Consider the following 42,096-nt stretch of genomic DNA (forward strand, 5'->3'; position numbering starts at 1 on the left):
ACACAAGTTACGAGCGATCGCTCGTCGGTTCTGGTACACAGCACGCCTCTGTGATAATTTAAGAGAGTAATAAAGATACGTGCGCGTAGCGTGCCTTCGGCATCACCTTATCTAAAAATCATACTTTAATTCAGCAACGCCCGTTAATTATATGATACGCCCGAAGCCCTGAAGTGATTGGTTTTGCATGGATGCAGTGGACTGTGTGGCTCAGAATTGTGATTACTTTTAAGATATGATGTGTAACATAAGTGATACCCACTAATTATCAACATAAACTTATAATTTGAAACTCTAATTAAAGATTAATAGTATTTTTTATCACTTTATTTATACTTTTTATTAAGAGTTAAAATTTTAACCAATTAAAAATATTTTCGGGAGTTAAAATTAATTCGATTCCATTTAAAACAGGTAAATTAATATTTCCTTGATAAAGTTCAATTTTTTGTTCAGGAAATACTGCTAAAATGGCTTCATCATCAGGATTAATTAACCAACTTAATTCTGTGCCTTGTTGTGAACAATGCAATAATTTAGCTAATACTTGAGTAAAATTCTGTTCAGGTGATAAAATTTCTATAGCCCAATCAGGATAAGTTAAAAAACGATTAGTAATTTTACCTTTTTCATCAAGAGGTATTCTTGCCCAACGGACAACTGCTATATCAGGTACAATACTTCTATCGTTAAAAGTGCAACGCAATTCAGGGAAAGCATAAGCAGTTTTATTGGCTTCAGCAACTTTATTAATGGTTTCACAAAGTTTACCTTGTATTAAGCTATGTTGACATTGAGGCATAGGTTTTTGATAAATTTTTCCGTTAATAAATTCTGAGGCTGGTTTCGTCTCCTTCAGTGTCAAAAAATCTTCTAAGGTTGGTTGAATTTGAGATTTCGTGGCTACTATCATAAAAAACCAAGTTGCAATAAAATATTTACTAATTATAACGTGAACTTTTAAGAATCATTAGTTATAGCAAAGGAGAAAAGTTTTTTATTCCTAATTCCCCGTTTCCTTTCTAATTCCTAATTATGAAAGATGTTCGATTAAAATTTTAACCCCAATTCCTATTAAGATAATTCCGCCAATTATTTCCGCTTGTTTCTCGAAAAGATGCCCAAATTTATTGCCTATAAATACTCCGAAAAGACAGATAAAAAATGTAATAACTCCAATAATAATAGAGGCTTCTATAATAGGAGTTTTAATGACAGAAAAAGTTAAACCTACTGCTAAAGCGTCAATACTGGTGGCGATCGCCAAAGTTAATAAAACGGATAAATTACGAAAATCTGTACCTTCTTCTTCCTCATCATCTTGGAAAGATTCATAAAGCATTTTACCACCAATAAGAGATAATAAACCGAAAGCTATCCAATGATCAAAACTGAGAATAAAATCCCTAAAAAATAAACCCCCACTCCAACCTAATAAAGGCATTAAAAACTGAAATCCACCGAAAAAAGTAGCGATAATTAAGTAGTCTTTTAAAGTAACTTTTTTAATACTAATACCACCGCCAATAGACACCGCAAAAGCATCCATAGCTAAACCGATAGAAGTTAAAAATATCGTAATTAAATTCATAAAAGTAAAAACCTTTTTTCTTTAAACAAATCTTGTTAAACTAATACGAAAACGCTCTTTTTTGGTAACTTGAATCTCACCAATTTCTAATCTACCTTTACCCCGAAAAGAAACTAAATCACCATTTTTGATATTATAACTAGGTTGCGTAATGTCCTTCCAATTGATTCTTACATCACCATTACTAATGGCTTCAGCCATTTTACTGCGAGATAAACCAAAACCGAAGGAAGCCACGGCATCTAATCGTAAAGAAGCCTCTACCGTTGTCATTTCTTTTACTTTTGGAGGACGAATTTTTAAGTCTGATAACTCAATTCTTGTGGTTTTAACTGGTACAGAACGCACTTGAACTAAAGAAGTTTCAAGAAAATTAACCATTTCTTCTACCACAATAACTTGCGCCCCTCTTTCTCCTAAAACAATAATATCACCTATTTTTTCTCTAACAATGCCAGTGCCTAAAATTGAGCCTAAAAAGTCTCGATGGGTTGCAGTATCAAATAAAAAATTTCCAGCAATATCTAAAGCCGCGAGGGGAATTTGACTCTCCTCGGCAAAAACTTCTTCTCGATGGATACCGACTCGTTGTCTTTCAGCTTGAGGATAACCTCCCCAAGGAATAGTTTTCACTTGTGTTAAGGAGGAAAAAATTTGATTAATTTCCGCTAAAACAGGAGGAGAAAGAAAGTCACTAACTACTAATTCCCATGTTTTAAAGGCTTTTTCAGCTTTATCAATTATACGAGCAATTTCTTCTTTATTTTCGACTCTTTTTAATAATTCTTCTCTAGGTAACATTTTAAGTAATCAGAAATGGGCAATAGGGAATATTATAATGGTTAATCTTTTTCAATTTTTTGTTAATTTTAGCGGAGTTTTTTAGTTGAGAATTAGTAAATATAGCATAAAATGTGCTAGTTAAGCCATTATCAAAGTTCAAAAAGTAATTACAAACAATATTTATCCCTTGTCCTTTGTGAAAAATTAAGACAAAATAAAGAAAAGAACTCTTTGTCTGAGATATTTAGAATTGGTTAATTAATATAGTATAGGAAATTTAAAATCATGAAGTTAAGTGATATTACCCACCCAAATCAGTTACATGGTTTATCCCTTCGACAGTTAGAAGATATTGCTCAACAAATACGAGAAAAACACTTAGAAACTATTGCCGCTAGTGGAGGACATTTAGGACCTGGTTTAGGTGTAGTTGAATTAACTATTGGTTTATATCAAACTTTGGATTTAGATCATGATAAAGTACTCTGGGATGTAGGACATCAAGCCTATCCCCATAAATTATTAACAGGAAGATATAACAAGTTTCACACACTACGGCAGAAAAATGGCATTGCTGGTTACTTAAAACGCTCAGAGAACAAATTTGATCATTTTGGTGCAGGACACGCTTCTACAAGTATTTCTGCTGGTCTAGGCATGGCTTTAGCAAGAGATAGTAAGGGCGAAGATTTTAAAGTAGTATCCATTATTGGTGATGGGGCGCTAACCGGAGGCATGGCATTAGAAGCCATTAACCACGCAGGACATTTACCCGATACTAATTTGATGGTGGTGTTAAATGATAATGAAATGTCTATTTCTCCGAACGTAGGGGCAATTTCTCGTTATCTCAATAAGGTTCGTTTATCTGATCCTATTCAATTTATCACAGATAATTTAGAAGAACAATTCAAACATTTTCCTTTCTTTGGTGATGGTGCAAATCTTTCTCCTGAAATGAGAAACCTCAAAGAAGCAATGAAACGTCTTGCTATGCCTAAAGTTGGAGCGGTAATTGAAGAGTTAGGTTTTACTTATTTTGGCCCTATTGATGGTCATAATCTCAAAGAATTAATCGATACTTTTAATAAAGCCCATAAAATAAAAGGCCCTGTTTTAGTCCATGTTGTGACAGTAAAAGGTAAAGGTTACAGTCTCGCTGAAAAAGATCAAGTAGGTTATCATGCTCAAAGTCCATTTAATTTAGCCACTGGAAAACCTATTCCTTCTAATAAACCTAAACCCCCTAGTTATTCTAAAGTTTTCGCCCATACTCTAACTACTCTAGCCCAAAATAATCCCAAAATTATTGGTATCACTGCAGCCATGGCAACAGGTACAGGGTTAGATAAGTTGCAACAAAAATTACCAAAACAATATATTGATGTTGGTATCGCAGAACAACACGCCGTCACTTTAGCAGCCGGTTTAGCTTGTGAAGGAATGCGTCCTGTAGTTACTATATACTCAACTTTCTTACAAAGAGCCTACGATCAGATTATTCATGATGTTTGCATTCAAAAACTACCAGTGTTTTTCTGTTTAGATAGAGCGGGAATTGTCGGCGCTGATGGTCCTACTCATCAAGGAATGTATGATATTTCTTATCTGCGTTGTATTCCTAATCTTGTAATTATGGCCCCTAAAGATGAAGCGGAATTACAGCGAATGATGGTGACAGGTATTAATTATACTGATAGTGCGATCGCCATGCGTTATCCTCGTGGGAATGGTTTAGGTGTACCTTTAGCTGAGGAAGGTTGGGAAGAAATCGAAATTGGTAAAGGAGAAATTTTGCGCAACGGTGATGATATTTTATTACTAGGTTATGGCACGATGGTTAATACCGCTATGCAAACTGCGGAAATTTTAAGAGAACATGGTATTGAGGCCACTGTAATTAATGCTTGTTTTGTGAAACCCCTTGACGAAGAATTAATTTTACCCTTAGCAGAAAAAATTGGTAAAGTTGTCACCCTTGAAGAAGGATCATTAATGGGGGGTTTTGGTTCTGCTGTGGCAGAAGCTCTATTAGATAACGATATTATGGTGAAATTAAAACGTTTTGGTGTTCCTGATATTTTAGTAGATCATGCAACACCCAATGAATCGATGATCGATTTAGGCTTAACCAGTAGTCAAATTTCTCAAGAGATTTTAGCTTCTTTTTTCTCTCAAAAACCATCTGTAACTTGGAATGGGGAGTTAGGAGTTAAAAGTTAGGAATTAGGAATTAGAAATTAGGAAGTTAGGAATTAGGAATTAGGAATTAGGAATTAATTACTCCTTACTCCTTACTCCTTACTCCTTACTCCTTACTCCTTACTCCTTACTCCTTACTCATTACCCATTACTCATTACTCCTTTCTCCTTACTCCTTTCTCCTTTCTCCTTACTCCTTTCTCCTTTCTTTACTTGGATTATCCTTGAGTCATGCCCATAATTTCATAACCAGCATCGACATAAATAATTTGTCCTGTAATACCACTAGACAAATCACTACAGAGAAAAGCGGCAGCGTTACCTACTTCTGTTTGAGTGACGGTACGTTTTAAAGGTGCAACGGCTTCTACATGGTGGATCATATCTAAGATACCACCAACAGCAGAAGATGCTAAAGTGCGAATAGGACCAGCCGATATAGCATTTACTCTTACATTTTGACTACCTAATTCGGCGGCGAGGTAACGTACACTCATTTCTAAGGCAGATTTAGCAATTCCCATGACGTTATAATTAGGGATAACTTTTACTCCTCCAAGATAGGTTAATGTAACAATACTACCACCTGATCTTAAAAGAGGTTTAGCTGCTTGTACTAAACGAGTAAGGGAATAAGCACTAATATCAAGAGCGGTTTTAAAACCATCCCTAGAAGTATTACTAAAATCTCCAGTTAAATCATCTTTCCCCGCAAAGGCTAAACAGTGTATTAAAATATCAATATGATTCCATTTTTCTTTAATTTGAGCAAAGGTTTCATCTATTTGAGCATCATCTTGCACGTTACAAGGAAGAAAAAGACTAGGTTTTAAAGGTTCGACTAATTCTCCTACTTTCTTCTCAAATCGACCTTTTTCATCAGGAAGATAGGTAACTCCAATATTTGCTCCAGCTTTGTGTAGTTGTTGAGCGATACCCCAAGCAATGGATTTATTGTTAGCAATACCCGTTACAAGGGCGTTTTTGTTGGTTAAATCTAACATATTCTTGATTTTTTCTTTAATTTTCTGTAATATCTGACAATAATTCGCTAAACTAATTAAGTTATAGATAGTTATCTAGTTTACAATTACTTATTCTCTTATAGAAAGTGTCATTTATACCCTCAAACATTAAATATTATTAAGTAACTATCCCTTATGCAATCAATTTCAACTCAAGAACAACCTTTAGCATCTGTATTTCGTCAAATTGGAGCAGGAATTTATACTCCTGTGGTGGAAAGATTTGAGCGAGGTAAAACAATATTTTTCCCCGGTGATCCTGCTGAAAGGGTATATTTTTTAATTAAAGGTGCTGTAAAATTGTCACGGGTATATGAAGCTGGGGAAGAAATTACTGTTGCTTTACTACGAGAAAATAGTATTTTTGGGGTTTTATCTTTGATTACGGGACAAAAATCTGACCGTTTTTATCATGCTGTAGCTTTCACTCCTGTAGAATTATTATCCGCTCCTATTGAGCATTTTCAACGTTCTCTTAAAGATAATCCTGAGTTATCTCGCTTAATGTTACAGGGTTTATCTTCTCGCATTTTACAAACAGAATTGATGATTGAAACTTTAGCACATCGAGATATGGCTTCCCGTTTAGTTAGTTTTTTGCTTATTCTTTGTCGAGATTTTGGTGTACCTACTGCTAATGGTATTACTATTGATTTAAAACTATCCCATCAAGCCATCGCTGAGGCTATCGGTTCAACCAGAGTAACCGTAACTCGTTTGTTAGGTGAATTAAGACAAGATTGTTTGATTTCTATTACTAAGAAAAAAATTACAGTTCATAATCCTGTTGCTCTTAGTCAACAATTTGCTTAAGCTAAAGAAAGTTCTAAAGATTGATTATTTGAGGAGTAAATAACTCTATAAACTGATGACAAGTGCCTATATTTTAGTTGCCGCAATGTTAATATTGGGCGGTTTAATCGCCGCATTAGGCGATCGCATCGGGACAAAAGTAGGTAAAGCGAGATTGAGATTATTTCAATTGCGCCCGAAACAAACGGCTATTGTGATCACAATTAGTACTGGTATATTAATTTCTGCTTCTACGTTAATTATCTTATTTAGTTTTAGTGAATCTTTGCGTCAAGGGGTTTTTGAATTAGATGAAATTCTCAAAAAAAGAAGAGAAATTACGGCACAATTGGAAAAAGTTGAGAGAGAAAAAAAAAGAGTAGAACAGGAATTAAGTATAGCTCAAAATAGACAAAATCAGGAAAAAAAATTATTAAATATCACAGGAAAAGAATTAAAAACGACTCAAAACCAACTTAAAATATTATCCGCTCAAACAAATAAAATAAATGAAGAAGTAAAGAAAATTGTTACAGAAAAAACTAAGTTATTAGCAGAAAAAGAAAAACTAGAAAATCAAAGTAAAAAATTAGAAGAGTCCATTGTTCAAAGAGATAATGACTTGAATAATAAGCGAATTCAAATTCAAGAACAAGAAAATATTTTACAAAAACAAGATAGAATTTTACAAAAACAAGAGCAAAGTTTAGTAGATTTAAAAAATAAACAAAGTCAATTACAGTCTGATATTAAATCAAGAGATCAACAAATTTCTAAATTAGATCAACGTATTTCAGAAAAAGATAAAATTTTAAATACCAAAGAGCAAGAGTTATTATCTTTAGAAAAAGAATTAGGCTTTTTTCGCAAAGAAGTAGAAATCTTAGAACAATATTATCAAACTTATCAAGATTTAAGAGAACGTCCTATTGCGGTAGTTAAAGGACAAATTTTAAATTTAACCCTCGTAAAAACAGATAAAACTACTAATTTAGATGAATTAATTGATGGTATTTTAAACGAAGCTAATCGGGGTGTTATGCAAATTTTAGGCTATGGAAATAATTTCCCAGATCAAAGATTTGTACAAATAACAAAAGCACAAGTACAACAAATTAAAACAGAATTATCTGACAATGGAGAATATTTAATTAGAATTGTCTCTGCTGGTAATTATGTTCAAGGAGAAGAAAAAGTGCGTATTTTTGCTGATGTTTCTCCTAATAAAAAAGTTTATGACAAAAATGAAACTATTGCATCTATTGCCATGGATTCTAATGATTTGAATGGAAAAGAGTTACAAGAAAAGCTAGATTTTTTAATATCTGTAGCGCAATTTAGAGCAAGACAAGAAGGGCTATTAGGTCAAATTATCATCGGTGATGGTAAGATTATTTCTTTAATTAATTTTGTTCAAAATTTAAAATTAACAAATCAATCCATTGATGAAATTTTAGCAGTAGCAGGAAAAGAAACCAATGCTTCAGGGCCTTTACAAGTTAATTTAGTAGTTATTGCCGACGGAAAAGAAATTTTGAGATTATAAACTTTATCAATCACCACAAAAAAAGAGGACACTTTCACTGTTGACAGTTTGCGAAAGTTCCTCATAAAATGAACAAGAGAATCATTGATAATTTAGTTATGGACTATTTTCCCAAATTTGTCCTCAACTTTTGTAGTCTTAAAGCTGTAGAGAGGAAAGGATTAAATATATGACAGTATATTAACCCTTTTTTCTCTCATGGGTTTTTAGGCTTGGATAGAATCCAGTGCTTTTTCTACCCGACGAAAATCAAATCCCAAAGCGCGTAAAGAATGCCATAAATGTCCTTGTAAGAAAAAGAAAGCAAGGAAGAAATGAGCATTAGCTAACCAAGCACGAGATGTATGTTCTCCGTAAGGTAATTGAACGGTATCTGCAAAATAAGGGGTGATTCCCAATTTCACCTCTAAGGCAGGACCATAAAATTCTACTGGATAAGCTAAAGTATTGACAGCACAGAAATAAGCAGCGACAAATCCAGCTAAAGCAATTCCTCCTAAAGAATAAGATAAAATTGCCTCCCCAGAAAATATAAGAACTTTTCTTGCCCATTTTAAAGGTGGTACAAGAATATGCCATACTCCTCCAACTATGAGCATTATACCCACATATATATGTCCACCAACTAAATCTTCTAAGCTACTAATACTCGCAAAGTGAGTTTGATAACCGTAGATAGTGCTAAAATCAAGGGTAGGATGTTCAATGATACGCACAGATTGAGTAGTAGCATCATATAACCCTCCCCAATACATAGCTTTTCCTGCTAATAATAAAGCACCAGATCCCAAAAATAACAGATGATGACCAAGAATTAAGCCTAGTTTAGCAGGATCATCCCATGTGAAATGAAACATTTTAGCCTGTCCTTGAGCTTTACTTAAATTCTCTGGAGCTTTCAGAGTGTGGTATAAAGCACCAGCACCTAAAAAAGCCGAAGAAATTAGATGAATTGCCCCAATGACAAAATAAGGATAGGTATCAACAATTTGACCTCCATCTCCCACTCCCCAACCTAAAGTAGCTAAGTGAGGTAAAAGAATTAATCCCTGTTCTCCCATGGGTAAGGAAATGTCAAAACGGGATATTTCAAATAAGGTGAAAGCTCCAGCCCAAAAAGCAGTCAGAGCTGCTTGTCCGACATGGGCTGCGATAAATAAACCACTTTGATTAGCAAATCTGGCATTTCCTGCCCACCAATCGTATTTTACTTCCAGGTTATCGTAAGTTTGCATATTACCTTCCTTTTATTGTTCACAGCTTATTGATATTTACTATTAATAAACTTATAAATAATTTATCTTAATTGCTAGTAATTAGCAATAATTTTAAGTAAAGTTTTGTAAATAAAATGTTAACTTTATAAACCAAACTCATTTTTAATCTGTGACACCCAAGATTTAATACGACTTGAAGTTAAATCCGATTGATTATCTTCATCTATAGCTAAACCAACAAATTTTCCGTTACGCACTGCTTTTGATTCGTTAAAATCATAATCATCAGTACTCCAATAACCGATAGTTTTTCCCCCAAGAGAAGATATTTTTTCTTCTAAAATCCCCATAGCATCTTGAAAGTTATCGGGATAGCCGGTTTGATCTCCTGTTCCAAAATAAGCGATTTTTTTGCCACTAAAGTCGATTTGCTCTAAATCTTCGTATAAACCTTCCCAATCACTCTGTAGCTCTCCAATATTCCATGTAGGACAGCCAATAATCAGGAATTTATATTCTTTTAAGTCATCGACTTGTACATTTGCCACATCAAGTAAATCTACTACACTATCTCCTCCAAGAACGGCTTGAATAGCTTTAGCGATGGTTTCGGTATTACCTGTTTGAGTTCCAAAAAATAAACCAATTTTTGCCATGTTATTTTTTAATTTGATTCAGATGTTGTCTTAGAAAATTTATTGATAAATAATAGCAATAAACTTATTCCTAGATTAACCTAATTGCATATTATTAGCAATAATTTAGAAAACAATTTTTACTTTCCTTGTCTATTCCTTAACTTCCGTAAGAAATTCAGATTTTTAATAGAATAGTTTTGATTACTGATTTTGCTAAGATTGACAAAAAGTAGAAATATCAATCAACTTATCAACATTTAAAAACTCTCAAATAATGGACAATAACCGTCATTAGGTACTTTTAAAGAATTTAAAGGAGAATCATGATTCGTGCAAAGTTTATCTTGATAATAAAGACAATTACCACAAGATTCTGTATTTAGTTGACGACGTAGTAAACTATTTTGTTGTAATAATTCCCGTTGAGATAATCCTTTTAACACTAATTCTTCTCCTTGCCAACGTGCTTCTACTAAACCTGTATCAGCGAAATTTTGCCAACGAGGATCTTTGTTTAATTGTTCTGGTAAAGTAATAGTAATATAAGCTCCCGTTTCGTTTAATTCCCCTTCATAGTTATTTTGGAGAGTTACTTTTGGTTGTACAAATTGCACCCCGATAGGTAAATCAACAGTCATGCCTACGGTGGGAGAATGTAATTGATAACGATTTTGTAATTCTTCTAAACTGGTTAAATCTCCTAAATAATTAATTGAACCATGAACAAATACAATATGTTGTGGTCGTAAATTATGTATGAGCTGTGTCGTATTTCTTCCATCACTATGTTCTGCTAATAAATAATCTTCTAGGGTAATTTTATTGGAGTTGAGATTTTCTTTAAATTCCTTAAATACGGGATTATAATTGATTTTTGATTGCTCAGAGATTAAAATTAGCCATTTTTCTGGACTTTTGTCGCAATATTCTCGTAAATGGTTTAAATTATCTGTTAGAACTATGCTGGGTGTTTTGATTAACTCATGACGAGGAATTTGGTTATCAACTCTAAGCATTCGGGGTTTTATTTTATCATCCCAAAATAGCGGTTGATGTTTGGCAAAATTCTGTACATTCGCTGGAAAATATGCCATTAATTGTAAATATAAATCACAGGCTTTCGGTAAGTTTCCATCTACCCAAATATCCAGATTTTTCCCCGTAAATTGATGATGCGATCGCAAAACTTTTAATAATTCCTGCCCTAAACCAAAAGTAGGCACGGGTAAAATAACACTAACATTATCATCCAAAGCAGATTTAATTCTTCCCATCAAATGTTTTTCTTGTTGACGGCGATGAGGATGTCTCGCAGTGCCATAACTGCCTTCAATAATTAACACATCAGGATTTAAACCCCGTAAACTATCTAAAGATAATCCTTCCACTAATTGCAGGTTAGATAAACAAAAATCTCCCGTATAAAAAATTTTATAAACACGGTTATTGTAATAATATCGAAACAAAAAAGCAACCGCACCGGGTAAATGTCCTGCGCAAAACAACTCTACCGTTAAATCTGAGGCTAAATGAATAGAAGGGGTTGTATTTTTGTCAGAGGAATTATTAACAGTATTTTGGGATGATAAAGGTAAAGTTTGTATAAAAGAAAAAGAAGTGTCTTGTTTTTGGTTTAACCAATTAAGAGGAAGTAGCTTTGCCGTCACTTCACTAGCATAGATAGGTAAATCAGGGAAACGTTGATGTAGTTTCAATAAACCACGAGCATGATCTTCATGGGCATGACTACAAAAAACCCAATCTATATCGTGACACAAAGAATCAATATCAGCTAAACCACAATCAAGTAAAATGCGATATTTGCCAATATTGACTAAAATTGCTACCCCTTCAGTGAAGTTTCCGACACCGAAAGGATAACAAGAAAGAGGTATTTGCGGGGGGGAAAATATTTCTTGCCGCTTAATCATAAAACGTAAAATTTAGTGAGCCGAACCATTACCATCGTATTTATCAGAATCATAAAAACCGTTTTTAGTACCGAAAAAAAGAGCCGATACAATAAATAAACCAGTAAAGATAACTATTAACATTTTAACATCCATATTTGACGATTTCTCCTCATAATTAACTTTTTATTTGTATCTTAGAACAATATTTAAAATTAACTAAATATTTTTCATTCTAGCACTGGTACGCTTTGGTACAGGAGGAGTCTTTAAGGGTTGATTTTCCAACGGTTGATCTTGTCTTTGTTTAGCTTTAGTCGCACTACGACGCAAGGCTTGTAAACGCTCTTCGTATTTTTTCCGTTGACTACGATTAGGAGTTTGTTCGATTAATGTTTTAAAAGCACTACCTAAACTTTGATAAGCATTTTTCATGGAATAACCGAAACGAGTAGCGATTAAAATGGCTTTTTCGTCAGCTTCAATGGCTTCTTTGAGATTTTTCTCCCCATTATTTTTTTGCCATAAACGATAACCAGAAATACCACATAAACCTAAAGCCAATAATAACAGTAATCCATCTTGTACCCATAATTCTCCTACCGCACCTCCTAAACCGATGGCTAAAGCCGCCATTTCCCAACCTTCCCGAGGAATTGAATCATTTTGAATTCTAGCCACTTCATGCCAAAATATTAAATTACGTTGATCAATAGCTAAATTTTCCCACTTAACTAAGTCAACTTGAATTTCTACCTCATCTTTACCTAATTCTTCTGTGCGGATTAAAGGGGGGTTAACTTCTGTGGATGCTTCAATCATAACCCAACTTTGTAGCTCTGGAGGAAGTAAGGTTTTGAGCCTTCTCAATTCATTCATTTCTGCTCTAGCGGAGGAAGTTGTATAAGAAGTCATATAAATATTTTTAGTTAGTAGATCTCTATTTTTGATAGACTAATTCTATTCTATGGTAGTCTCATTTTATTTTAGTTGACAATTTTAACATGGAACGTGGTTTATTATGGTTACCTTTGTTAGTAGTTTTTTTCTGGTTAGTCATTAGTGGCAAAAGAGAATATCAAAAAGTAGAGGTTTATAAAGTTTGGGCTGAACAATTTGACAATGCAAAGTATGATATTTATGCAGTTTTAGGAAAAAAAGAGGATTTAATAACTTGGGGAAAACCAACTCCTAAAGGTATTATTAATGAAAATATTTTTTCTTTATCAACGGTTGAGAAAATTAATGTTACTATCAAAAATAAATTAGTAGATTATGATAATTTACCCGTGAAAGGTGATGCAAATTTACAATTTTTATGCTCTGATAATGAAATAATAAATATTCCTTTTACTGATATTAACTTAGCAATAAAATGGCTTAATTATCTTCAAAAATTTATGGAATAATTTATTTTTCTTACTTACTTACTTAGAAAATTTACTTATTAAAAATCATGATTGCTTTAACGGAAAAACCAACAAAAGATATATCTTTCGACACTGATAAAGTAGTGGACATTGAAAATTTAGATTTTTATTATAGTAATAACAACATTGAGAAACAAATTCTTTTTGATATTAATTTAGTGTTAAAAAAAGGAGAAGTTTTAATTATGAAAGGGCCTTCTGGTTCAGGAAAAACTACTTTATTAACATTAATGGGAGCGTTAAGAAGTGCAACTCATGGTAGCTTAAAAGTCTTTGGGAAAGAGTTAGTTAAAGCTGATAATAATTTATTGATTCAAACAAGAAGAAATATCGGTTATATTTTTCAAGCTCATAATTTGTTAAAATCTTTAACTGCTAGGCAAAATGTACAAATGTCGATGGAATTACACCCAGAATTTAATAGTAAAGAAGCGAAACAAAAATCTATTGAAATGTTAACAGCAGTGGGATTAAGGGATAGAATTGATTATTACCCCGATAATTTATCAGGAGGACAAAAACAACGAGTTGCCATCGCTCGTGCCTTAGTTTCCCACCCCAAGCTAGTTTTAGCCGATGAGCCTACCGCCGCATTAGACAGTAAATCAGGGCGTGATGTAGTAGAAATTATGCAAAAATTAGCAAAAGAACAAGGTTGTACTATTTTAATAGTTACCCATGATGATCGCATTTTAGATGTAGCTGAACGTATTATTGAATTAGAAGATGGGCGATTAGTGGGAAATGAAAAATGATGTTTTGGCGTAAATTTAGTCAAGATAAAATGGCGATGGTAGGGATATTTATTTTAAGCCTAATTATCGCATTGATTCTTTTTTTGCCGATAGTTTATCAAATGCCTATGGATAAAATTGATTTTACTCAAGCCACTTTATCCCCAAATTGGCAACATCCTTTTGGTACAAACGATCTAGGACAAGATCAATTAGCAAGGGTATTATTCGGCGGTAAAATTTCTTTAACCGTAGGCATTGCCGCTATGGTAGTAGCTATTTCCATCGGTACAATAATTGGGGCTATAGCTGGTTATTATGGCGGTATCATTGATAATATTTTGATGAGATTTACAGATATATTTTTATCTTTACCTCAATTACCAGTATTACTATTAGTGGTTTACTTGTTTAGAGATACTGTTAAATCCATCTTCGGAGGTGAATTAGGTATTTTCGTCTTAATTGTGTTAGTGATTGGTTTACTCAATTGGATGTCTGTAGCCAGATTAGTGAGAAGTTCATTTTTACAACTCAAAGAAAGAGAATTTGTTAGCGCAGCCATTACATTAGGGGCAAATTCAGGGCGTATTATGTTAAAACATATTTTACCTAACGTATTGGGTGTCATCATCGTAGCAGCGACATTATCGGTGGGTAACGCCATTATTGTGGAGTCAACCCTGAGTTTTTTGGGGTTAGGATTTCCGCCTGATATTCCTACATGGGGAAGGATGTTATATGATGCTCAAAATTATCTCACTGCTGCCCCTTATATGGCAATATTTCCGGGTTTAGGGATATTTTTAACAGTTTTAAGTATTAACTATATCGGTGATGGATTAAAAGACGCTTTAAATCCTAAAAAATTGTAAAAAATAGGAGATAGGAGATAGGGAATTAGAAAGGAAACGGGGAAGAATGTTGAATAGTCTATAAACTCATTATTTAAAACCTAAAACCTGCTACCTGCTACCTGAAAACTGAAAACCTGCCTAAATTACTTAAATTTAACTTTATTATTAAGCCAATTAGTTACTTTAATCGGTAGGTTTTTTTTCACCCATTGCCATGCGATAATTTTAACTAAAGGTTTAGGAGTACCTGATAAAAATTTAGCTAATTTATTCATAGAGCGATTAGGAATTTTTTTGTTAATTAGATTAATAATCCCAATATCATAAAGACATTCAATTATTAGTTTAATTGTCGCTTCTTCATTTAAGGCTAAGTTTTCTAAAAGTAAATAAACATCTCTTAATCTTTCTTCTTGAAAACGCTTTTCTTCAGAGGTTAATTCTGATAAAGCTAGGATTTTAACGGTTTCTTTTTGACGACTCAGCATCAGAATAATTAGGAATTAGGAATTAGGAGTTAGAAATTGGGAATGAGAAAGGGAGATGCGGATTTAGATTTAATCAAAAACCCTTAGTCTCCTATAGTTAAACCGAGATCTTGTATAAGAACAAAAATACTTAATAGACAAAGTTTAGAAAATGAATTTTAAGAAAGTTTAAATCAATTATTCTTACTTTTGACTTTTTCGATTTGCCCTTTCCCCAAGGGGGGATTAAGTGGGAGATTGTCATTGCCTATGGAGTGCAAGATCTGAGTTAAACTGATTGAGGTTGTGATTGTGATTGAGGTTGGAATTGAAATAGAGAATAAACCACATTGCGGCGAATGTCAATCATCATCTCTAAGAACATTTCGTAACCTTCTTGTTTATACTCGATTAAAGGATCTTTTTGTCCATAACCCCTTAAACCAACGGATTCTCGTAAGCCGTCCATTGCTTGTAAGTGTTCACGCCACAAAGTATCAATTTGTTGGAGGATAAAAAATCTTTCTGCTTGACGCATTAAACCTGCTTGTAATTGCTCAATTTGATACTCTTTTAAGTCGTATGCTTTATGTACTTCTTCTTGGAGAAAAGTTTTCATTTCCGTTACTGTCATATCTTCTAAATCAGCAACGCTAACATCTTCGAGAAGATAAATAAATTCTTTGGCTTTATTAACTAAACCTTCTAAATTCCATTCATCAGGGGGTAATTCTGGATTAACATAAGCGTCAATAATTTCATCGGTGGTTTTAGTAGCATATTGTAGTACTTGTTCTTTTAATTCTCTTCCTTCTAAAACTCGACGACGTTCAGCATATATCGCACGACGTTGGTTATTCATAACTTCGTCATACTCAAAAACGCTTTTACGAGCATCATAATAGAAGGTTTCTACTTTTTTCTGTGCCCCTTCTAAGCTACGGGTTAACATCCCAGATTCGATGGGCATATCTTCTTCTACTCGAAAAGCATTCATTAAACCAGCTACTCTATCACCGCCGAAAATACGCAATAAATTGTCTTCTAAGCTCAAAAAGAACCTTGTTGAACCGGGATCACCTTGTCGCCCTGCTCTACCTCTTAATTGATTGTCTATACGTCTTGATTCGTGTCTTTCTGTACCAATAACGTGTAAACCACCTTTTTCTACTACTAATTCATGTTCTGTATCTGTAAGAGCATCGTATTCTTGACGAATCGATCTATATACTTCTCTTAATTTCAAGATAACAGCTTCCTCCGTAGGTGCTTTTTCGGCGGCGATGGCAATTTTTTCTTCAGCGTCTAATTCGGATAAACTTTGTTGCCCATAGGTTTCAACGGCAAATTTGACGGCTTCTTTTAATTTAGTTTCCGTTTCAGGAGATAATTGACAAGGAAAAATATCAGAAGAAGGTTTCCAGTTTTTTACTTTTTTTCCATCACCGTTACCACTAAAACCCTGAGCTTTAGGGCGTTTATTCATATCAATAGCAGCAACACTAACCATAAATTGATCATCTTCAGGAGTTACAATTTGAGGCATAAGATATTCACGAATTTTCAGCCTAGCCATGTAGTCTGAATTACCACCAAGTATAATATCAGTACCCCGCCCTGCCATGTTTGTAGCGATAGTTATTGCACCTTTTCTTCCTGCTTGGGCGACAATTTCTGACTCTCTTTCAACGTTTTCTGGGCGCGCATTAAGAATCTGGTGAGGAATTTTTCTTTCAACTAATAATTTCGCTAATAATTCGGATTTTTCAACGCTAGTAGTACCAATTAATACAGGTCTTCCCGTTTCGTGCATTTCATGACATTCTTCGGCTACGGCTTTCCATTTCGCTATTTCATTTTTATAAACAACATCGGGTAAATCCGCTCTATCCGAAGGGCGATTGGTAGGAATAATGCTGACTTCTAACTTATAAACTTTCTCAAATTCTGTTTCTTCGGTTTTCGCCGTACCCGTCATGCCCGATAATTTAGGATAGAGTAAAAAGAAATTTTGATAGGTAATACTAGCTAAAGTTTGAGTTTCTTTTTGAATTTCAACATTTTCCTTTGCTTCAATGGCTTGGTGTAAACCGTCACTCCATCTTCTACCTGCTAAAACTCTTCCTGTAAATTCGTCAACGATAACCACTTCATTATTGCGGACAATATAGTTGACATCGGCGGTAAATAATTCTTTAGCTTTAATGGCGTTAAATATATAATGCGCCCAAGGGTTTTCTTGATCATATAAATCTTTCACTCCTAACAATTCTTCGGCTTTAGCAAAACCTTCATCGGTTAACAGAACACTTCTAGCTTTCTCGTCAACTTCATAGTCGCTGCCATCATCCTCTTTTAATTGTTTGGTTAATAATTGAGCAATTCTTGCCGCCTCCATATATTTTTCCATGGGGCGTTCTACTTGTCCTGATATAATTAAAGGAGTACGAGCTTCATCTACTAAAATAGAGTCAACTTCATCAATAATACAGTAATTAGGCACTCTTTGGACAACTTCAGAAATATCCGTTGCCATGTTATCTCGTAAATAGTCAAAACCTAATTCACTATTAGTAGCGTAAGTAATATCTGCATTATAATTTTTTTGTCTTTCAACAGAAGTCATACCACTTTGGATTAAACCAACACTTAAACCTAAAAAACGATGAATTTGCCCCATCCATTCCGCATCACGTCGAGCAAGATAATCGTTAACCGTTACTACATGAACACCTTTTCCCGTTAAACCGTTAAGATAGGCTGGTAGAGTTGCTACAAGGGTTTTTCCTTCCCCTGTTTTCATTTCCGCAATTTGCCCTGTATGTAAGACAATACCTCCTAACATTTGTACGTCATAATGACGCATACCTAAAACTCTAATCCCTGCTTCTCTCACTAAAGCAAAGGCTTCTACGAGAATTTCATCTAAAAGTATGTCTCTTTCTTCTCTATTTTTGGCTTTAGCTAACATCTGTTTAAAAGATGCAGTTTTTGCCCTCATTTCTTCATCACTAAGTTTTTTAAAGTCTTCTTCAAATAAATTTATTTCAGTAATTAAAGGTTGTAGTTTTTTAAGTTTACGAGCGTTAGGATCTCCGAATAGCTTTTTAAACATAGTTAATTCTTATAATTTCTTTCAATATATAAATTAACTTTCTATCATATCATCTATAGCAATTAGCAACTTAACTCATTATCTGAGGTGAATCAAGATAAAGTGTTATTAATTAATAAGAATATTTTAAAATCTTCGTTAGTCAATATTATAGTTTTTAATCTCTAAAAAATCTAAAAGTATTATCTAATCAAGATAGAAAATATTTAATAATGGATAATTAATTTTTAAAACTATTTTTAATTAATAAAAAAGTCATTATTTATGATCAATTATCCATCATCAATTATTTATTCTTTTTTAGGTGCATTGGCACGAAGAAAATCAAGAGATTCTTTAGAAGGCCATAAAATAATTTTTGACAGCATTTCATCTTCACCTTGTTTTAATGCGTCTAATACTCCTTCTAAAATGACTACTTCAATTTTAATGGAGGAAGCTAAATCAGGTTGAGCTTTTTTAAAACTATCCACTAATTGAGTTACTTGTTGCTCATCAAAAAAGAAGGGTATCACTTCTTGATCATTTTGTTTTATAGTTAAATAACCTTGATCTTTTCCCGCTCTAGCTACAAATAAAGGTACTCCTACTTTATATTCAGTATTTAGTTTTTTCGCTTGTTCCACTTGATTTCCTGACGGTACATAAGCAAAAACAATGGCATCTTTTTGTTTAGCATTTTTTTCTGATAATTCAAAAATCTCCCCCAATGATACAGGCACTACTTGAACTTGTTTCCCTAACTCAGGATTTTCTTTTTTTAATCTTTCTACAAAACTATTAGCGTCTTGTTTACTAATAAAAACTCCCGCCACTTTTCCATCTTTATCATTAGAGGCAATTAAAGGCGCACCTTGTCCGTCAGCAATGGTAAATACGGGAATAGGTTTTAGTTTTTGAACAATGGTTTCTAGGGGTAAAGCTAATAATTTCGTAGTTTGGGTTAACCAACAACTTAGTATCGTAGCACTTACTAAACTAACATTTTTGACTTTATTTAATAAGGATTTTTTTTTCAACATAACGATTTAAGGATATTAATTTTGCTAGTGATGTTTAATTAAGACGACTATTTTACTTGATGGTTTCCCTTAACAACAGATTAGATTAAGTTAATGTTTTTTGTTCTTAACTCACTATATCAAGATATTTATATTTTTGAATATATCAATATAACGGAAAATAGTTATTGATGGTGAATATATAAAGATTTTCTTTACATTATCAATATTTTCTTAATCCCAGAGTAAGCTAGTAAATAAGAGCTATTTAACTTTTTAATAAGTTTTTAATCAAAACAATGCTTTTTGATACCGCAAATTTAACTTATTGGATTTTTCTGGGTATTGGTATTTTCCTTTTTATGTTAGTTATTCTTTCAGGAGGCGGAGAAGATCAAGATTTAGATAGTGATGTCGATTTTGATGCTGATGTTGACACTGATGTTGATTTAGAAGCCAATGTAGAAAATAACATTACCTCTGATTTAGCTAATTATCATGACTCTGATCTTAATTTTTTATCTATCTTATCTTGGTTTGGTCTGGGTAAATGTCCTCTTTTAATTCTCTTAGCTATTAATTTTTCTACTTGGGGGGTTTCTGGTTGGTTTTTAAATGTTACTATCGGTGGTTTTCTTAATACTATTCCTCAAGGTTTTCTTGGGGTTGTCATTTTCTTAGCTTCTTTTATTTTTAGTGTTTTTATCGGCAAATTATTTTCTCATCCCATTGGTAAAATTTTTGCTAACTTTGGAGAAGAAACAGAAGGCGATCGCCTAATTGGCTGTAATGGTGCTGTAATTTCTAAACAAATTCCCTATTTAATCGAAGGTAGAATCGCTCAAGCGGATGTGGTTGATAGTGCTGGTAATCTAGTAACTATTGAAGTATGTTTACCTGAATGGGCAAAAGTTGTACCCCATAGGGGGCAAGAAATCTTAATTATTGATCGTCAAAAACACTGCTTTATTGCCATCGCTAAAGATACCTCAGATCAAGATAAATGGCTTAATTCCATTAGTAAAAGGTAATTAGGAATGAGGAATGAGAAATTAGAAATTTAGAAAAGAAGTCCCCAGAATTAGGGAATTAGGGGCAATCAAGATCAAGTCCCCAGATTTTCGCCCCCTTACCCCCAAGTTTGGGGGAGATATTAGAAAGAAATCTTATTATTAAATATTAAATAAATTAAAAATTAGGAGTAAAATCATGAAATTTTGGTTATTGTTTATTCAATCTTTACCTATTAGTAATTTAGAAAATATTAAAACTGATAATATTATTAATTATGATCATAATTTTCCTAAAACTAATAGTAGTTTAAATACAAATATTGCTCAAATACCTTTAATAAATAGCTCAACAGTAGCTCAATTAAATATAGGTAATCTTAGTTTTTTTGGTGGCTTAATTGGTGGCTTAGTTTTATTATTAGTGGTGGCAGTTTGGGGTTATACAAGGGTTTATGTTGTTACTCCTAATAACGAAGCATTTGTGCGTAATGGAGGCTTATTCACTAAAGAAAAAAAGGTCATTCTTAACGGCGGTTGTATCGTAATCCCCGGTATCCATGAATTAACCCGTGTACCCTTACGAGAAATCTCCATAGATGTAGTTAGACAAGGGAATTTAGCCGTTCGTACTAAAGACTATTTAAGAGCTAATATGAGGGTGACTTTTTATGTATGTATTAGTGCCGATAAAGACGCAGTTTTAACCGCAGCTCAAAGATTATCAAAAATTGGTAAAATTTCCGCAGAAGATATAAAAGATGCCCTAGAAAAAAGAGCTGATGATGCTATTCGAGCAGCGGCGAAAAAGAAAAGTATTGCTGAAATTGACTCCGATAAATTAGGTTTTGCTGATGAAGTTTTAAATTTAATTCAACAAGATTTAAGAAAAGTTGGTTTAACCTTAAACAACATCGCTATTTCTGAAATTGAAGAAAGCGATACCTATGACGAAAATAATTATTTTGATGCTCAAGGTGTTCGTTTACGCACAGAAACAATCCAAGAATCTATTAAACAAAAATTAGCTGTTGAATTAGATAATCAACGAGAAAAAAGAGAAATTGAACTCAATACTCAAGTGGCTATTCAACAACAAGAATTAGCGGCAGAAAAACAGTCTTTAACTATTAATAAAGATAAAGAAGAAGCTAAGTTAACACAAATGAAAGAAATTGAGTTTCTCAAAGTTCAACGAGAAAGAGAAGTTCAAGAAGCAAGAGATCAAGAACAAGCTAAAATTGAACGGAATAAAATCCTGCAACAACAAGCCATTGAAGAAGAAAGAATTAAGCAACAATTAGCAGTACAACAAAGCCAAATTGAAGCTAATATTTCTTTAGAGGAGCGTAATAAACAGTTTAGAGTTGCTCAAATTGTCCAGACACAAGAAGGAGAAGTAGCGGAAATTGATCGTCAACGTATAGTGGAATCTACTCGATTACTAGCACAAATTGCCATCGCCGAAGCGGATCAAGAATCACAAATAGCACAACAAGAAGCCTCCATCGCTATCACCAATAAGGAAAAAGAAAGATTCACCGCCGAAGCATTAAAAGCCAAAGCCGAAGAAGGAGTCAAAACTGCTCGTCAGGTAGAAAATGCAGAAAGAGAGAAACAATTGTCTTTGATTATCGCTGAAAGAGAAGCGGCAGAAAAACGTATTACTGATCAAAACGTAGTAGAAATTGATGTTTTCCGTCGTCGTCGTCAAGCAGAAATTGCCCGTCAAGCAGCAGAATTAGAAGCTGAATCCATCCGCACTTTAGCTGATGCAGAGAAGTATCGATTATTAGCTGAAGCCCAAGGTAAATTAGCCGCCATTGAAGCAGAAAATACTCTCAGTGACGCAAATCGCACTGCTGAGATTATAAAAATCATTTTCCCTGTTATTGCTCCTCAATTGCCCGAAATGCTCAAATCTTTAGCTCCGCAACCCGGGGTTTTAGGTGATGCCAGAATTTATGCCTTTCCTAATGGTAATGGTACAAATAATGGTAATGACATCAATAAAATTTTGCTTTCTACTAGCGGTTTATCTTTGATTAATAGCCTATTAGATGAAGGTAAATTAGGGGATATTCTCAGTCAAATTAAGGGGTTATTACAACCAAATCAACCCATGAAGGAAAACATAAAATTAACTGTTACCCCAGAAAATCCTCATCTCTCCCAGAGCAATGAAACCGATGTTACTATGGAATCATCACCATCAGAAAATATGGATTTTTCTCCTTGGGTAGAAAATAGTTAATAAATCATAATTAACAATTAATAATTTAAAACTTATTTAAAAAAATATCATAACCATGAATTCAAATCAAAAGTCTAACTGGAAAGATAAACTAGAAGAACTTGAAAAAGAAATCAATAATTCTATACCTATCAACACGGAAACATCAGGAAGTTTTGTGAAGGTTATTCAAAATTGGTTTTCAAAGTTACCTACTATCGGTAAAGCTATTGTGGGTTTATTTGTCATCATGATCGCTTTTTCTTTATTAAAAACTGTTTTTTCTTTAGTACAATTAATTTTTACTTTTGGAATTTTAGCGGTAATTATTTACTTTGTTTATCAGTTTGTCACTAAATCAGATAAGAGTTAAATTATAATTTTATTTTGTGGGCAATTGCCCACTCCTTTGTTAAACGATTTGTTGTTTGATAATAAATTCTTGAACTTTATTACGATAAATTTGTAAATGTGACTCTGCCCATTCTCTATTATCACTATTGGCGTAAATATGAATTAATGGCTCTCCTGCATCGGGTAAAATTAATACCCAATTATCTGTATGATTTTCGACTATTTTCACACCGTCAATTAATTCTAATTTTTCAGGAGATTCTGTCTCTACTAAATACCTCATTAATGAGCCTTTTATTTTACCCGGGCAACGCAAAGAATGATATTTATGACAAACAAGGGGTAATTCGCTTCTGACTTGAGTTAGCGATCGCTCTTGTATGGTAAGCATTTCAATTAATTTAGCAATGGTAAACATCGCATCGAAACCGGGATGAAGTTGAGGAAAAATAAAGCCCATATCTCCACTACCACCTAAGACTACATTATAATTACTTTGAGTAGCTTCCATAATAGCAGTAGGATTGGCTTTAGTGCGAATAACTTTACCATCATGACGACGAGCAATTTGTTCAACGGCAGAGGATGTATTAATAGGCACGACAACCGTTCCTCTCGGATAAGCCGTCAAAATGGTATTTACCATCAACGCAGTTAATTCTTCTCCTCTAATTTGAATTCCCGACTCATCTACTAACATTAATAATTCACCATTAGCAGATACTTGGACACCGAAATTAGCTTTTAACGCTTCCACTACATGACCTAATTGAAACAAAAGATTTTCTCTTTCGGCGGTGGAAATCGCTCTTTGCCGTAAACTAGCATTTAAAACCACCGCATCACAGCCAAACCCTGCTAATAATTGCGGTAAAATTGCTCCTGATACAGAATAAACATAGTCAATTACAATTTTAGTATTACTGTTACGAATTGCCTCAACATTTAACTGAGTTTCAAAGGTTTTGCAATAAGTATCTACTACTTGAGAAGGATAAGACATATCGCCAATATCCATAGCTTGTACTCTTCTTAAGTCTTCTTTAAAATAAGCACCTTCTATTTTTTTCTCTTTGGCTTTAGATATATTGATGCCATTAGTATCAAAAAACTCAATCATGATATAGTCGTGGCGATCAGGATGTAATCTTACATGAACTCCCCCAGCTACTTTTAATTTGGGTGTCATGGTGCGAGAAATGGGAATAGCCGTTGATTCTAAGTTTTGAATATCAATACCCACAGACATTAAACCTGCTATCAAAGAGCGACTTACCATGCGAGACACACTACGTTGATCTCTTGAAACTACCACACAAGAACCTGATTTTAAAATTGAACCATAAGCTGCACCTAGTTTAACGGCAAATTCAGGGGTAATATCTATATTTGCTAATCCTGTAACCCCTCTTTGTCCAAAAAGATTACGATGAGCAATGTTACCCCAAATTAAGTTAATGTTTAAAATTGCACCCGATTCGATTCTTTTACTAGGCCAAACTCTTACTCCTGTATTGATTTGAGCTTCTTCCCCAATATTACACAATTGACCAATTACCGCCCCTTCTAATATATGCGATCGCCGATCAATTCTTGTGCCTCTAGCAATAACACAAGCAGAAAGAGAGGCTTCTTCTCCCACAATCACACCATTCCAAATAATAGGGCGATTTAATTCTGCATCATCACCAATAGTGACATTATCCCCGATAATTGTACCACTACGAATTTTTGCCCTAGCACCGATACGACAATTATTACCAATTAAACAAGGACTTTCTAGCACTGCGGTAGAATCAATATAAGTATTTTCTCCAATCCAAATACCCTGTTTTCGTTCCACAGAGGGAAAATTTAGCTTAACAGCCCCAGATAAACCGTCATAATGGGCATCTCGATAGGCTTCTAAATGCCCCACATCACACCAATAACCATCTGCAATATAGCCATACAAAGGTTCTCCTCTATCAAGAAGCAAAGGAAATAAATCTTGAGAAAAATCCGCTTCAACTTCTGGAGGTAAATATTCTAATACTTCAGGCTCAAGAATATAAATACCAGTATTAACGGTATCGGAAAAAATTTCGCTGGTGGAAGGTTTTTCTAAAAATCTTTGTATTCTACCCTCAGAATCAGTAATAACTACGCCAAATTCAATAGGATTAGGTACTTTAGTTAAAATTAAAGTCGCTTTAGCACCTTTTTCTCGATGAAAAGCGATGGCTGCTTGTAAATTAAAATCAGTAATACTATCACCACTAATTACGACAAAAGTGCGATCTAACATTTGCTCAACTTTTTTGACACATCCAGCAGTACCAAGGGGTTGATCTTCCTCTATGGAATATTTCATGATGACATCAAAATCCTTCCCTTCTTGAAAATAATCCCGAAAAACATCAGGTAAATAGTGAAGAGTCGCAATTATTTCTTTGATACCATTGTGTTTCAATAAATTAACAATATGTTCGGCGATGGGTCTGTTTAAGACTGGTACCATAGGTTTAGGTAAATCGCAGGTTAAAGGACGTAATCTCGTACCCGAACCACCAGCCATTAAAACAGCGCGCATATAATTTTCCTCTGGATGTAATAGGTAAAGGGTAATGAGTAATGAGTAACAGCAATGAGTAATGAGTAATGAGCAATGAGTAATTAGTTTTGTCTTCTAGTCTCCTAATTCCTAATTCCTAATTCCTAATTCCTAATTCCTAATTCCTAATTCCTAATTCCTAATTCCTAATTAAATTCCTAGTCTTTGATAAATTGTATCAAGATTCTTTAAGTGTTGTTTAGGATCAAAACAAGTATTTACCTCGTCATCTGATAATAATTGTTGAACTTCGCTGTTATTTTCAATTAAATTACGGAAATTACCATCTTGAGTATTCCATGCTTGATGGGCACAACCTTGCACAAGTTTATAAGCATCTTCTCGACTCATACCCTTTGATACTAAGGCTAATAAAACTTTTTGACTGAAAATTACACCGCCATAAACGTTCATATTTCTCGCCATATTATCAGGATATACCAATAGATTTTGAATCAAATTAGTGGTTTCTCTCAACATAAAATGGATTAAAATGCAAGTATCTGGCAAAATTACTCTTTCCACAGAACTATGAGAAATATCTCTTTCATGCCATAAAGCTACATTTTCTAAAGCTGCAACGGCATTTCCTCTGATAATTCTTGCCATGCCTGTTATTCGCTCACTACGAATGGGATTACGTTTATGAGGCATCGCTGATGAGCCTTTTTGTCCTTTAGAAAAATACTCTTCTACTTCTAATACATCGGTTCTTTGAAGGTTACGAATTTCTACGGAAAATCTTTCTAAGGAAGCCGCTACAAGGGCGATTTGTTGGACAAATTCTGCATGACGATCTCTTGAAATAACTTGAGTGGAAGCTGTATCAGGTTCTAGCCCTAACAGGTTACAAGCAATAGCTTCAATACGAGGATCAATGTTAGCATAAGTTCCCACCGCACCAGAAATTTTACCGACAGAAATATCTTGACGTAATTTTACTAAACGATCACGATTACGACGCATTTCTGCTAACCAACCTGCTAGTTTAAAACCGAAGGTAATGGGTTCGGCATGAATACCGTGCGATCGCCCCACCATAAAAGTATAACGGTGTTGTTGAGCCTGATAACGAATAGCTTGGATAGTTTCTTCTACGGATTCAAGAATTAAATTTAAACTAGCCACCATCTGTAATGCTAAAGCAGTATCAAGCATATCAGAGCTAGTCATACCCAGATGAATATATCTTCCTGCATCTCCTACATATTCATTGACATTAGTTAAAAAAGCAATTACATCGTGACGAACTTCAGCTTCAATTTCTAAAACTCTTTCTACATCAAAATTAGCCTTTTTTTTAATTTCTTCGACGGCTTCCTTGGGAATATTACCAACTTCCGCTTGAGCCTCACAAACGGCAATTTCTACCTGTAACCATGTTTTTAAACGATATTCGTCAGTCCAGATTCCGCCCATTTCGGGCAAGGTATAACGTTCAATCACTGTAATTTTTACTTTTTCGCAAATACAACTGGTATATTTTACCTTAATATGGAGTCTAAATTGACGTTTAGTCCATAAGAGTAAAATTTTGATATAATGTACGCAAATATGTACAAATACTAAATTTGTTTAAGAAAAAATAATGTTTAGTTACGAAATTACATCCCCAACGGAAGCTAGAAATGGATTATTTCAACTGTTAGATAAAGTGGTAGAGAATCGTGAAGTATTTATCATTAATCGTCGTAATAGAGAAAATGTCGCTTTAATTGCCGAATCTGATTTGCGTAGTTTAGTAGAAACAGTTTATTTGTTAAGATCTCCTAATAATGCTCGTAATTTATTTGATGCCATAGAAGAATCTACCACAGGAAAAATCAAACCACAATCAATGGAGGATTTAAAAGGAGAGTTAGGAATTGAGTAAGAAAAAGAAAGAAAATAAATCTTCCCCTCAAGCAGAAATAGAACAATCTTTTGTACAAATTCCGGGGTTTAGTAGTCAATTTAAAAGCGATTTAAAATGGTGGTTTAAGAATGATGAAAAAAAAGCCGAAAAAATATTAGACTTAGTCACTGAAGTCATGAAAAATCCATTTAAAGGCATAGGAAAACCAGAACCTTTAAAGTATATAGATAGTAATATTTGGTCAAGAAGAATTGATTTAGAACATCGTTTAATTTATCGCATTACTAAAACTCAAATTGATTTTTTAGCTTGTCGTTTTCATTATGATTCTATCTAAAAAAAATTGTTGGGTTATGTTTTAATTTTTTCAACCCAACCTACTATTTTAACTATGCTGTAACTGCTTTTTTTTGGGAAACTTTACGCCACCAACCAAGTAAAGTACTAGCAATAAAAATACTTGAATAAGCTCCGCAAATAAAGCCTACGATTAAGGCAAGAGCGAAAAATTTAAGGGTTTCACCACCGAATAAGAAAATGGCTACTACGGGCAAAAGAGTAGTTAAACTGGTATTAATAGAACGTGTTAAGGTTTGTAATACCGCTTGATCGACAATTTCATTAATATTCTGGGTATTCGCTTCTTTAGCAATTTCTCGAATACGATCATAAATTACTACGGTATCATTAACAGAAAACCCAGTAATAGTTAATAAAGCCACGAGAAAAAGAGTATCGACTTCCACGCCACCCACTAAACCTAAAATGGCAAAAACTCCCGTAGTCACTAAAACGTCGTGGAATAAAGCGATAATGGCAAAAATAGCGTAATCAGTTTTAAATCGAAAACTTAAATAAACAATAATCCCCGTAAAAGAGACTATTAACGCTAAAAGTCCAGATATAAATAATTCTTTTCCTATGGTTGGTCCTACCGTGTCAATTTGGATGGTTTTTTCATCAAATATGCCGATTTTTTCTGTTAATATTTGCTGTAATTTTGTTCTCTCATCTACGTCTAAAGTTTTTGTACGAATAGAGATACCATGTTGATCTTTTCCGACAATTTGAATACTGCTATTATTGCCTAAATTTTCAGAGTCTAAAATCTCTCTAACTTCATTTACTGTCAAAGGGCGATCGCAGTTATTAGCTATGGTACAATCTAATTCTACTTGCAATCTTGTGCCACCGACAAAATCAAGACTAGGACGTAAAATAGTACCAATAGAAGTATAAGAAATAACCATAGCGATCACACTTCCAACACATAAAATAGCAGAGATACTCCACCAAATTTTTTCCCATTTAACAACGCTAAATTTAATCATAAGTAAAAAAATAATGAATAATGAATAGTTTTTATTGCCCCTAAATCCCCAATTTTGGGGACTTTTAATCTCCCTATTTCATTCTCAGAATAGGAGGGAGGAGGGCAAATCCCAACTTTGAAAGAAAGGAGCATAATTAATTATTAGCTGGTTTAATATTAGGGCAGAATAATTCTGGGCGTTGACGGATAGTGGGAAAACCTAACACCGTAATTAACATAAAAGTACGAGTACAAGTTAACGCTGTAAACATACTAATAACAACACCGATACCTAAAGTTAAAGCAAACCCTTTCACTAAACCTGAGCCTAACCAGAATAAAGCCACACAAGCGATTAAGGTAGTCACGTTACCATCTAAAATACTTGAAAATGCTCGATAAAATCCTGATTCTACTGAGCGATATAAGGTTTTTCCGTCTCTTAATTCTTCTCTAGTACGTTCAAAAATTAATACATTTGCATCAACTGCCATACCAATGCTAAGGAGAAAACCTGCGATACCGGGTAAAGTTAAAGTTACTCCTGCTAAAGAAAAACAAGCTAAATTTAGTACAGCGTAAATAATTAAAGAAAAATCTGCAATGATACCGGGTAAGCGATAATAAACCGCCATAAACACTAAAACAAGGAGTAAACCTGAAATTCCTGCAATAATGCTTCGGCGAATGCTATCTTGTCCTAAAGTTGCACCAACGGTACGATTTTCCACTATTTTAACGGGTAAAGGTAAAGCTCCCCCTTCTAACTGTAAAGCTAACTCTCTAGCTTGTTCGAGGGTATAACCACTACCGCCAGAAATACTTGCTCTACCGCCCATAATTCCCGTACTAGCATATTCCGCACTAACACCGGGAGCGCTAATTAATTGATTATCAAGAAAAATTCCTAAAGTACGTCCTGTACCTGCGATACTTTTAGTTAATTCTGCAAATAATTTGCCTCCTTCATCATTAAATTCCAGCACCACTTCCCAATCATTACCTTGTTGGGTAGGCTGATAATTAGCATTTTTGAGCTTTTCACCGTTTAATTCGCTTTTTGTGTATAACTGTTGAGATAATACCGCTATTTCTGCTTTTTTTGCTTCAATTTTTGCCTCCTGTGCCGTTAATTCTTCTCCTTTTAAGGATTGTGCTTGAAAAATTAATTCTCCTATTTCTTGTTGTTTAATTTGATATTGGGCTTGAATTTCAGGGTTATCGGTTTCGGTACGAAAATCTAATTGTGCTGTACCTCCTAATACTCTTTCTGCTTCTTGGGGATCATTTACCCCCGGTAATTGTACTAAAATGCGATCGCTTCCCACACTTTGTACTACTGCTTCTGATACCCCTAAACCATTGACTCGATTATCAATAACTGTGCGTACCCCTTCGAGTTTTTCGGGAGTAATTTCTGGCACTTCAGGAGTGGTTTGTAATTGAATGGTTAATTGAGATCCACCTCTTAAATCTAACCCTAATTGTAAAGGTAAATTGATCAAAGTTAAGATTGAAGTAGCAATTAAAACAATTATTAAAATAATAAATACTCTTTGCTTTTCCATTAATTAGTAATAAATATTTTGTATATTGAAAGATAATAATATTAAAGGTCGAATTAAGAATTAAGGATAGAGAATAGAGAATATTTTTAACATCATCAATTCCCCGTTTCCTTTTTAATTCCTAATTCCCCGTTTCCTTTCTAATTCCTAATGATTTTAAATTTGGTTAGTCATGATTTTTTTTACCGCATCAACAATTTGTTCAGGTTGTACGATGGTTAATCTTTCTAATGTGCCATTATAAGGAGTAGGAATATCTTGAGATGATAAACGCACCACAGGGCCATCTAATTCGTCAAATAATTGATCATTAATAGAAGCCGTTAATTCAGCACCAATACCACCAGTTTTCATACATTCTTCCACGATGATTACTTTATGGGTTTTACCGATAGATTCACCAATAGTTGCCATATCTAAAGGCTTAAGGGAAATTAAATCGATGATTTCAGGATCATAACCGTCTTTTTCGATTTGTTTTAAAGCCTGAAGACAATGATGTCTCATCCGAGAATAGGTCAAAATAGTTACATCTTTCCCTTTTCTGACGATTTCTGCTTTATCTAAAGGTACTGTATATTCATAATTAGGCAGATTTTCTTTATGATTATATAATAAAACGTGTTCAAAAAATAACACAGGATTATCATCTCTAATGGCGGATTTTAACAAACCTTTAGCATTATAAGCCGTAGAACAAGCGACAATTTTTAACCCTGGCACTGCCTGAAAATAAGCCTCTAATCGCTGAGAATGTTCTGCTCCAAGTTGTCTGCCTACACCTCCTGGCCCTCTAATAACCACAGGAATTTTATAATTTCCTCCTGAAGTGTAACGCATCATTCCTGCATTATTGGCGATTTGGTTGAAAGCAAGTAACAGAAAACCCATATTCATCCCTTCAATTATAGGACGTAATCCTGCCATTGCTGCACCTACTGCCATCCCTGTAAAGCTATTTTCGGCAATAGGAGTGTCTAATACTCTAAATTCTCCATATTTTTCGTATAAACCTTTGGTTACTTTATATGAACCACCATATTGTCCTACATCTTCACCCAAGACAAATACTTTATCATCTTTCGCCATTTCTTCATCAATAGCTTGACGTAAAGCATTAAACATCAATGTTTCTGCCATTTATTTTTCTCTATTATTACTAGCTATAGCAAAAATCATCTTATCATTTTTCTTCTTTCTTTTTCTCTTTAAATTAGTCTTCTAATGTCAGGTTATAATTATTAAATCTGGCTTTTGTTTATTACTAAAGTAACTAGATTAAAAGTAAAACAATTATTAAACTTAATATTAATGAGGAGGAAATTATCATCTTATGACTATGGAAACATTAGAATTTATTATTTATCCTGATGGTAGAGTCCAAGAAAAAGTCACGGGAATTATGGGCAAATCTTGTGAAGAAGTCACGGCAGCTATTGAAGCACAACTAGGAAAAGTTATTTCACAAAGCAAAACTTCAGATTATTTTAATGAGCAATTAATCGTCAATAATGAAACTCAATCTCAGAATTACTGATATTTTTCCATCATAAATGCTCTAAGATTTTCACATCATCAAGAATAATTTTCCGCACCAAAATTTTTTTATGTAAATCAGAACTATTATAATTTTATAATTATGTTTAATTTATAAGAGTAAGAGAGAAAAATATGGGGGCAAATGATTATAAAGATTATTATTCAGTATTAGGAGTGAATAAAAGTTCCACTTCTGAAGAAATCAAAAAGGCTTTTCGCAAATTAGCCGTTAAATATCATCCCGATAGAAACCCTGACAATAAAGCATCAGAAGAAAAATTTAAAGAAATTAGTGAAGCCTACGAAGTTTTAGGCGATACAGAAAAACGTCAAAAATATGATCAATTTGGCCGTTATTGGCAACAATCCGAAAGCAGACAATCTCCTTGGGCAAATTCTACCTCTAGCAACACCAAAGTTAATGTTAATGATTTTAAATTTGGAGATTATGCTAATTTTGATGATTTTATCAATGATTTATTAGGGCGCCCTTTTGCTAATAATAATCCTCGAAATACAAGCACTTCTGGGTTTTCTAATAGTGGCGGTTTTGGCACACAATCTCAATCATTTAGTAATGCTAAAGGTAGTGATATAGAAAAAACTATCAATTTAAAATATAGTCAAGCCTATCATGGTATCGAAACTAAACTCAATTTAGGTGCGGAGACTGTTAATGTTAAAATTCCAGCAGGTGCTAAAAATGGCACTAAAATTAGATTAAGAGGAAAAGGGCAGTTGAATCCTCTCTCGAAACAAAGAGGTGACTTATATCTTAAAGTTGAGTTACAACCCCATGATTTTTTTCAATTTGAAGATGATAAATTAGTGTGTGAAGTGCCTATTTCACCTCATGAAGCTGTTTTAGGGGCTGAAATTACCGTGCCGACTCCTGAAGGTGAAGTGAAAGTAAAAATTCCTGCTGGTATTCGTCATGGGCAATCTTTAAGATTAAAGGGTAAAGGTTGGAGTAGTACGAAAGGTGATTATGGTGATTTATTAGTCAAAATCGCTCTAGCTACTCCTAATAATATTACTGCTCAAGAAAAAGAATATTATGAAAAAATCAGAGAAATTAGTAAAGATAATCCTAGGGCTAATTTAAGTAAAATTCAACTTTGATTTTACTCTTGAAAAATCTATTCATTCATATTTTTATAAGTAGCCACGGCGGAGGGAGAGATACGATTAAGATAACGGAAAATCCAATATTTTAAAACCGTATCTAAAATTACGGGAAAAGTAGCAATAAATAAAAAGTTAAAATCCCTATTTTCAGGTAATCCGAAATGACGAGTAATGCTTTCTAAGATAATTTCCCATCCGTGAGGAGAGTGAAAGCCTACAAATATATCAGTAAAAAGAATAATTAAAAATGCTTTTGCTGAATCACTTAAACCATAAAGAGTTTCATCAATAAAAGACTTTAAAATTAATAACTCTCTTTTACTAAAAAAAATCACAAATCCAAAAGCTATTAAAGATAAAATATCAGCGAATATATTTTTAATAGCATTGGAACTTTTACCTCTAAAATTATCCGCTAATTCTAATGCTTTTTCCCTAATTTTATCTTCTTTTTCTTCAGGAGATAATTTTGGGGTTAACCCAATAATAGTTCTTAAATTCAGATTTTCTTCAAAGGTTTTTAATTCTATTAATGCTTCTTCTTCTAAATCTTGATTAATAAATATTACTTGTTCATGATTGTCAAAATAAGGATCAACGAATACTTTTCCTAAAGCAATTTTACTTAAATTATGGACTAATAAAGGTACTATAATTAACAGCAATAAAAACTTAACTGAAATAGCAGTTTTATATCTCGATTTTCTAAATTTATTAATAACATTATTTTCTGTTTCTATGGATTTAGGATCTATTTCTTGTCTAATTTTATCCAAAGTTCGTAAAAAAGAACGGGGCAAAACACTGGTTTTATCTGAGACGGTTTCAATACTTGGTTCAAGATTATTCTTATTTTTTGGTATTGATTTTACTACACTATTATTAGAATTATTTTCTTCTTTTACTTCAATAACTTTTAAAGAGGTATCATAATAATTATAATTATATTTATCAATAATTTTATCAATAAAATTTAGTCTTTCTAAAATTAAATCCTGTGTATATATTGTCTCTGTTAGACCATTATATTCTTGTTTATGTTTAAGAGATTTTCCATTATGATTTAAAAAATTATGAACTGATTTGCTAGTTTTAAATTGACCTAATTTAAGATTAATAATTTGTAAGTTAGAACGTAATTCACCATCAAAATAAGCAAAAACTTTATCGCCATAATTACAATTTTTCGGATCAATTTTTTGACCTTTAAAATGTTCTTCCTCAATTTTCTGAATAGCTACAGCGCTTTGATATGCTTCTTCTAAAGCATTTTCGGAGTTATTACTAATCCAGCGTTTAGTAGAACGGAGAATACGATTAAACATATAATGCCAACTAAGATAAGATGATCTAACATTTTATCTCAAGATTCTGAAGATAGTTGATCGTTAATTTTAAGTAAAGCAAGATAATAATTTTTCAGAAAACAAAGTCACTGTTTATGGTTAATTAATAAAACTGCTATGATAAAACCAATAATTAAGGTTTATTTAGTTTTATATAATCTAAATGCTGCGAATAATAACAGAACCATTTGAAGCCAAACAAGAACTGCAACGCATTAGCGATCGCACTCACAATGAACAGATAGAAACACAGTCAGCCATCGTCAAAGAAATCATTTCTATGGTGAGAAAACGGGGTGATAAGGCTTTGTTGGAATATACTGAAAAATTTGACCGACAAGTGATTACCCAATTGAAAGTGAGTGGGTCCGAAATTGACGCTGCCTATCAACAGATTTCGAGAGATTTACTAAAAGCCATCAAACTAGCAGCCAAAAAAATTGAGGCTTTTCACCAAAAAAGAGTACCAAAATCATGGGTACAGTTTGAAGAAGATAATGTAGTGTTAGGAAGACGTTATACTCCTGTGGATAGAGCTGGTTTATATGTACCTGGGGGAAGAGCCTCTTATCCTAGTACTGTATTGATGAATGCGATTCCAGCAAAAGTGGCAAAAGTACCGAGAATTGTCATGGTAACACCGCCGAGTCAAGAGGGGAAAATTAATCCCTCCGTATTAGTAGCAGCCAGTGAAGCAGGAGTAACCGAGATTTATCGTGTAGGAGGAGCTCAAGCGGTGGCGGCGTTAGCCTATGGTACAGAAACCATCCCTAAAGTAGATGTAATAACTGGACCGGGCAACATTTATGTAACTTTAGCGAAAAAAGAAGTATATGGTACTGTGGGCATTGATTCCTTAGCAGGACCTAGTGAGGTGCTAATTATCGCCGATAAACACGCAAATCCCGTTCATGTAGCCGTTGATTTGTTAGCACAAGCAGAACATGATCCCATGGCCGCAGCGATTTTAATTACCGATAGTGCTAAACTAGCCGAACAAGTACAAACGGAAGTTATCAAACAATTAGAAGATCATCCCCGACGTATTTTAACGGAAAAAGCCATCGCTCATTATGGTGTGATTATACTTACGGAAAATTTAATTCAAGCCGCAGAATTATCAAATTTATTCGCTCCCGAACATTTAGAATTAGAAGTAGAATCCCCTTGGGAATTAGTAGAACATATCCGTCACGCAGGAGCAATTTTCTTAGGTAATTCCACCCCCGAAGCCGTGGGAGACTATTTAGCAGGACCTAATCATACTTTACCAACATCAGGCGCGGCTAGATATGCTTCTGCTTTAGGAGTTGAAACCTTTATGAAATATTCAAGTTTAATAGAATATAGCCCTAAGGCTTTACAAACAGTAAGTCAAGCAATCATCGATTTAACCACCGCCGAAGGTTTGCCTTCCCACGGTAATTCTGTTAAATATAGAACTAAAAATCCTCATGGCTAAAAATATCTTAATCATCGGGGCAAGTCAAGGCATTGGTAACGGTTTTGTGCAACAGTTACTAACTGATACTAATGTCCATCATCTTTTTGCTACTTATCGCACAGAAGAAACGGCGAAAAATTTATTATCCTTAGAAAGTTTATATCCTGATAAATTAACCACCATAAAAGTAAATGTAACGAAAGAAAACGATATTGAACAAGCTACTCAATATATTAAAACTCAAGTCGATAATTTACATTTAGTGATTAATTGTGTGGGTATTTTACATGAAGATAATTTACAACCCGAAAAAAGTTTAAAACATCTTAACGCCGATAATTTATTACGATATTTTCAAGTTAATACTATTCCTGCCGCTTTATGGGCTAAACATTTATTACCGTTATTAAAACATTCACAACGGAGTATTTTTGCTAGTATTTCCGCTAAAGTGGGCAGTATTGAAGATAATCAACTAGGCGGTTGGTATGGTTATCGTGCTTCTAAAGCTGCTTTAAATATGTTACTGAAAAATATCGCCATTGAATATAGTCGAGTTAGTAAAAATACTATTGTTATCGCTTTACATCCGGGTACAACAGATACACAGTTATCCGCTCCTTTTCAAAAAAATGTCCCTCAAGAAAAACTATTTTCTGTTAGTCTTTGCACTCAACAATTATTATCTGTTATGGAGAATCTAACTATTAAAGATAGTGGTAAATTTTTTAGTTGGGATGGTAGTAATCTTCCTTGGTGATTATGATGAAGATTTTTGACATAATAAAACCACCGTATAAGCACAAATAGCCTCTTCTCTACCCACAGCATCTAATTTTTCATTAGTTGTAGCTTTTACGCTTATGTTATCGGCTGGAATGTCTAATTTTTGAGCTAAAGAATTAATCATAGCAGATAAATGAGGCTTTAATTTAGGACGCTCTGCCACAATTACACTATCAATATTACCAATAACCCAACCTCTATCAAGAATTAATTGATGTACTTGAGCTAACAATTCCATACTATCAGCACCAGCCCATTTTGGATCAGTGGGAGGAAAATAATGTCCTATATCCCCTAAACTTAAAGCACCTAATAAAGCATCCATAATAGCATGAGTTAATACATCAGCATCACTATGACCTAATAAACCGAGATGATGATCAATTTCCACACCACCTAAAATAAGTTTTCTTCCTTCCACTAATCTGTGCAAATCGTAACCGTTACCAATTCTTATCATTGTGATTGTGATACTCTTAAAAAAGACAATGTTTTTTCACCACTATTTTATAACTTATGGGGCGAAAGAAAAAAAGAGAAATACTATTTTCAATCTCTTTCTAATTTGTCAAAAAAAATATTTATCATCACGAGTCGTTAATAACGGTTAAAAAAAATAGTTTAATATGAGTAAAATTTTTCAAGATTTAGATTTTCTAAGTATTAAAAATAATCCAGACTTTAAAGAAGATAGTGTTAGAGAAGTGATTATTTTACCTTTATTAAAAACCCTTGGTTATACGGAAAAAAATATTATTCGCAGTAAAAGTTTACAACATCCTTTCTTGAAAGTTGGCAGTAAAAAACGTAAAATTAATTTGATACCTGATTATCTCTTAAAAATTGAAAATAATTACGGTTGGGTGTTAGATGCTAAAGCACCAAATGAGAATATTAAAAATGGTGATCATGTCGAGCAAGTTTATAGTTATGCTTATCATCCTGAAGTCAGAAGTAATTATTTTGCCCTCTGTAATGGCTTAGAATTTAGTTTATTTAAAACCTCTGCAACGGATACCCCAATTTTATATTTTCCCCTCGATGAATTTGATTATTATTATGAGCAATTAAGTCAATTTTTGTCTTTAAATAGTTTTCAACTGGGGAAGACTTTTTCTTATGATAACAAATTTTATCCCCCCCTGCCCCCCTTATTAAGTGGGGAGAAAGGCGTGGAAGTCCCCTTTTCTAAGGGGGATTTAGGGGGATCTTTCGATTACTTAAATCGTCCTTTATTAACAGAAATTGCAACGAAAAAACAAGCTGCAAAAAGACATTTTGGATGTAATCCATATTTTACTAGACAATCATGGGATATAGTCAATACTTATATTAAAAATTTTAGTCAACCTGATGATGTAATTCTTGATCCTTTTGGTGGTAGCGGAGTCACGGCAATTGAGGCTTTAATGACTGGTAGAAAAGCTATACATATAGACATTAATCCTTTATCTGTTTTTATGGTAGATTCATTATCTGTACCAGTAAAAATTAATGAATTTAAACAAGCATTTGAAAGAGTAAAATTAGCTTATCAAAAAGGTGAACCTACCACAGAAGAAGAGATACAAAAAACCTTAAAAAAATATCCTTATCCGAAAGGTTTAAAGTTGCCTAAAGGTTCAGATGTAACAAATATAGAGGATTTATTTACTAATAAACAAATTGCTCAATTAGCTTTTTTAAAGTATTTAATTAAGAAAGAAAAAAATATCAATATTCAAAAATCATTGTTATTAGCTTTTTACAATACAGTTAGTATAATTAATAAAACTTTTCATGCAACTCCAAAAGGAGGAGGAAATCATTTTGGTTATTATTACAGATATAGAATAGCGAAAAATCCAACATTTAAAAATACAATAGATGTTTTTGAAACTAAATTTAATAGAGTTTTAAATGGTAAAAAAGAGATGGAATATTATATAAATGAAAAAACCATTTTTAACGCTCAAATTGTCAAAAATTCTGCTACAGATTTAAGTTTTATACCTAATGAAAGTATAGATTATATTTACACAGATCCACCCTACGGGAAAAAAATTCCTTACCTAGATTTATCAACTATGTGGAATGGTTGGCTAGATTTAGAAGTAACAGAAAGTGACTATAATTTAGAAGCTATTGAAGGAGGAGAAAATAAAAAAACAAAGGATGAATATAACCAATTAATCGCCCAAAGTATCAAAGAAATGTATCGAGTTTTAAAATTCGATAGATGGTTGTCTTTTGTATTTGCCCATAAAGATCCCGAATTTTGGCATTTAATTATTGATACCGCCGAAAGTTGCGGTTTAGAATATGTGGGCGCAGTAGCTCAAAAAAATGGACAAACTAGCTTTAAAAAACGTCAAAATCCCTTTACCGTATTATCAGGGCAACTTATTATTAATTTTCGTAAAGTGCGTACTCCTCGCACAATTTTGAAAGCTAACTTAGGCATGGATATGGCAGAAATTGTCATCCAAACTATTGAGGGAGTAATTGCTAAAAATGATGGGGCAACCCTTGAGCAAATTAATGATGAATTGATTATAAAAGGTTTAGAATTAGGGTTTTTAGATTTATTGAAGAAAGAATATTCAGATTTAACACCGATTTTATTAGATAACTTTGATTATGAAGAAAAAACAGAATTATTTAATATCAAAAAAGAAACTAAGTTCAAATCACATATTGATGTCAAACTGAGAATTAAGTATTATTTAATCAGCTTTTTAAGAAGAAAGTCAAGGGAAAATAAAAGTTCTTCTTTTAACGAAATTGTGTTAAATATTTTACCGTTATTAAAAAATGGTACAACCCCCGAAAATCAAACTATTTTAACTGTCTTAGAAGACATCGCCGAAAGGGTAGGAGAAGACAGTTGGCGCTTAAAAGGTGAAGGGCAATTAAGCCTATTTTAGAAGCTATTTAAAAAGCCTCCCTAGATTGGGGAAAATTAACCAAAATTTAGTTAAAAGTTCTCTAAATTTCGAGAGATTTACGAGCAATTCCATAACATATAAAACTTTTTAAAGCAGTAAATATGATAACTTTATTCACAAAAAAATTAACTCCATGATTGAATTTGAAAATTTATTTTATACTTATCCCTGTAGTCAAAAACCAACGATTAATAATCTTTCTCTACACATCAAAAAAGGCAAACGTTATGGTTTAATTGGTAATAATGGTTCGGGTAAAACGACTTTTTTACGCATAGCAAATGGCTTATATCAACCTAGTAAGGGAGTTATTCGTATTGAGGGAAAACTTTTAACACATAATCGTCAATCCTTAAAAGCGTGGTATCAGCAAGTAGGTTTAGTATTTCAAGATCCTGAACAACAATTAGTTGCCACTACGGTAGAAGAAGATTTATCCTATGGTTTATGTAATTTAGGAAAGTCAAATACAGAAATTTCCCACAGAGTGACTCAGACTTTAAAAGACTTTAATTTAGAAGAATTAGCCCATTTTCCTGTTAATTATCTTAGTTTAGGACAAAAAAAACGTTTGGCGATCGCCGATGTAATGATTTTAAAACCAAAAATATTATTATTAGATGAACCTACAGCATACCTTGATCCCAAACAAAGAAAAGATTTAACTAAACAATTAGAGCATATTTTCCAAGAAGGCACAACTATTTTACTGGCAACCCACGATCTTGATTTTATTTATCGGTGGGCGGACTGGATTTTCGTTATGGATAGGGGTAAAATCGCTCTACAAGGCACACCTGACGAAGTTTTTGAGCAAAAAGAACTATTAGAAGAATTAGACCTAGATATACCCCTAGAATTAAAATTAAGTAAAGGAAAAAAGTAGGGTGGGCAATGTCCACAAAAAAAGTAACTTTAAGACACTGATGGAGAGTAAAAATAAAATACAAAATATTATATAAAGTAACAAACTGTTACAGTTCATAACAAATATGTACAAATTTGCTAACCTCAGTGGTAGCATTGCCTAGATAGTAAATATAATTACCATAAAAGTAAATATCTGTATGAGCGAAACAATTCAACTCACTGGAAAACTACCTAAATTTGGTGGTAGCACTGGCGGTTTACTTTCTGCGGCTGACAGAGAGGAAAAATATGCTATTACTTGGACAAGTAAAACTGAGCAAGTTTTTGAAATGCCTACTGGTGGCGCGGCTATCATGAATGAGGGTGAAAATTTATTCTATTTTGCGCGTAAAGAGCAATGTTTGGCTTTAGGCACTCAATTCCGCACTAAATTTAAACCTAAAATCGAAGATTATAAAATTTACCGTATTTATCCTACTGGTGAAATCCAATATCTTCATCCTGCTGATGGTGTATTCCCTGAGAAAGTTAACGAAGGTCGTGAATTTCACGGTAAAAAAGACAGAAGTATTGGTAAAAATCCTGAGCCTGTCACCCTCAAATTCTCTGGTAAAGCACCTTACGACGTATAGTTATTTATCTTAGCCCTAAATCCCCAATCTGGGGACTTTTTTTATTGCCTCAATTTTGGGGAGGGGTTTGCATATAAACTTTGATAATATGAACAAACAAAGTAATTGACAAATTAATGTAAATTTTCTATGATTCACTTTTGAAAAGAGAATTTATGCAATCAACTTCTCCCCCCTCTGTCGTCAAAAAAATCGTTTATTTAGATTATTTGCGTATATTCGCTTCTTTAGGAGTGATTGCTTGTCACTTATGGGTAGTAGCTTTTTTACCGAATCTAAATATAGAAACAGTTTTACTTCCTGAATGTTTAGGTATTCATGGAGATTTGTTGTATAAATGTGGATTAGATACTGTCTTTATTCTTCCTAATGATAGCTTAGATCATCTATTCTTTAATTTCTTTAATTTGATATTTGGAATGGGTTATCAAGGTGTTCATCTTTTCTTTATTTTAAGCGGTTTTGGTTTAACTCTTTCAGCATTTTTATCAGAGAAAAAAACAAATAGAATTGGTTGGGTTGATTTTCTTAAGAAAAGATTTTCAAGACTATATCCTTCATATTGGATAGTTTTAGCGATTTATTTATCCATCAATTTTTATCTATATAAAAGTGTTTTAGGATTGTTAAAAACCTATGTATTAGGATCTATTTTTCTTAACATTATTCCTGCTACTTGGTTTGTGCCGATTATTCTACAACTTTATTTACTTTTTCCCCTTCTTTTTTATTTTCTCAAAAAATTATCCATCAAAAACTTTCTTGTAATAAGCCTAATAATTAAAATAGTTGTTAGTGCTATTGTTATCACTACATCATTACTTGTCTTTAACAAAATTTTAGGCTTTGGTGGAGGTGCGCTTGCACCGGGTGGATTCGCTTTAACTAGATTATTTGAATTTTGTTTTGGAATGGCGATGGCAAAATATTATGTTATTCATGGATTTTCTATTAATACCTTAAATATTTTTCGTCAACCCTATTTCATTCTATTAGGATTTTTTCTGCAACTGTCTGGTTTTTTTCTATCGTTAAAATATAGTACAATAACTTTTGGCGTTGCTGAATTAAGGTATGATTTTTAGATAAAGGGGTCAAATTATCAAAAATAAAAAAATGATACAATGTCCAGAGTGCGGGTCTAAACATATTCACAAAAATGGAATTAAAAAAGGAAAGCAAAATCATCTT

Annotated in this window: 38 protein-coding genes; 19 read left to right on the forward strand and 19 right to left on the reverse strand. The window is 33.3% G+C overall.

Annotated features, from left to right (window positions below; genetic code table 11):
* Positions 1-349 precede the first annotated feature (349 nt).
* From ACEW8E_RS02190 to ACEW8E_RS02200, 3 genes are all read right to left on the reverse strand, one after another.
* Positions 350-913 (reverse strand): Uma2 family endonuclease, encoded by a 564-nt coding sequence (locus tag ACEW8E_RS02190; RefSeq protein WP_373478701.1) that lies wholly within the window; start codon positions 911-913, stop codon positions 350-352.
* Positions 914-1,033: 120 nt separating this feature from the next.
* On the reverse strand, positions 1,034-1,591 hold the full coding sequence (locus ACEW8E_RS02195; protein WP_373478702.1) for a manganese efflux pump MntP family protein: 558 nt from the start codon (positions 1,589-1,591) through the stop codon (positions 1,034-1,036).
* A gap of 21 nt (positions 1,592-1,612) precedes the next feature.
* On the reverse strand, positions 1,613-2,392 hold the full coding sequence (locus ACEW8E_RS02200) for a photosystem II S4 domain protein (protein WP_373478703.1): 780 nt from the start codon (positions 2,390-2,392) through the stop codon (positions 1,613-1,615).
* 267 nt (positions 2,393-2,659) lie between these two features.
* Here ACEW8E_RS02200 and dxs point away from each other — a divergent pair, with 267 nt between their 5' ends.
* A complete protein-coding gene (dxs, locus tag ACEW8E_RS02205) occupies positions 2,660-4,597 on the forward strand; it encodes a 1-deoxy-D-xylulose-5-phosphate synthase (RefSeq protein WP_373478704.1) in 1,938 nt (645 codons plus the stop codon).
* A 197-nt stretch (positions 4,598-4,794) separates the two neighbouring features.
* Here dxs and fabI read toward each other — a convergent pair whose 3' ends face one another.
* Positions 4,795-5,580, reverse strand: a complete 786-nt coding sequence (gene fabI, locus ACEW8E_RS02210; RefSeq protein ID WP_373478705.1) for an enoyl-ACP reductase FabI — start codon at positions 5,578-5,580, stop codon at positions 4,795-4,797.
* Positions 5,581-5,736: 156 nt separating this feature from the next.
* Here fabI and ntcA point away from each other — a divergent pair, with 156 nt between their 5' ends.
* Together ntcA and ACEW8E_RS02220 are read left to right on the forward strand one after the other, a co-directional pair.
* Entirely contained in the window at positions 5,737-6,414 is a 678-nt protein-coding gene (gene ntcA / locus ACEW8E_RS02215) for a global nitrogen regulator NtcA (protein WP_373478706.1), read from the forward strand.
* Positions 6,415-6,469: 55 nt separating this feature from the next.
* Positions 6,470-7,939 carry a DUF3084 domain-containing protein gene (locus tag ACEW8E_RS02220; RefSeq protein WP_373478707.1) on the forward strand — a complete coding sequence of 490 codons (1,470 nt, stop codon included), beginning with the start codon at positions 6,470-6,472 and terminating at the stop codon, positions 7,937-7,939.
* 206 nt (positions 7,940-8,145) lie between these two features.
* On the opposite strand, the gene ACEW8E_RS02225 is transcribed toward ACEW8E_RS02220, so the two are convergent.
* From ACEW8E_RS02225 to ACEW8E_RS02245, 5 genes are all read right to left on the reverse strand, one after another.
* On the reverse strand, positions 8,146-9,174 hold the full coding sequence (locus ACEW8E_RS02225) for a chlorophyll a/b binding light-harvesting protein (protein ID WP_373478708.1): 1,029 nt from the start codon (positions 9,172-9,174) through the stop codon (positions 8,146-8,148).
* A 125-nt stretch (positions 9,175-9,299) separates the two neighbouring features.
* A complete protein-coding gene (fldA, locus tag ACEW8E_RS02230) occupies positions 9,300-9,812 on the reverse strand; it encodes a flavodoxin FldA (RefSeq protein WP_373478709.1) in 513 nt (170 codons plus the stop codon).
* 239 nt (positions 9,813-10,051) lie between these two features.
* Positions 10,052-11,725 carry an MBL fold metallo-hydrolase gene (locus ACEW8E_RS02235; protein WP_373478710.1) on the reverse strand — a complete coding sequence of 558 codons (1,674 nt, stop codon included), beginning with the start codon at positions 11,723-11,725 and terminating at the stop codon, positions 10,052-10,054.
* A 12-nt stretch (positions 11,726-11,737) separates the two neighbouring features.
* The gene (locus tag ACEW8E_RS02240) at positions 11,738-11,860 is read right to left on the reverse strand and encodes a hypothetical protein (RefSeq protein ID WP_373478711.1); all 123 of its coding nucleotides are present in this window, start codon (positions 11,858-11,860) and stop codon (positions 11,738-11,740) included.
* 63 nt (positions 11,861-11,923) lie between these two features.
* Complete coding sequence (locus tag ACEW8E_RS02245; protein ID WP_373478712.1) at positions 11,924-12,619, reverse strand: DUF3318 domain-containing protein; 696 nt, start codon at positions 12,617-12,619, stop codon at positions 11,924-11,926.
* Between the two features lie 89 nt (positions 12,620-12,708).
* Between ACEW8E_RS02245 and ACEW8E_RS02250 the strand changes: the two genes are divergently transcribed.
* From ACEW8E_RS02250 to ACEW8E_RS02260, 3 genes are read left to right on the forward strand one after another with little or no spacing between them, the layout of a single operon-like run.
* Positions 12,709-13,113, forward strand: coding sequence for a hypothetical protein (locus tag ACEW8E_RS02250; protein WP_373478713.1), 405 nt, complete (start codon positions 12,709-12,711; stop codon positions 13,111-13,113).
* A 47-nt stretch (positions 13,114-13,160) separates the two neighbouring features.
* Positions 13,161-13,889 carry a DevA family ABC transporter ATP-binding protein gene (locus ACEW8E_RS02255; protein ID WP_373478714.1) on the forward strand — a complete coding sequence of 243 codons (729 nt, stop codon included), beginning with the start codon at positions 13,161-13,163 and terminating at the stop codon, positions 13,887-13,889.
* The gene (locus ACEW8E_RS02260) at positions 13,889-14,743 is read left to right on the forward strand and encodes an ABC transporter permease (protein ID WP_373478737.1); all 855 of its coding nucleotides are present in this window, start codon (positions 13,889-13,891) and stop codon (positions 14,741-14,743) included. Before ACEW8E_RS02255 ends, ACEW8E_RS02260 begins: the two co-directional genes overlap by 1 nt.
* 125 nt (positions 14,744-14,868) lie before the next feature.
* Here ACEW8E_RS02260 and ACEW8E_RS02265 read toward each other — a convergent pair whose 3' ends face one another.
* From ACEW8E_RS02265 to ACEW8E_RS02275, 3 genes are all read right to left on the reverse strand, one after another.
* On the reverse strand, positions 14,869-15,213 hold the full coding sequence (locus tag ACEW8E_RS02265; protein ID WP_373478715.1) for a hypothetical protein: 345 nt from the start codon (positions 15,211-15,213) through the stop codon (positions 14,869-14,871).
* A gap of 268 nt (positions 15,214-15,481) precedes the next feature.
* The gene (secA, locus tag ACEW8E_RS02270) at positions 15,482-18,307 is read right to left on the reverse strand and encodes a preprotein translocase subunit SecA (RefSeq protein ID WP_373478716.1); all 2,826 of its coding nucleotides are present in this window, start codon (positions 18,305-18,307) and stop codon (positions 15,482-15,484) included.
* 290 nt (positions 18,308-18,597) lie between these two features.
* Positions 18,598-19,329 (reverse strand): Tic22 family protein, encoded by a 732-nt coding sequence (locus ACEW8E_RS02275; RefSeq protein ID WP_373478717.1) that lies wholly within the window; start codon positions 19,327-19,329, stop codon positions 18,598-18,600.
* Between the two features lie 278 nt (positions 19,330-19,607).
* On the opposite strand from ACEW8E_RS02275, the gene ACEW8E_RS02280 reads away from it, so the two are divergent.
* From ACEW8E_RS02280 to ACEW8E_RS02290, 3 genes are all read left to right on the forward strand, one after another.
* Positions 19,608-20,339, forward strand: coding sequence for a DUF1449 domain-containing protein (locus ACEW8E_RS02280; RefSeq protein ID WP_373478718.1), 732 nt, complete (start codon positions 19,608-19,610; stop codon positions 20,337-20,339).
* A gap of 178 nt (positions 20,340-20,517) precedes the next feature.
* Positions 20,518-22,572, forward strand: coding sequence for a flotillin family protein (locus ACEW8E_RS02285; protein WP_373478719.1), 2,055 nt, complete (start codon positions 20,518-20,520; stop codon positions 22,570-22,572).
* 55 nt (positions 22,573-22,627) lie between these two features.
* Positions 22,628-22,924: a hypothetical protein gene (locus ACEW8E_RS02290; RefSeq protein WP_373478720.1), complete on the forward strand. Its 297-nt coding sequence runs from the start codon at positions 22,628-22,630 to the stop codon at positions 22,922-22,924.
* A 39-nt stretch (positions 22,925-22,963) separates the two neighbouring features.
* Here ACEW8E_RS02290 and ACEW8E_RS02295 read toward each other — a convergent pair whose 3' ends face one another.
* Positions 22,964-25,477 (reverse strand): sugar phosphate nucleotidyltransferase, encoded by a 2,514-nt coding sequence (locus tag ACEW8E_RS02295; protein ID WP_373478721.1) that lies wholly within the window; start codon positions 25,475-25,477, stop codon positions 22,964-22,966.
* 171 nt (positions 25,478-25,648) lie between these two features.
* Positions 25,649-26,944: an adenylosuccinate lyase gene (purB, locus tag ACEW8E_RS02300; RefSeq protein WP_373478722.1), complete on the reverse strand. Its 1,296-nt coding sequence runs from the start codon at positions 26,942-26,944 to the stop codon at positions 25,649-25,651.
* A 142-nt stretch (positions 26,945-27,086) separates the two neighbouring features.
* On the opposite strand from purB, the gene ACEW8E_RS02305 reads away from it, so the two are divergent.
* Both ACEW8E_RS02305 and ACEW8E_RS02310 read left to right on the forward strand, forming a co-directional pair.
* Positions 27,087-27,371, forward strand: coding sequence for a type II toxin-antitoxin system Phd/YefM family antitoxin (locus ACEW8E_RS02305; RefSeq protein WP_373478723.1), 285 nt, complete (start codon positions 27,087-27,089; stop codon positions 27,369-27,371).
* Positions 27,364-27,690, forward strand: coding sequence for a Txe/YoeB family addiction module toxin (locus tag ACEW8E_RS02310; protein WP_373478724.1), 327 nt, complete (start codon positions 27,364-27,366; stop codon positions 27,688-27,690). The genes ACEW8E_RS02305 and ACEW8E_RS02310 overlap by 8 nt, the downstream gene beginning before the upstream one ends.
* A 52-nt stretch (positions 27,691-27,742) precedes the next feature.
* On the opposite strand, the gene secF is transcribed toward ACEW8E_RS02310, so the two are convergent.
* From secF to ACEW8E_RS02325, 3 genes are all read right to left on the reverse strand, one after another.
* Positions 27,743-28,681 (reverse strand): protein translocase subunit SecF, encoded by a 939-nt coding sequence (gene secF, locus ACEW8E_RS02315; protein WP_373478738.1) that lies wholly within the window; start codon positions 28,679-28,681, stop codon positions 27,743-27,745.
* A 139-nt stretch (positions 28,682-28,820) separates the two neighbouring features.
* Positions 28,821-30,233 (reverse strand): protein translocase subunit SecD, encoded by a 1,413-nt coding sequence (gene secD, locus ACEW8E_RS02320; RefSeq protein ID WP_373478725.1) that lies wholly within the window; start codon positions 30,231-30,233, stop codon positions 28,821-28,823.
* 156 nt (positions 30,234-30,389) lie between these two features.
* Positions 30,390-31,373: an alpha-ketoacid dehydrogenase subunit beta gene (locus ACEW8E_RS02325; protein WP_373478726.1), complete on the reverse strand. Its 984-nt coding sequence runs from the start codon at positions 31,371-31,373 to the stop codon at positions 30,390-30,392.
* A 193-nt stretch (positions 31,374-31,566) separates the two neighbouring features.
* Between ACEW8E_RS02325 and ACEW8E_RS02330 the strand changes: the two genes are divergently transcribed.
* Together ACEW8E_RS02330 and ACEW8E_RS02335 are read left to right on the forward strand one after the other, a co-directional pair.
* Positions 31,567-31,770 (forward strand): DUF2997 domain-containing protein, encoded by a 204-nt coding sequence (locus ACEW8E_RS02330; RefSeq protein WP_373478727.1) that lies wholly within the window; start codon positions 31,567-31,569, stop codon positions 31,768-31,770.
* A gap of 134 nt (positions 31,771-31,904) precedes the next feature.
* Positions 31,905-32,894, forward strand: a complete 990-nt coding sequence (locus ACEW8E_RS02335; RefSeq protein ID WP_373478728.1) for a DnaJ C-terminal domain-containing protein — start codon at positions 31,905-31,907, stop codon at positions 32,892-32,894.
* A 17-nt stretch (positions 32,895-32,911) separates the two neighbouring features.
* Here the strand turns inward: ACEW8E_RS02335 and ACEW8E_RS02340 are convergent, their stop codons facing one another.
* On the reverse strand, positions 32,912-34,225 hold the full coding sequence (locus ACEW8E_RS02340; protein WP_373478729.1) for a proton extrusion protein PcxA: 1,314 nt from the start codon (positions 34,223-34,225) through the stop codon (positions 32,912-32,914).
* A 184-nt stretch (positions 34,226-34,409) separates the two neighbouring features.
* Here ACEW8E_RS02340 and hisD point away from each other — a divergent pair, with 184 nt between their 5' ends.
* Together hisD and ACEW8E_RS02350 are read left to right on the forward strand one after the other, a co-directional pair.
* Positions 34,410-35,708, forward strand: a complete 1,299-nt coding sequence (hisD, locus tag ACEW8E_RS02345; protein ID WP_373478730.1) for a histidinol dehydrogenase — start codon at positions 34,410-34,412, stop codon at positions 35,706-35,708.
* Positions 35,701-36,450: an SDR family NAD(P)-dependent oxidoreductase gene (locus tag ACEW8E_RS02350; protein ID WP_373478731.1), complete on the forward strand. Its 750-nt coding sequence runs from the start codon at positions 35,701-35,703 to the stop codon at positions 36,448-36,450. The genes hisD and ACEW8E_RS02350 overlap by 8 nt, the downstream gene beginning before the upstream one ends.
* Here ACEW8E_RS02350 and ispF read toward each other — a convergent pair whose 3' ends face one another.
* The gene (gene ispF, locus ACEW8E_RS02355; protein WP_373478732.1) at positions 36,451-36,936 is read right to left on the reverse strand and encodes a 2-C-methyl-D-erythritol 2,4-cyclodiphosphate synthase; all 486 of its coding nucleotides are present in this window, start codon (positions 36,934-36,936) and stop codon (positions 36,451-36,453) included.
* Positions 36,937-37,102: 166 nt separating this feature from the next.
* Between ispF and ACEW8E_RS02360 the strand changes: the two genes are divergently transcribed.
* The 4 genes from ACEW8E_RS02360 (at position 37,103) to ACEW8E_RS02375 (ending at position 41,990) form a co-directional block, all read left to right on the forward strand.
* Positions 37,103-39,382 carry a DNA methyltransferase gene (locus tag ACEW8E_RS02360; RefSeq protein ID WP_373478733.1) on the forward strand — a complete coding sequence of 760 codons (2,280 nt, stop codon included), beginning with the start codon at positions 37,103-37,105 and terminating at the stop codon, positions 39,380-39,382.
* 154 nt (positions 39,383-39,536) lie between these two features.
* Positions 39,537-40,289 carry an energy-coupling factor ABC transporter ATP-binding protein gene (locus tag ACEW8E_RS02365; RefSeq protein WP_373478734.1) on the forward strand — a complete coding sequence of 251 codons (753 nt, stop codon included), beginning with the start codon at positions 39,537-39,539 and terminating at the stop codon, positions 40,287-40,289.
* Between the two features lie 181 nt (positions 40,290-40,470).
* Positions 40,471-40,905, forward strand: coding sequence for a photosystem I reaction center subunit II PsaD (locus ACEW8E_RS02370; RefSeq protein WP_373478735.1), 435 nt, complete (start codon positions 40,471-40,473; stop codon positions 40,903-40,905).
* Between the two features lie 155 nt (positions 40,906-41,060).
* Positions 41,061-41,990 carry an acyltransferase family protein gene (locus ACEW8E_RS02375; RefSeq protein WP_373478736.1) on the forward strand — a complete coding sequence of 310 codons (930 nt, stop codon included), beginning with the start codon at positions 41,061-41,063 and terminating at the stop codon, positions 41,988-41,990.
* The last annotated feature ends 106 nt before the right edge of the window (positions 41,991-42,096 follow it).

It is taken from the genome of Geminocystis sp. (assembly GCF_041753295.1).
Taxonomy (GTDB): Bacteria; Cyanobacteriota; Cyanobacteriia; order Cyanobacteriales; family Cyanobacteriaceae; genus Geminocystis.

Excerpts from the sequence above, each read along its gene's own strand:
- ACEW8E_RS02325 (WP_373478726.1), bottom strand. The coding sequence starts at position 31,373 with ATGGCAGAAACATTGATGTTTAATGCTTTACGTCAAGCTATTGATGAA.
- ACEW8E_RS02250 (WP_373478713.1), top strand. The coding sequence starts at position 12,709 with ATGGAACGTGGTTTATTATGGTTACCTTTGTTAGTAGTTTTTTTCTGG.
- ACEW8E_RS02375 (WP_373478736.1), top strand. The coding sequence starts at position 41,061 with ATGCAATCAACTTCTCCCCCCTCTGTCGTCAAAAAAATCGTTTATTTA.
- ACEW8E_RS02275 (WP_373478717.1), bottom strand. The coding sequence starts at position 19,329 with ATGTTGAAAAAAAAATCCTTATTAAATAAAGTCAAAAATGTTAGTTTA.
- ACEW8E_RS02295 (WP_373478721.1), bottom strand. The coding sequence starts at position 25,477 with ATGCGCGCTGTTTTAATGGCTGGTGGTTCGGGTACGAGATTACGTCCT.
- ACEW8E_RS02220 (WP_373478707.1), top strand. The coding sequence starts at position 6,470 with ATGACAAGTGCCTATATTTTAGTTGCCGCAATGTTAATATTGGGCGGT.
- ACEW8E_RS02340 (WP_373478729.1), bottom strand. The coding sequence starts at position 34,225 with ATGTTTAATCGTATTCTCCGTTCTACTAAACGCTGGATTAGTAATAAC.
- ACEW8E_RS02360 (WP_373478733.1), top strand. The coding sequence starts at position 37,103 with ATGAGTAAAATTTTTCAAGATTTAGATTTTCTAAGTATTAAAAATAAT.
- ACEW8E_RS02190 (WP_373478701.1), bottom strand. The coding sequence starts at position 913 with ATGATAGTAGCCACGAAATCTCAAATTCAACCAACCTTAGAAGATTTT.
- ACEW8E_RS02260 (WP_373478737.1), top strand. The coding sequence starts at position 13,889 with ATGTTTTGGCGTAAATTTAGTCAAGATAAAATGGCGATGGTAGGGATA.
- ACEW8E_RS02240 (WP_373478711.1), bottom strand. The coding sequence starts at position 11,860 with ATGGATGTTAAAATGTTAATAGTTATCTTTACTGGTTTATTTATTGTA.
- fabI (WP_373478705.1), bottom strand. The coding sequence starts at position 5,580 with ATGTTAGATTTAACCAACAAAAACGCCCTTGTAACGGGTATTGCTAAC.
- ispF (WP_373478732.1), bottom strand. The coding sequence starts at position 36,936 with ATGATAAGAATTGGTAACGGTTACGATTTGCACAGATTAGTGGAAGGA.
- ACEW8E_RS02245 (WP_373478712.1), bottom strand. The coding sequence starts at position 12,619 with ATGACTTCTTATACAACTTCCTCCGCTAGAGCAGAAATGAATGAATTG.
- dxs (WP_373478704.1), top strand. The coding sequence starts at position 2,660 with ATGAAGTTAAGTGATATTACCCACCCAAATCAGTTACATGGTTTATCC.
- secD (WP_373478725.1), bottom strand. The coding sequence starts at position 30,233 with ATGGAAAAGCAAAGAGTATTTATTATTTTAATAATTGTTTTAATTGCT.
- ACEW8E_RS02195 (WP_373478702.1), bottom strand. The coding sequence starts at position 1,591 with ATGAATTTAATTACGATATTTTTAACTTCTATCGGTTTAGCTATGGAT.
- ACEW8E_RS02305 (WP_373478723.1), top strand. The coding sequence starts at position 27,087 with ATGTTTAGTTACGAAATTACATCCCCAACGGAAGCTAGAAATGGATTA.
- ACEW8E_RS02265 (WP_373478715.1), bottom strand. The coding sequence starts at position 15,213 with ATGCTGAGTCGTCAAAAAGAAACCGTTAAAATCCTAGCTTTATCAGAA.
- ACEW8E_RS02330 (WP_373478727.1), top strand. The coding sequence starts at position 31,567 with ATGACTATGGAAACATTAGAATTTATTATTTATCCTGATGGTAGAGTC.
- ACEW8E_RS02365 (WP_373478734.1), top strand. The coding sequence starts at position 39,537 with ATGATTGAATTTGAAAATTTATTTTATACTTATCCCTGTAGTCAAAAA.
- ACEW8E_RS02285 (WP_373478719.1), top strand. The coding sequence starts at position 20,518 with ATGAAATTTTGGTTATTGTTTATTCAATCTTTACCTATTAGTAATTTA.
- ACEW8E_RS02280 (WP_373478718.1), top strand. The coding sequence starts at position 19,608 with ATGCTTTTTGATACCGCAAATTTAACTTATTGGATTTTTCTGGGTATT.
- ntcA (WP_373478706.1), top strand. The coding sequence starts at position 5,737 with ATGCAATCAATTTCAACTCAAGAACAACCTTTAGCATCTGTATTTCGT.
- ACEW8E_RS02335 (WP_373478728.1), top strand. The coding sequence starts at position 31,905 with ATGGGGGCAAATGATTATAAAGATTATTATTCAGTATTAGGAGTGAAT.
- ACEW8E_RS02290 (WP_373478720.1), top strand. The coding sequence starts at position 22,628 with ATGAATTCAAATCAAAAGTCTAACTGGAAAGATAAACTAGAAGAACTT.
- ACEW8E_RS02200 (WP_373478703.1), bottom strand. The coding sequence starts at position 2,392 with ATGTTACCTAGAGAAGAATTATTAAAAAGAGTCGAAAATAAAGAAGAA.
- ACEW8E_RS02235 (WP_373478710.1), bottom strand. The coding sequence starts at position 11,725 with ATGATTAAGCGGCAAGAAATATTTTCCCCCCCGCAAATACCTCTTTCT.
- ACEW8E_RS02370 (WP_373478735.1), top strand. The coding sequence starts at position 40,471 with ATGAGCGAAACAATTCAACTCACTGGAAAACTACCTAAATTTGGTGGT.
- ACEW8E_RS02350 (WP_373478731.1), top strand. The coding sequence starts at position 35,701 with ATGGCTAAAAATATCTTAATCATCGGGGCAAGTCAAGGCATTGGTAAC.
- ACEW8E_RS02255 (WP_373478714.1), top strand. The coding sequence starts at position 13,161 with ATGATTGCTTTAACGGAAAAACCAACAAAAGATATATCTTTCGACACT.
- fldA (WP_373478709.1), bottom strand. The coding sequence starts at position 9,812 with ATGGCAAAAATTGGTTTATTTTTTGGAACTCAAACAGGTAATACCGAA.
- ACEW8E_RS02225 (WP_373478708.1), bottom strand. The coding sequence starts at position 9,174 with ATGCAAACTTACGATAACCTGGAAGTAAAATACGATTGGTGGGCAGGA.
- hisD (WP_373478730.1), top strand. The coding sequence starts at position 34,410 with ATGCTGCGAATAATAACAGAACCATTTGAAGCCAAACAAGAACTGCAA.
- secA (WP_373478716.1), bottom strand. The coding sequence starts at position 18,307 with ATGTTTAAAAAGCTATTCGGAGATCCTAACGCTCGTAAACTTAAAAAA.